General features: G+C 59.1%; 52 protein-coding genes and 4 pseudogenes (1 of these 56 running past the window's edge). 20 read left to right on the forward strand and 36 right to left on the reverse strand.

Features of this window, described 5'->3' with window-relative positions:
• Window positions 1–193: pseudogene (locus tag DU29_RS01000000129815) on the forward strand (IS30 family transposase); the annotation flags it as partial.
• Window positions 194–223: 30 nt separating this feature from the next.
• On the opposite strand, the pseudogene DU29_RS0110835 reads toward DU29_RS01000000129815, so the two are convergent.
• Together DU29_RS0110835 and DU29_RS0110840 are read right to left on the reverse strand one after the other, a co-directional pair.
• Window positions 224–562 (reverse strand): annotated as a pseudogene (locus tag DU29_RS0110835) (queuosine precursor transporter); the annotation flags it as partial.
• Window positions 555–1151, reverse strand: a complete 597-nt coding sequence (locus tag DU29_RS0110840) for a helix-turn-helix transcriptional regulator (protein ID WP_028621719.1) — start codon at window positions 1149–1151, stop codon at window positions 555–557. The gene DU29_RS0110840 and the pseudogene DU29_RS0110835, both read right to left, overlap by 8 nt.
• 394 nt (window positions 1152–1545) lie before the next feature.
• On the opposite strand from DU29_RS0110840, the gene DU29_RS0110845 reads away from it, so the two are divergent.
• Both DU29_RS0110845 and DU29_RS0110850 read left to right on the forward strand, forming a co-directional pair.
• A complete protein-coding gene (locus DU29_RS0110845; RefSeq protein ID WP_028621720.1) occupies window positions 1546–1929 on the forward strand; it encodes a DUF6124 family protein in 384 nt (127 codons plus the stop codon).
• A 35-nt stretch (window positions 1930–1964) separates the two neighbouring features.
• On the forward strand, window positions 1965–2219 hold the full coding sequence (locus DU29_RS0110850; protein ID WP_028621721.1) for a hypothetical protein: 255 nt from the start codon (window positions 1965–1967) through the stop codon (window positions 2217–2219).
• Window positions 2220–2413: 194 nt separating this feature from the next.
• Here the strand turns inward: DU29_RS0110850 and DU29_RS1000000133220 are convergent.
• Window positions 2414–2643, reverse strand: a pseudogene (locus DU29_RS1000000133220) (DUF6124 family protein).
• On the opposite strand from DU29_RS1000000133220, the pseudogene DU29_RS01000000129820 reads away from it, so the two are divergent.
• Window positions 2629–2793 (forward strand): annotated as a pseudogene (locus DU29_RS01000000129820) (excinuclease); the annotation flags it as partial. The pseudogenes DU29_RS1000000133220 and DU29_RS01000000129820 overlap by 15 nt on opposite strands.
• A gap of 192 nt (window positions 2794–2985) precedes the next feature.
• Here DU29_RS01000000129820 and DU29_RS0110860 read toward each other — a convergent pair.
• The 3 genes from DU29_RS0110860 to DU29_RS0110870 form a co-directional block, all read right to left on the reverse strand.
• Window positions 2986–3273 carry an addiction module antidote protein gene (locus DU29_RS0110860; RefSeq protein ID WP_028621722.1) on the reverse strand — a complete coding sequence of 96 codons (288 nt, stop codon included), beginning with the start codon at window positions 3271–3273 and terminating at the stop codon, window positions 2986–2988.
• Window positions 3270–3575 carry a type II toxin-antitoxin system RelE/ParE family toxin gene (locus DU29_RS0110865; RefSeq protein WP_028621723.1) on the reverse strand — a complete coding sequence of 102 codons (306 nt, stop codon included), beginning with the start codon at window positions 3573–3575 and terminating at the stop codon, window positions 3270–3272. Before DU29_RS0110865 ends, DU29_RS0110860 begins: the two co-directional genes overlap by 4 nt.
• A 77-nt stretch (window positions 3576–3652) precedes the next feature.
• Window positions 3653–4555, reverse strand: a complete 903-nt coding sequence (locus DU29_RS0110870; protein WP_028621724.1) for a LysR family transcriptional regulator — start codon at window positions 4553–4555, stop codon at window positions 3653–3655.
• Window positions 4556–4722: 167 nt separating this feature from the next.
• Between DU29_RS0110870 and DU29_RS0110875 the strand changes: the two genes are divergently transcribed.
• Complete coding sequence (locus DU29_RS0110875; RefSeq protein WP_442961288.1) at window positions 4723–5955, forward strand: MFS transporter; 1233 nt, start codon at window positions 4723–4725, stop codon at window positions 5953–5955.
• On the opposite strand, the gene gspM is transcribed toward DU29_RS0110875, so the two are convergent.
• From gspM to DU29_RS0110995, 24 genes are all read right to left on the reverse strand, one after another.
• Window positions 5948–6376, reverse strand: a complete 429-nt coding sequence (gene gspM / locus DU29_RS0110880) for a type II secretion system protein GspM (RefSeq protein WP_028621726.1) — start codon at window positions 6374–6376, stop codon at window positions 5948–5950. The genes DU29_RS0110875 and gspM overlap by 8 nt on opposite strands.
• Window positions 6373–7479: a type II secretion system protein GspL gene (gene gspL, locus DU29_RS0110885; protein ID WP_028621727.1), complete on the reverse strand. Its 1107-nt coding sequence runs from the start codon at window positions 7477–7479 to the stop codon at window positions 6373–6375. Before gspL ends, gspM begins: the two co-directional genes overlap by 4 nt.
• Window positions 7476–8327 (reverse strand): general secretion pathway protein GspK, encoded by an 852-nt coding sequence (locus DU29_RS0110890; protein ID WP_028621728.1) that lies wholly within the window; start codon window positions 8325–8327, stop codon window positions 7476–7478. The genes gspL and DU29_RS0110890 overlap by 4 nt, the downstream gene beginning before the upstream one ends.
• Window positions 8324–8866, reverse strand: a complete 543-nt coding sequence (locus DU29_RS0110895; RefSeq protein WP_028621729.1) for a type II secretion system protein GspJ — start codon at window positions 8864–8866, stop codon at window positions 8324–8326. The genes DU29_RS0110890 and DU29_RS0110895 overlap by 4 nt, the downstream gene beginning before the upstream one ends.
• Window positions 8859–9242: a type II secretion system minor pseudopilin GspI gene (gene gspI, locus DU29_RS0110900; RefSeq protein ID WP_028621730.1), complete on the reverse strand. Its 384-nt coding sequence runs from the start codon at window positions 9240–9242 to the stop codon at window positions 8859–8861. Before gspI ends, DU29_RS0110895 begins: the two co-directional genes overlap by 8 nt.
• Complete coding sequence (gene gspH / locus DU29_RS0110905) at window positions 9235–9702, reverse strand: type II secretion system minor pseudopilin GspH (RefSeq protein WP_028621731.1); 468 nt, start codon at window positions 9700–9702, stop codon at window positions 9235–9237. The genes gspI and gspH overlap by 8 nt, the downstream gene beginning before the upstream one ends.
• Before the next feature lie 3 nt (window positions 9703–9705).
• Window positions 9706–10161 carry a type II secretion system major pseudopilin GspG gene (gene gspG, locus DU29_RS0110910; RefSeq protein WP_028621732.1) on the reverse strand — a complete coding sequence of 152 codons (456 nt, stop codon included), beginning with the start codon at window positions 10159–10161 and terminating at the stop codon, window positions 9706–9708.
• A 3-nt stretch (window positions 10162–10164) separates the two neighbouring features.
• The gene (gspF, locus tag DU29_RS0110915) at window positions 10165–11373 is read right to left on the reverse strand and encodes a type II secretion system inner membrane protein GspF (RefSeq protein ID WP_028621733.1); all 1209 of its coding nucleotides are present in this window, start codon (window positions 11371–11373) and stop codon (window positions 10165–10167) included.
• A gap of 6 nt (window positions 11374–11379) precedes the next feature.
• Window positions 11380–12855, reverse strand: coding sequence for a type II secretion system ATPase GspE (gspE, locus tag DU29_RS0110920; protein WP_028621734.1), 1476 nt, complete (start codon window positions 12853–12855; stop codon window positions 11380–11382).
• On the reverse strand, window positions 12852–14780 hold the full coding sequence (gene gspD / locus DU29_RS0110925) for a type II secretion system secretin GspD (RefSeq protein WP_033050430.1): 1929 nt from the start codon (window positions 14778–14780) through the stop codon (window positions 12852–12854). Before gspD ends, gspE begins: the two co-directional genes overlap by 4 nt.
• Window positions 14781–14788: 8 nt before the next feature.
• Window positions 14789–15328 carry a hypothetical protein gene (locus DU29_RS0110930; protein ID WP_236645599.1) on the reverse strand — a complete coding sequence of 180 codons (540 nt, stop codon included), beginning with the start codon at window positions 15326–15328 and terminating at the stop codon, window positions 14789–14791.
• 7 nt (window positions 15329–15335) lie between these two features.
• On the reverse strand, window positions 15336–15878 hold the full coding sequence (locus DU29_RS0110935) for a cytochrome b (protein ID WP_028621737.1): 543 nt from the start codon (window positions 15876–15878) through the stop codon (window positions 15336–15338).
• 74 nt (window positions 15879–15952) lie between these two features.
• Window positions 15953–17419, reverse strand: coding sequence for an N-acetylglucosamine-binding protein GbpA (gene gbpA, locus DU29_RS0110940; RefSeq protein ID WP_028621738.1), 1467 nt, complete (start codon window positions 17417–17419; stop codon window positions 15953–15955).
• A 287-nt stretch (window positions 17420–17706) separates the two neighbouring features.
• Window positions 17707–18774 carry a uroporphyrinogen decarboxylase gene (hemE, locus tag DU29_RS0110945; RefSeq protein WP_028621739.1) on the reverse strand — a complete coding sequence of 356 codons (1068 nt, stop codon included), beginning with the start codon at window positions 18772–18774 and terminating at the stop codon, window positions 17707–17709.
• A gap of 253 nt (window positions 18775–19027) precedes the next feature.
• Window positions 19028–20446 (reverse strand): FAD-dependent oxidoreductase, encoded by a 1419-nt coding sequence (locus DU29_RS0110950; protein ID WP_028621740.1) that lies wholly within the window; start codon window positions 20444–20446, stop codon window positions 19028–19030.
• A gap of 33 nt (window positions 20447–20479) precedes the next feature.
• Entirely contained in the window at window positions 20480–24925 is a 4446-nt protein-coding gene (gene gltB, locus DU29_RS0110955; protein WP_028621741.1) for a glutamate synthase large subunit, read from the reverse strand.
• A gap of 349 nt (window positions 24926–25274) precedes the next feature.
• Entirely contained in the window at window positions 25275–26867 is a 1593-nt protein-coding gene (locus tag DU29_RS0110960; protein ID WP_028621742.1) for an AAA family ATPase, read from the reverse strand.
• 10 nt (window positions 26868–26877) lie between these two features.
• A complete protein-coding gene (gene aroB, locus DU29_RS0110965) occupies window positions 26878–27978 on the reverse strand; it encodes a 3-dehydroquinate synthase (protein ID WP_028621743.1) in 1101 nt (366 codons plus the stop codon).
• A gap of 145 nt (window positions 27979–28123) precedes the next feature.
• Window positions 28124–28642 carry a shikimate kinase AroK gene (aroK, locus tag DU29_RS0110970; protein ID WP_028621744.1) on the reverse strand — a complete coding sequence of 173 codons (519 nt, stop codon included), beginning with the start codon at window positions 28640–28642 and terminating at the stop codon, window positions 28124–28126.
• A 4-nt stretch (window positions 28643–28646) separates the two neighbouring features.
• Entirely contained in the window at window positions 28647–30728 is a 2082-nt protein-coding gene (pilQ, locus tag DU29_RS0110975; RefSeq protein ID WP_028621745.1) for a type IV pilus secretin PilQ, read from the reverse strand.
• A 13-nt stretch (window positions 30729–30741) separates the two neighbouring features.
• Complete coding sequence (locus DU29_RS0110980; protein WP_028621746.1) at window positions 30742–31269, reverse strand: pilus assembly protein PilP; 528 nt, start codon at window positions 31267–31269, stop codon at window positions 30742–30744.
• Complete coding sequence (gene pilO / locus DU29_RS0110985) at window positions 31266–31889, reverse strand: type 4a pilus biogenesis protein PilO (protein WP_028621747.1); 624 nt, start codon at window positions 31887–31889, stop codon at window positions 31266–31268. Before pilO ends, DU29_RS0110980 begins: the two co-directional genes overlap by 4 nt.
• On the reverse strand, window positions 31886–32452 hold the full coding sequence (locus tag DU29_RS0110990) for a PilN domain-containing protein (RefSeq protein ID WP_028621748.1): 567 nt from the start codon (window positions 32450–32452) through the stop codon (window positions 31886–31888). Before DU29_RS0110990 ends, pilO begins: the two co-directional genes overlap by 4 nt.
• Entirely contained in the window at window positions 32452–33516 is a 1065-nt protein-coding gene (locus DU29_RS0110995; RefSeq protein WP_028621749.1) for a pilus assembly protein PilM, read from the reverse strand. Before DU29_RS0110995 ends, DU29_RS0110990 begins: the two co-directional genes overlap by 1 nt.
• Before the next feature lie 220 nt (window positions 33517–33736).
• On the opposite strand from DU29_RS0110995, the gene DU29_RS0111000 reads away from it, so the two are divergent.
• Complete coding sequence (locus DU29_RS0111000; protein ID WP_442961289.1) at window positions 33737–36172, forward strand: penicillin-binding protein 1A; 2436 nt, start codon at window positions 33737–33739, stop codon at window positions 36170–36172.
• Window positions 36173–36370: 198 nt separating this feature from the next.
• Here the strand turns inward: DU29_RS0111000 and DU29_RS0111005 are convergent, their stop codons facing one another.
• The 3 genes from DU29_RS0111005 to rpmE form a co-directional block, all read right to left on the reverse strand.
• Entirely contained in the window at window positions 36371–37639 is a 1269-nt protein-coding gene (locus tag DU29_RS0111005; RefSeq protein WP_028621751.1) for a malic enzyme-like NAD(P)-binding protein, read from the reverse strand.
• Between the two features lie 178 nt (window positions 37640–37817).
• Window positions 37818–38609, reverse strand: a complete 792-nt coding sequence (locus DU29_RS0111010; RefSeq protein WP_028621752.1) for a thermonuclease family protein — start codon at window positions 38607–38609, stop codon at window positions 37818–37820.
• 26 nt (window positions 38610–38635) lie between these two features.
• Window positions 38636–38869 carry a 50S ribosomal protein L31 gene (rpmE, locus tag DU29_RS0111015; protein ID WP_028621753.1) on the reverse strand — a complete coding sequence of 78 codons (234 nt, stop codon included), beginning with the start codon at window positions 38867–38869 and terminating at the stop codon, window positions 38636–38638.
• A gap of 291 nt (window positions 38870–39160) precedes the next feature.
• Between rpmE and DU29_RS0111020 the strand changes: the two genes are divergently transcribed.
• The 10 genes from DU29_RS0111020 (at window position 39161) to DU29_RS0111070 (ending at window position 52227) form a co-directional block, all read left to right on the forward strand.
• Window positions 39161–41380: a primosomal protein N' gene (locus DU29_RS0111020; protein ID WP_028621754.1), complete on the forward strand. Its 2220-nt coding sequence runs from the start codon at window positions 39161–39163 to the stop codon at window positions 41378–41380.
• A 237-nt stretch (window positions 41381–41617) separates the two neighbouring features.
• Entirely contained in the window at window positions 41618–43354 is a 1737-nt protein-coding gene (gene argS / locus DU29_RS0111025) for an arginine--tRNA ligase (protein WP_028621755.1), read from the forward strand.
• 1 nt (window position 43355) lies between these two features.
• Entirely contained in the window at window positions 43356–44054 is a 699-nt protein-coding gene (locus DU29_RS0111030) for an SPOR domain-containing protein (protein ID WP_028621756.1), read from the forward strand.
• A gap of 340 nt (window positions 44055–44394) precedes the next feature.
• The gene (gene hslV / locus DU29_RS0111040; protein ID WP_028621757.1) at window positions 44395–44931 is read left to right on the forward strand and encodes an ATP-dependent protease subunit HslV; all 537 of its coding nucleotides are present in this window, start codon (window positions 44395–44397) and stop codon (window positions 44929–44931) included.
• 48 nt (window positions 44932–44979) lie between these two features.
• The gene (gene hslU / locus DU29_RS0111045) at window positions 44980–46320 is read left to right on the forward strand and encodes an ATP-dependent protease ATPase subunit HslU (protein ID WP_028621758.1); all 1341 of its coding nucleotides are present in this window, start codon (window positions 44980–44982) and stop codon (window positions 46318–46320) included.
• A 148-nt stretch (window positions 46321–46468) separates the two neighbouring features.
• The gene (locus DU29_RS0111050; RefSeq protein ID WP_028621759.1) at window positions 46469–46846 is read left to right on the forward strand and encodes a gamma-butyrobetaine hydroxylase-like domain-containing protein; all 378 of its coding nucleotides are present in this window, start codon (window positions 46469–46471) and stop codon (window positions 46844–46846) included.
• 256 nt (window positions 46847–47102) lie between these two features.
• A complete protein-coding gene (gene phaC, locus DU29_RS0111055; RefSeq protein ID WP_028621760.1) occupies window positions 47103–48782 on the forward strand; it encodes a class II poly(R)-hydroxyalkanoic acid synthase in 1680 nt (559 codons plus the stop codon).
• Window positions 48783–48926: 144 nt separating this feature from the next.
• Entirely contained in the window at window positions 48927–49781 is an 855-nt protein-coding gene (gene phaZ, locus DU29_RS0111060; protein WP_028621761.1) for a poly(3-hydroxyalkanoate) depolymerase, read from the forward strand.
• Window positions 49782–49896: 115 nt separating this feature from the next.
• Complete coding sequence (phaC, locus tag DU29_RS0111065; protein ID WP_028621762.1) at window positions 49897–51579, forward strand: class II poly(R)-hydroxyalkanoic acid synthase; 1683 nt, start codon at window positions 49897–49899, stop codon at window positions 51577–51579.
• Between the two features lie 27 nt (window positions 51580–51606).
• Window positions 51607–52227, forward strand: a complete 621-nt coding sequence (locus tag DU29_RS0111070) for a TetR/AcrR family transcriptional regulator (RefSeq protein WP_028621763.1) — start codon at window positions 51607–51609, stop codon at window positions 52225–52227.
• A 168-nt stretch (window positions 52228–52395) separates the two neighbouring features.
• Here the strand turns inward: DU29_RS0111070 and DU29_RS0111080 are convergent, their stop codons facing one another.
• The 3 genes from DU29_RS0111080 to DU29_RS0111090 form a co-directional block, all read right to left on the reverse strand.
• Window positions 52396–53304, reverse strand: coding sequence for a phasin family protein (locus tag DU29_RS0111080; RefSeq protein ID WP_028621764.1), 909 nt, complete (start codon window positions 53302–53304; stop codon window positions 52396–52398).
• Window positions 53305–53314: 10 nt separating this feature from the next.
• Entirely contained in the window at window positions 53315–53737 is a 423-nt protein-coding gene (locus DU29_RS0111085) for a phasin family protein (protein ID WP_028621765.1), read from the reverse strand.
• Between the two features lie 245 nt (window positions 53738–53982).
• The gene (locus DU29_RS0111090) at window positions 53983–54258 is read right to left on the reverse strand and encodes a polyhydroxyalkanoic acid system family protein (protein ID WP_028621766.1); all 276 of its coding nucleotides are present in this window, start codon (window positions 54256–54258) and stop codon (window positions 53983–53985) included.
• A gap of 153 nt (window positions 54259–54411) precedes the next feature.
• On the opposite strand from DU29_RS0111090, the gene ubiE reads away from it, so the two are divergent.
• The 4 genes from ubiE to hisI all read left to right on the forward strand — a co-directional run.
• Window positions 54412–55182 (forward strand): bifunctional demethylmenaquinone methyltransferase/2-methoxy-6-polyprenyl-1,4-benzoquinol methylase UbiE, encoded by a 771-nt coding sequence (ubiE, locus tag DU29_RS0111095; RefSeq protein WP_007948968.1) that lies wholly within the window; start codon window positions 54412–54414, stop codon window positions 55180–55182.
• Window positions 55182–55805 (forward strand): ubiquinone biosynthesis accessory factor UbiJ, encoded by a 624-nt coding sequence (locus DU29_RS0111100; protein WP_028621767.1) that lies wholly within the window; start codon window positions 55182–55184, stop codon window positions 55803–55805. Before ubiE ends, DU29_RS0111100 begins: the two co-directional genes overlap by 1 nt.
• Window positions 55802–57406, forward strand: a complete 1605-nt coding sequence (gene ubiB, locus DU29_RS0111105) for a ubiquinone biosynthesis regulatory protein kinase UbiB (RefSeq protein ID WP_028621768.1) — start codon at window positions 55802–55804, stop codon at window positions 57404–57406. The genes DU29_RS0111100 and ubiB overlap by 4 nt, the downstream gene beginning before the upstream one ends.
• Window positions 57407–57486: 80 nt before the next feature.
• Window positions 57487–57671, forward strand: the 5' end (the start) of a protein-coding gene (gene hisI, locus DU29_RS0111110) for a phosphoribosyl-AMP cyclohydrolase (RefSeq protein WP_028621769.1). 217 nt of this gene lie beyond the right edge of the window; 185 of the gene's 402 nt are visible here — the first part of the coding sequence; its start codon is at window positions 57487–57489; the stop codon falls past the right edge of the window.

Consider the following 57671-nt stretch of genomic DNA (forward strand, 5'->3'; position numbering starts at 1 on the left):
ACTGATCCGCCAGTACCTGCCCAAGGGCACGGACTTGTCGGTGCATAGTCAGGAAGCCCTGGACGCCATCGCTTTGCAACTGAATATGCGACCGCGCAAACGCTTCGACTTCAAATGCCCGATCGAGGTGATGGGCGAAGTGATGCAAGAAGCCGTGGTGATGCGGCATGATGCTCCCGCTTCAATTCAATAACCGTGTTGCACTCAGATCCTGCAACCGCCCAACTATGTCCAGCTTCTCCAAATAGACGAGCTTGGTCGCGGCCAAATTCGTAAAAATGTATAGAATCAACAACATGAGATTAAGAGCTACGTAGGTCATCCATGATTTTTCATGGCGGTCATTGACCTCATAAGCAGTGGTTGCTGCCCCACCCGAGTAAAATTTTTTGTAGACCTCCTTGATTTCTCTTTTATTCAAGTCATCCAACATCGAACTCGCCAGTAACTCACCGAGCTTAATCTTTACGATCTTTCCTGTAGAAATAACCATAACGACGGCAAGGTGCCTGTCATTCTCAAACCCCAAAAGCTTATATTTACCGTTACCAGCGTCATCCATTAAATCTCTCCTCCATTATTTCGCCCACTACGAAAGCCGTTTCGCATTCGAAACCAGAGGCGCAAGTGACAAATAGTCTCTTTGTTGTCTTGTCGTACGCCAGCTTCTCTTTATCACCAGCGGAAAACCCTTTCCTGACGATCAATAGATCGCCGACATCATTCACCCCGCTAATGCCTTTCTCTAAAAGAACGCCAATGACGTTGCTGGCAACACCGAAATAATATGTCAAGGGAAACGTTGTGGCTAACTCACCAATACGTTTATCCATACTCTGAATCAGCAAACTCTCTTTGATAACCGGAACAGCAGCGGGGTTTTTATTCCCGAGCACGGAAATGCTACTTTCAACTGATTCCTTATCTTCAAAATCTACAGTCTCTATCTCAATATATGAAACGCCGAAAAAATTTGAAATTTTGCGTATTGTTGATTGCTGGACGTTTACTACCCTGCCCTCCAGGATGTTATAGATGGTGGTACGAGTCAGGCCGCTAGCAGCGCACAGCGCTAGCTGAGTTTCTCCGCGGCTTTTGATCAAATATTTGATATTACTTTTTAGATGCTCGATTTTTTCTTTCTTATGCATAAATTTTATAGTTTCCGTGATTCCGGTCGCAGCACACAACGGTTGTCCTGTCAGGCGCAGCATCCTACAGCTCGGACCTTTGCACAAAAAAATATCGACTAAAATTTATATCCAATCGTGAAATTATGTTTCGTAAGTTAAAAGCGAAAACCAATAACAGCTGAACTTCACACGCGCTTTCGAGAAATATCTTACAGCCTTAAGCTACAGTTGTTTCCTACAGAAAAATAGCTACCAAATACGAATCATTTAATTACACAGATGTTCATATTTTTGATTAATAACGCTGACTTTTCTGGTAAAAAATCTACCGCCCCGTCCTCTTAATCGGTGCCAGTTGTTCCAAGTCGTCCGGATGGGGTCGAAAGCTACTTATACCTGCAGGAAATGCCTTATGAAAAAGCTCAGCCCTGCCGCGCCCGAATCACCTGATCTCTCGCCCAATGAAATAAGCAAATTGAGGCAGCCCACCAAAGCCATCGATCCACGCTCGGACGAGACTTCGCACAACTTGAACCGAACCGACTCCTTGAGCCAGATTTTCACAATCGTACCTAATGTCGACCTCGAATCCCTGCTGTGTCATGCCTGTGAAACCTTGGCATCGCTGAACACCATGAGCGCTAATCTCGCCAGCGATCTGGAGGGACCACGTAGAAATGCGGCGCTGGCAATTCAACAGTTCGCGGTACTGGGAGAATTGTTGGTCAATAGAGCGCTCGACATCCAGAGCCCTCTGCAAGGGCTATGTGAAACCTCATCTACCCGTCATGCCTGAGTTTCGTTTTTTCTTAATCATTGGAAGTTTTTATCATGGATAGATATATGCCTATCACCGGTATCGATTGCCCCATCCCGTCGCTACTTATTGATACCGAAGCCCCGCTCGATGTGCTGCACGACACGGCGGCTTATCGCATCCGCACTGCGACCCAACTGCTGGAGAGCTATGCCTCAGGCGAGGGTATTCACAGCGAGCTGGCACGAGTGTTGGTTACCTCGTTGCGCGATGGCTGCGACTTGCTGGATGTGGTCGGAAGACGATTGCAGGCGCAACTCACTGCATAGGGCTATTGGGAGTGGCACTCGGTAGCGCATGGGCTGTAACGACAAAGGGTGCCTCTCGGCACCCTCTAGAAACCGGGTCGGCTTGTCATCGCCTTTGACCCGTTTGGCTCTGCAATGGCTGGTTACCCAGGATCCTCAGAGTCTCACTAACCCCTTTCGGGACTCTAGCGGCTGAACGGTCAGGGGGAGTTCAATTATCCCACGCGATTTACCGCCAATTCCCCGAGCATGATCGACTGTTGAATTCCCAGCAAAGTGTTGCTTGAGATCGTTTCAAGGACCTCGCAAAGTCACTCGCCATGACATTCGCAGACGTCAAGGATTCACACGCGTACTCAAGAAGGGGGTGATTATCAACATCGGGAGCGATGAGGAAGATCGCGTTCGGTGCGCGAGAAACGTCCGGATCGTCAGCCTGCACCAGGCTGCAAAAAACGCCGGCGCCAACGCCGTGACCAACATCGTCAGCTTCTACAAAAGCAACGAGCGCAAAGATGCCAAAAACTACGAATGCCACGCCGGCGCGATCATGGCGGGCGTTGCGTTGAAAGGGGATCTGGCGAAGGTTCAGTAAAGGCTGAGTGTGCGAGTGCTATCGCTCGCCGCAACGACGACATCCTGAAGCAGCAGGCGCAGCCTGCGTCCGACTCGGGCCGCGACCGGACGCAGCAGTCGTCAACAGGTCGGGTCCGCAGTATCAGGTTGCGCTCCCCCTGAAACAACAAAGGGCGCCTTTCACTAGGTTAGGTTTCACATTGCGCAGAGTTCAAGTACTGGCGTGTAGCTTCAGTCCCAAAGCCTTCATTACTTTGAGTATTGTGCCGAATTCAGGATTAACTTCACCCGAAAGTGCACGATAAAGACTTTCGCGAGAAAGCCCTGCATCGCGCGCGACTTGAGTCATACCGCGAGCACGCGCAATTGTCCCGAGAGCTTTAGCAATGAAAGCTGGGTCATCTCCCGCTTCTTCCATACAAACATCGAGATAATTGGCCATGTCCTCTTCGGTCTTGAGGTACTCGGCAGAATCCCAGCGATTGAATTGTTCGGTCATGGATTTTGCTCCTGCCAGGACTTTGCAATCAGCCTGGCTTGTTTGATATCTCGAGCTTGGCTGTTTTTGTCACCACCACAAAGGAGTATGACTAACTGGCGGCCCTGCTGCATGAAGTAGATTCGATAGCCGGGGCCATAGTCGATGCGGGCCTCACTCAAAGACTCGCCAATGGCCTTAACATCGCCAAAATTACCCTCAGCCATGCGGTCGATCCGAACCTGAATACGCATCCTGGCGCGACTATCTCCCAGCTTCAGCAGCCAGTTGGAAAATGTTGTACTTCGTAAAATCTCCGTCATGCCGGAAGTGTAGCCGATGAGCTACACCCCTTCAACCGGGAAAACTGATACCCGATGTGCGGCACGCGACCTGCCAGTCACCCTTCCAACGGCTCAACCTTGCTCGTCAACAACTCCACAAACGCCCTCGCCATCGGCGATTTCTGATCCTTGCGCTGCACCAGCCACACCGCCGACACCGCTGCAGGGTCCAGCAAGGCTCGGTAGACCACGCCGTCAATGCGCATTCGCTGATACGACGCCGGCAGGACCGATACGCCAAGCCCGGCCGCGACCAGGCCGATAATGGTCATCGCCTCCCCCGCTTCCTGAGCGAAATGCGGGCTGAATCCCGCGTCCCGCGCCAGGCTCAGCAATTGCGCATACAAACCGCTGCCGTAACTGCGCGGGAAAAACACGAAGGGTTCGAGGGCCAGCGCCGAAAGGAATAAACCTTCTTCACTCTCTGCCACCAGCGGGTGCTTGGAGCTGAGCACGGCCACCAAGGGTTCACGCATTAATTCCACGACACTGAGCGACTCCGGCAATCCCAGCGGCCGCATGATGCCGACTTCTATCGATTCATCGACCAGCGCATCGGCCACCTGGGTGCTGCTCATTTCACGCAAGTGCAGGTGCACGGCTGGGAAGCGTTGGCGGAAAGCGAATATCGCCTGTGGAATGGTCGAGTTGAAGGGTGCCGAAGAGGTAAAGCCGATCTTCAATTCGCCCAGTTCGCCCAGCTGCGCGCGCCTCGCCACATCGGCGGCCTTGTCGACCTGCGCCAGCACCAGCCGTGCTTCTTCCAGAAACAATCGACCGGCCTCGCTCAACTCGACCCGACGATTGGTCCGCTCAAACAACCGCGCGCCCACTTCCTGCTCAAGCGCTTGAATCTGCTGGCTCAGGGGTGGCTGAGAGATGCCCAGCACCTGAGCGGCGCGGCCGAAGTGCAATTCTTCAGCGACGGCGATGAAGTAGCGCAGGTGACGCAATTCCATAAAAACCCCAATAGGTCGAAAAACCTCTCAAAGAGGTCGAACAATATATTGGATTGAATCATTAGCCGGCTATATGCTTTTTCCATTGCCTGACCGGCTGCACCCCTCCGAGGTCTGACGTGAAAACTGCTGTCGCTCCACTCGCCCATGAAGTCCCGCCCGCCGCGCTGGACGATGCCGTGGCCGAGCTCAAGGAAATCTATATCGAGAAAGGCACGCCGATGTTCATGCGCACGGTGCTGGCGCTGTTCTGCGGCGGTTTCGCGACGTTCGCGCTGCTTTACTGCGTGCAGCCGATGATGCCGTTGCTGTCCCACGAGTATTCGATCAATGCGGCGCAGAGCAGCCTGATTCTGTCGGTGGCGACCGGCATGCTGGCTTTCGGTCTGCTGATCACCGGCCCGATCTCGGACCGGGTCGGACGCAAACCGGTCATGGTTGCGGCGCTGTTTGCTGCGGCCGTGTGCACGCTTGCCAGTTCGATGATGCCGAGCTGGCACGGTGTGCTGCTGATGCGAGCCTTGATCGGGTTGTCGCTGAGTGGTCTGGCCGCGGTCGCCATGACTTACCTGAGCGAAGAAATTCATCCGCAACACATCGGTCTGGCGATGGGCCTGTACATCGCCGGCAACGCCATTGGTGGTATGAGTGGACGTTTGATCACCGGCGTATTGATCGACTTTGTTACCTGGCACACGGCAATGCTGGTGATTGGCGGGTTAGCGCTGATCGCTGCCGCGGTGTTCTGGAAGATCCTCCCGGAATCGCGCAACTTCCGTCCGCGTTCGCTGCACCCGCGCAGCCTGCTCGACGGCTTCACCCAGCACTTTCGCGACGCCGGCCTGCCACTGCTGTTTCTCGAAGCGTTCGTACTGATGGGCGCTTTCGTCACGCTGTTCAACTACATCGGCTATCGCCTGCTGGCTGCGCCCTACAACATGGACCAGGCCTACGTCGGGCTGCTGTCGGTGGTGTATCTGTCGGGCATTTACAGCTCGGCAAAAATCGGCGCACTGGCGGACCGACTCGGGCGCCGCCGCGTGCTTTGGGCGACCATCGCGTTGATGCTTGTCGGCCTCACCCTGACCCTGTTCACGCCGCTGCCGCTGGTGATCATCGGCATGCTGATTTTCACCTTCGGCTTCTTCGGCGCCCATTCGGTGGCGAGCAGCTGGATCGGCCGCCGCGCCCTCAAAGCCAAAGGGCAGGCGTCGTCGTTGTACCTGTTCAGTTACTACGCCGGGTCGAGTATTGCGGGGACGGCGGGCGGCGTGTTCTGGCACTTGGGTGGCTGGAACGGGATCGGCCTGTTCATTGGCGCGTTGCTGGTGGTGGCGTTGCTGATTGCGCTGAAGCTGGCGCGTTTGCCGTTGCTGCCGGGCAGCCCCCCAACTACCTGAGCACTACCCGCGCCTCAAGCACCGCCTCACGTTTTTCCAGACTCAGCGACTGTAGTGCAATGCCTTCGCGCTCTATGCGGTCCAGCCACTGCAGCAAAGCACTGGCATCGCCGCTTAGGGTCAGGCGCAACCCTTCGTTGTCAGCTTCCATTTGAGCAATATCCAGCCCCGCCTCTGTCGTGCTTTCACTGACGTGCAGTGACAGGGGTTGAGTGATAGCGGGCAGCTGGCCTTGTGGTTGCGCCCGTTGCAGTTGCACTGACAGCTGTTGCTGCTGCAGATATTGAAGCTCGGCGTTGGCCAGACGCTGACGCGTAGGCTGCCAGATCAGACTGAAGGCCATGACCACCAGAAAAAAAATGCCCAATGCTTGCAGCAACCGTTGCTCGCGACGGGATATGCCTTGCCATGTTGCCTTCATGTTTCATCCTCCACAGTGAGGGTCGCCTGCACTCGGTCGCTCTGTTTGCTCGCGCTGTCGAGGCTGATTGGCATGCCCTGCTGACGCCCGCGCTCGCGCAGTTGCTCGAGCTCGACAAAGCTGTTGGCGCTCAGCTGAATCTTCCAGCCATCGCCCAGCCGATATTCGATTCGCCGGACCTCGACGTGGCTGGCGCCGACGACCTGCTCGACCAGTTTCACCAGACCGGTGATGCGCGTGTGCTGCGGCTCTGTGCGCTGGTTCTGGAGCACTTTGAGTTGGGTAGCGACATCGACGATGCGATGCTGATTCGGGTAAAGCGTTCTGAAGCGAGCTTCGTTGCGGCTCGCGAGGTGTTGCGTTTCGCTGGCGAGGAAACGGATTCGCGTTTCAGCGGCCGCCCAGGTCAGCAGCGCCGCCATCAGCAGCGCCAAAGCAGCTGGTCGCCAAGGCAAATGTTTTCGGCGTATAGCAAAATCGCCTTGCAAGAGATCAATTGGCCGTGTGCTTCGTGCAGTCAGCCACTGCTCGATCGCGTCCGCGGCCTGAGGTTCGTGGAGCCATTGCGAGTCACTGGGCAAGGCCGGTCCAAGCAGCTTCAGGTCTGCCTCCGAAAGGGCCATGCGCACATCGAGTGCTCCGCCCAGTAACCACCGACCGAACCACCACACGCCCAGCGGTTGATCGACGGGCAAGACATCGGCATCGACGAACACTGAACGCGCCACTATGCCGGACTCCGCCAGCAGCGCCAGAACCTTGCTGAGTCGATCACGATTGATCGCCATCAACGGATAACGGCCGTCACGGTCACGCGCGCCTGCACTCAGATGCAACAGATCCAGCGGCTCGCTCAGCTGATCCTCCACCGCAAACACCAGGGTTTGCGTGCTTGGCCGGCGTCGCGACGGCCACGGATTAATGCGAACCCAACTGCACATCTCCATCGGCAACACGACGCTGACCGCTTGCCCCTGCAACGTCTTCGCGACTTGATTCAGCGGCAACACCCGCCGCTGACGGGGACCAGACCACACACAGCAGGGCCACTCGATCGAAGCCTCGGCGCAGCCTTGGGGGGTGAGGTAAAGCCAGGTATTCATCGCGACATCTCGTAGGGGCGGGAAGGAAGCAAGCGTCGTTGCAAGAGGCTCAGACGATGGGTTTTGAGGTCGCGTTCGACGTCGATGGCAAGCCGCAATGAGCGCTGGCCCTGAGACACATTCACGGTGATCCGGAACCAGCGGCTGCCGATGCCGAGGCCATGGCTGCGTGGGGCTGCTCCGCCGAGCATAGGGTCTTGAGTGAACGCCTGGACGCTTGTCCATGCACTGCTGGAGCGCTGGCGTACCAGTGCGTCCGCTGTTGCTGCCTCCATGCCATCGAGTGTTCGCAAGACTAGCGCCGGAGCGGTGTTCACGTTCAACGTCGCGTCTTTGGGCAGCAACGCCACCCAAGGTTCGAGCTCTCGCAGCAATTGCCCGTCGACGCCCGGGAGATGTCGCAGCTGGCTCAACTCGCGCACAGCCCCCACTTGCTTGAGCTCCAGCGGCGGCAGACCGAGCAAGGCCAACAAACGGGTCCAGCGGCCAAGAATAACCTGATCGACTTTGCCCTCGAGCAACAGCGAATTGAGATTGAAGCGTCCAGCGAGGTCTTCAATGGCAACGTCGATTTGCGCGTCGTCCAAGGAAAAATCAGGTGCCGAGCGCGCCCAGTCCTGTGTCAGGTCGACACTTTTCTGCCCCGCCGATGCTGCCTCCTGCAACACCGCCAGCGCCCATGTTTCACCAGCACTGGCGAGCTGGCGCAGATGCAGCTGCTGCAGCTGCTGCCCACTGTTTTGCAGCGCCACGCGATGGTTACGCAGCAAGGTGCCGGTGACCAGCAGCGCCAGGCTCATGACCAGCAGGACACTGATCAAGGCAATGCCGTTTTGGCGACTGCTCATGGCAATGCACCCGGCAACAGCAACACGCGACGGATCGATTCAAAGCGCCCGGTCGACACCTGCAGTTCCACCGCCATCGGTGCTTTCAAGCCGCGCTGGACCGGCCACTCGCTGCGCCAGCCGGCATCAGCGTCGAACAGGCGCCAGCTCAGCGAGTGAACATCGTCGAGCAGCTTTTGCCGCTGCAGCAGTGGAACGTTGTCAGCCTGGCTCCCACGCCAGAGGCTGCCGTTATCGAGTCGATAGGTGAGCGTTTGCCGTTCACTGCGCGGCTGATCCAGCGGGTTACGCCAGTTGCTGCGTTGCAATTGCAGCACGCCCTGAGTCAGCGCAATGGGTTGTTCGGTGACCTGCAGCAGGTCGCGCTCGATCACCGCCACAGCGCGTTGAAGGCTGCGAAACTCCTGTTCGTGCGCCGCCGCGTTTTTTTGCACGCGCACAACGGTATCGAACAAGTGCCAACTGGCCAGCCCCAACACAGCGAAAATCGCCAGGGCAATCACCAGCTCCAGCAAGGTGAAGCCGCGCTGTCTATTCATAAGGGGCGAGTACCCAGCCAGTCGCGTGATGGACTGATTGCTGGCGACCGGCGAGGCTGACGTCAATGTCGACCTGAAACAGACGTTGATGACCCGTGGTGCTGACGCGCTGTTGCAGCAACCAATCGCGGTGGTTCATCGCCACAACACTTTGCGACTGACCAATGGCCACCCCGGTTTGCAGGCGCAACTCGTTCAATTGGTTATCCGACAACCAAGCGGCAACCAGACGCTCTTCCACCCGACCCGTTTGCTTCACAACATACTGACTGGCAGATAGCACTGCGGCCGCCAGCGTCGAAAAGATCGCCAGGGCAACCATGATTTCCAGCAAGGTAAACCCACCCATGCGCGACAGCGAAACCCGCTCAACCATCGATCACTGCCTCGCCGATACCGTCACTGGAGAGGTTCAGCCACGTCGTGTCTGCACTGGAAAAGGTCAGCGAAAAAGCGCTGGTTTCATCGCTGCTGAGCATCAGCAAGTGCGGCGGGCCGTCGTCGCTGCCCAGGTCCACGAACTGACCGTCCACCTCAAGTTGCAGTCGCAGATTTTCCGGCCATCGATAAAAAGGTGAGATCGGCGTCCAGGTTTGAACATCGAGCGTCAGCGCGCGATAACCGTCCACGCTCAGTCGCAATCCGTACTGCTGGCCATCGAGTACAGCCTGCTCGCGCAATTGTCGAATAATGCTGGCAAGTCCTTGTGCTTGCTCTCGCGCTTGCAGCCCCGGATTAGGGCCGGTGGCAAAGCTGACCATGCCCATCAAGATGCCAATCAAGACCATCACAATCATCAATTCAAGCAAAGTAAAACCCCGACAACGATGCCGCATCAGTCAATCGCCCCAGTTGCCGATATCGGCAGCATGGCCTTCACCGCCGACGACACCGTCGGACCCCATCGAGTACAGGTCGTAGCTGCCATCGCCTGACTGCACGCCGGGGTTGATGTATTGATAAGGCGTGCCCCACGGGTCCACCGGCAGACTCTTCAAATAACCCTGAGGGTTCCAGTTCCGCGCAGGAGGCATGCCGGAAGGCCGTTTGTTCAAAGCTTCCAGCCCTTGTTGCGTCGAGGGGTAGTTGAAGTTGTCGAGGCGGTACATCTCCAGCGCAGTGGCAATGGCCTGCACATCCACTCTCGCCGCGGTGACTTTGGCCTGATCGGGCCTGCTCATGAATTGCGGCACCACGATGGCGCCGAGCACACCGATGATGACGACGACCACCATTATTTCGATCAGGGTAAAACCGTGTTGGGCGCGAGGCGGGTTGTTGTGTAAGGCTTTCATGGATCAATTCACCAACTGATTGAGGCTGAGAATCGGTAGAAGAATGGCCATGACGATGAGCAGCACGACGCCGCCCATCACCACCAGCATGGCCGGTTCGAACAAACTGACAACCAGCGCGATGCGCGCCGCCAGACTGTTTTCCTGTTGCTCGGCAGCACGCACCAGCATCTGATCGAGTTCTCCGGCACGCTCGCCGCTGGCGATCATGTGCAGCATCATCGGCGGGATGTCGCCGCTGAGCTCCAGACCTCGGGTCAGGGTGCCGCCCTCGCGAACCGAGCGAGCGACGTCGACCATGCGGGCGCGAATCGTCAGGTTTCCGATCACGGCGGCGGCGATCTCCAGCGCATCTACCAGCGGCACGGCACTCTTGCCGAGAATCGCCAAAGTGCTGGCAAAGCGCGCCGCTTCCATCGCTCGCAGCACCTCGCCGGCGAGCGGGATTTGCAAAGCGAGCCGATGCCAGCGCAGACGCCAATCGGGTTGGCGCAAACTCCAGCGCCACAGCCCGATCAACGCGCCCAGAGCACCGGTGACCAGCAGGCCGTGGTTGCGCAGCCCGTCACTCAGGCTGATCAGCGCCTGGGTAAGCCAGGGCAACGGCTGACCGCTGTCGACGAAAATTTTCACTACGTCGGGCACCACGTAACCGAGCAGAAAACCGACAATTGCCACACTCGCCAGCATCAGAATCAGCGGGTAAACCAGGGCCATCTGAATTTTTTGCCGCGACGCCTGGCGGGCTTGGGTGTAGGCCGCCAATTGTTCGAGTACCTGGCCCAAATGCCCGGAGCGCTCCCCGGCCGCAATGGTGGCGCGAAACAATTCAGGGAACGCTTTGGGGAACTGCCCGAGCGCCATCGACAGTGCATGGCCCTCCATCACCCGACTGCGGACCGCCGACAGCACACCCGCAACCTTGCGCCTGCCACTTTGTTTTGCCACGGCCTCCAGCGCTTCTTCCAGCGGCAAGCCCGCTTGAATCAGTGTCGACAGCTGCAACGTCAGCAACGCCAGATCGGCCGCACTCAGGCGCGCCCCTCGAGGCTGAGCGGCTGAGCCGGCGGTGCTCGTGACCTCGTTCAGTTCGAGCAACCACAGGCCGCGCTCACGCATCAGCTGTCGCGCATGGCGTGGGCTGTCGGCTTCCAGGCGCCCTTTGCAGCGCCGGCCGAGGGCATCGTCAGCGCGGTAATCGAAGGTCGGCAATGTCGGCTACTCCCGAGTGACGCGCAGCAATTCGTCAAGGCTGGTTACACCGTCCAGCACCCGCTGCCGACCGTCCTGAAACAGGCTGCGCGAGAGCTTGCGCGTTTCCCCGAGCAGCGCTTGCTCGCTCGCGCCTTGATGGATGAGGGCCGAGACTGCCGGCGTGATGCCGATCAGCTCGTAGATCCCGATACGGCCGCGATAACCGTGCTGACAACGCTCACAGCCCACCGCTGTGAACAGTTGTGGCGACGTCGAAACGCTCAGCCCCAGACGCTGGCACTGCAAGGCATCGGCCGTGGACGCAACCTTGCAGTACGGGCACAAGGTGCGTAGCAGACGCTGGGCCAGAACCCCCACCAGCGATGACGCCAGCAGATAGGGATCGACGCCCATGTCCACCAGCCGCGTGACCGCGCCAACCGCGCTGTTGGTGTGCAAGGTCGAGAGCACGAGATGCCCGGTCAGCGAAGCCTGAACGGCGATTTCTGCGGTTTCGCGATCACGGATTTCGCCGACCATCACCACGTCCGGATCCTGACGCAAAATGGCGCGCAAACCACGGGCGAACGTCATGTCCACTTTTGGATTGACCGGCATCTGCCCGACGCCGGGCAGGTGATATTCGATGGGATCTTCGACCGTCAGAATGTTGCGCGTCTGATCATTCAGGCTGCTCAGCGCGGCATACAGACTGGTGGTCTTGCCGGAACCGGTCGGGCCCGTGACCAGCAGGATCCCGTGAGGTTTGCCCAACAATTGGCGCAAGTCAGCGAGGGTGTCTGCGGGCATGCCAAGTCGCGGCAATTCGAGACGCCCGGCCTGTTTATCGAGGAGGCGCAGCACGACCCGTTCACCGTGCGCAGAAGGCAGTGTAGAGACCCGCACGTCGACTTCGTGCCCGGCCAGTCGCAGGGCGATTCGGCCATCCTGGGGCACACGTTTTTCGGCAATGTCCAAACGCGCCATGACCTTGATGCGCGACACCAGCAAGGTCGCCAGTTCGCGCCGTGGCCGCAACATTTCACGCAATTGCCCGTCGATTCGCATACGCACCGACAGGTACTGCTCGAAGGTTTCCAAATGCACGTCCGACGCCTGCTCGCGCACCGCTTCGCTGAGCAAAGCGTTGATAAGGCGAATGATCGGCGCATCGCCTTGCTGCTCCAGCAAATCGGCGGTCTGTGGCACTTGGTCGACCAGGCTGAGCAGGTCCAGTTCGTCGTCCAGACCTTGTGCGACTTGCTCCGCCGCGCTCTGCCCTTCGCGGTAAGCGACTGCCAGGCGCTGGGCGAATTCGCCAGCCGCGAGCATCCGGAGCGGCACCTGGCCGCACACCCGGCGCGCTTCAGCCACGGCGGTCAGCGGTGTATCGGCTCGCATGGCGAGGATCGGCTCAGCCCCCCCTTGCTCCAGCAACACACCAAAACGTCGGGCAAAACCGAACGGCAATTGCGTAAGGCTTGCACCCGATTCGCTCATGGGACCACCGGCGTCTGCTTGCGCAAATCGAACACCGGCGCGTCGCTGACCGGGTCAAACAGGTGGCGCGATTCGGCAGGCAGCAGCAAGGAGTTGTTGCCCTGCGCTCCGGGCTGGCTCAAGTCGCGCAGCGCGTTGTAGCGCTGCTGGCTGACATCCGCCAAATCTTCCCTGCTGCGCACAATGGTCGGACGCAGGAACACCATCAGATTGCTCTTGGTTTGCGTGTCGCGGCTCCAGCGAAACAGCGCGCCCAGATAGGGTATGTCGCGCAGCAACGGCACGCCGCTCTGTTGGGTCCGCACGCTGTCGCGAATCAGACCGCCGATCACGATGATCTCGCCATCGTCGGCAAGGATCGTGCTTTTGAGCGCGCGTTTGTTGGTGATCAGATCCGAAGAATCGATGCCCGAGACCGAGGGCGCGATGTCGGAAACTTCTTGCTCGACCTCCAGCCGGAGCGTTGAACCTTCGTTGATGTACGGCTTGATTTTCAGGCTGATGCCGACGTCTTTGCGCTCGACGGTAGTGAACGGATTCTCTGCACCGTTACTGCTGGTGGTGTAGGAGCCCGTCTTGAACGGCACGTTCTGGCCGACGATGATTTCCGCTTGCTGATTGTCCAGCGTTAACAGGCTCGGCGTGGACAACAAATTGCTCCGCGTATTGCTGGCCAGTGCAGTGATTAGTGCCCCAAAACGGTCGCTGCCCAGTTGCAGAATGGCACCCTCCGGTGCGGATTTTTTTTCATTGAATGTAAGACCGCCAACGATCGGAATATCGGTGCCGGGGAGGTTGATGAACCCCGTCGCGCTGCCGGTATTCAATCCCCACTGGACGCCCACGGCTTCAGCAATGTCGCCGGAAATTTCGACGATGGCGGCATGGATCAGCACTTGGGCTCGCGGCTGATCCAACTGACGCACGATGTTCTCGATGGTGCGAATCTGCGCAGGCTCGGCAATTAGCACCAGCGCATTTTGACTCTCGTCGGCCTTGATCATGAAGGTGGCGCTGGACGCGTTGTCCTTGACTCCAGGGATGGCCGCTGCCGTTCTCCGTCCCTGGCCCATGGTCTCCAGCACTTCGGCCAATTGCTTGGCATCACTGTGGCGCAGGCGAATGACCCGGGCATTGTCGAGGGTCGCGGTGGCGGGGGCATCAAGGCCGTGGGCAAGGTCGAGCAGACGTTTTCGAACCGCCGGCGGGCCAATCAGGATCAAACGATTGGTGCGATTGTCGGCGAGCACCTGGATCGTCGTATCGGCGTTGCGTTTGCCCAGGGAGGATTCAATGATGGTCGCGACGTCGGCGGCTTGAGCATGGCGCATCTGCACCACGGAGTGCAGGTTGTTCTGCCCGGAATCAAGCTGACGGACGACCTTGCCGATACGACCAACATTGGCGGCGGTGTCGGTCACCACCAGCGCATTGGCCGAAACCGACGGGCCGACGTAGCCGTTGACCGATACCAGTGGTCGCACCAGCCCGGCAATGTCCGAAGCGCTGCTGGTGTCGAGCTCGATCACCTGAGTGATGAACTGCGACGGCGTAGCATTTTGCGCGGTGCCCTGACCGGCACGGCTTTTGGCTTCGGTGACCGGCGTGATCAGGATTCGGTCGCCTTCATCGATGACCGTGAAGTTGTGCGCGTCCAGTACTGAATAAAACAACCGTCGAACGCCTTCGCGGTCGAGAGCCTTCTGAGACATGACGGTGATGCGTCCGCTGACCCTTGGATCGAGCACTACCGTCGTGCCCAGGATGGTCGAGAACTCTTCGACAATGTCGCGCAGCTCTGCATTGTTCATCGCCAGTTGCCACTTCTGTTCCTCGGCCAGCAGCAGGCCAGGGATGCTCGTCAACGTAAAAATGCCGAATAAAACCAGGGAGCGCAGCCGCTGCGCGCCGGTGAAGCTGTTCATGGGATTGATCACTCTGACTGCCCGGAAACCGGACGTAGAAAACGTGTAGAAATAGCGGGCGCTTGTGGTTGTTTCGGCGCTTCGAACGGACGCAGAAAACGCGTGCTGGATGGCTGCAGCGCTAATACTTCTTCGCGTCCCTTGTTCCACAGCACCACCTGTCTTGTTTCGACGCGACGCAGAATGCTGCCGCCCGGCAACCGCTCGCCGACCTGATACATGCGCGGACCTTGCGCGTCTGCCAACAGCGCTTTGGACAAGCCGTTGCTGTGGATGAAACTGGCGTGCAATGTCAGCGGCTCGGCGCTGGGCAACGGCGACAGTGCGGTCGTCAAACCGAGTACCGAAGCGATCGCTCCGGTGTTCAACGGCTCTCGCGCCAATATCGGCGCCGTCGCGGAGACAATTGGCAACGGGACAGCAAGTTCGTCGCGAAATCGCCATTCCTGCCACGCCAAAAACACCAGATAAGCGATCGGCAACATCAGCAAACCTGCGCTGCTCAAACGAGGCAGCACCACGGAAGTCGCCTGAGGCATGCGTTTCATAGCCAACTCATTCAAGGTGCTCACTGCGGCGATATTTGCACCAGGACATACGGCGCAGCAGCCGATGCCCGCATGCTTCGTGAACAATCACCGCGCCAACGTGCAGCACGATCAACAACGAAAGGACCACGCAGGCACCGATGTGAAGTGTGACAAACGAGCCAATCAGCGCGGGGTCGCTCAACGGTTGAGGGATGCTGATCCAGCCAAACACATCGATCGGGCGATCCATCATCAAAACGCCGGTCACCAAGACGACACCGACGATGAGGTAGATCGACGTGTGCACCAGCAGCACAAGTTTCGCCATAAACACTAATGCGCTCACGCTCGTGCGCCGGGTATGAGCGATAAAAATGAACAGACGCCAGACGAAGAACGGAATGAACACGGTCGTCAGCGAGACATTGACAAAGGCAATCGATTGTTCGATGCCCGCGGGCAGTTCAAAACTGGCCACGGAAAAGCCGGACACCAGGGTCCAGATGATTACAGCGGCGGACAGCCAGTGCAGCCATACGCGCTGGGCGGAGTAACCCGAAGTCTTCATTCGCCACTCTGAAATTCAACAAGAAATGAGCTTCGGGCGATCCTTGATGAATCGCCCAAAGTATTACGGCTTACTTAGAGTTTGTTCCATGCCATGTGCCAATGCGCACCGACGCCGGGTTCAAAACCGTTAGCTGTCGGGGTGTATTGCTTGCAATAGCCGGACTCAGGGAAAGGCTTGCACTCGAAGACTTCATTGGTCTTCGGCTGCAGTACCTTGGTACCCGCTGCGTACTCACTGACGCCTTCGGGGAAAACGAAGTCGTATTCAGCACCGGCACCCTCGCCGGTGAGCGTGGTCGGCTGGGTATCCTGGAGGGTGGTGCGGCCGTCGAGGGTGGTGCCAATCAGTTTCAGGGTGTGTTTGCCGGGGTTACTGCGAACATCCATGACCAACCCGGTTGTGCCGCTGTCCACTTGAGCCGAGGTCATGCCGACCGGTTTGTTGCTCTCATCGAACAAGGTCGCTTCCACCTTCATCTTGCGATTGGCGATCATTCTGAAATCAACCTTGGCCTGACCCTTGTCCAGTATGTACTCAGCTTGCTGAGAAGCGACCGACATGCGGGCATCAGTATCTTCCTTCATGTCCAGCTGCACTTCGTAGCGGGTAATGCCGCTTTCTTTTTGCGCGTACAGGCTGTTGTTGCCTTTCACCGGTTCGATGTTGCCGGCTTCATCACGCACACCGGCGCGGACGAGGGAGTGGGTCGCGTTGATCTTTTCGGCAAGCTTGAATGCCCAGTTGTTGGCCAGGCCTTGCTCGGCGGTGTCGATGGAGATTTCGACGCTGTACTCCGTGCTTTCACCGTCGACAGTGAAGGCCCGTGCCTTGACCTTGTCGCCAACCAACAGCGCGGTCGAAGGTGCGATGCCCCCTACCGAAGACCAACCGCCAGGCAGCGAAGGTTCAGCAAGGATATTGACGTCGGCCGGGTTGTAGAACGCTGCGTCGGTGTCGCCGACTGTCCACACCGCCAGGATTACGTGATGGCCGGATTTGTCTTCGGGCACGGTGCAGTTGTGTTTCGTGCCGGAGACCGGTTTCTGGTTGCCACCGTCAATGGTGCAGAACGGCGTGCTTTCAAAGGAGGCACGTTTCAGCGATTCATTCGGGTTCCAGCCATTACGGGTAATGAAATACTCGTGTTTGGTTGCTGGATGAACGGCGGTGTAGTGCCACTGGAAATCAATGTTGCGGTCTTTGATTTCAGTCAGCTGCCAGCGTGTGGCGGACTGCGCGTCCAGCGCCGAGAAATTGGAATGGCCGCCACTGGCGATCTTGCCATCGACCGGCCCCTGCAACGGAGCACCGCCGACGCCGGCCGGGAAACCCTTGAAGGTTTCACCGACACTTTGCGGCTCGTATTGAGCGCCACCGCAGTTGGTGTTCACGCCTTTCTGGCAGAGCAATGCCCGCGAAGGCGGCACATCCAGGTAGCCATGGGCAGAGGCCGTTTGTGAAGCGAGCATTGCCGATAACAGGATCATCGAGGAGGTGCACGCGGTGAATGCGCCTCCTTTGTAGAAAGTATTTTTCATGATTGGATTCCAGACTGCTTATCGATAATCAAGGCGCCTTGTGAGCACCACTGTTCGTAAGTTCGTTCACCAAAGAGTTGAACGAAGGTCAGAAACCTTACTGGGATGGCGGAAAATTCTATGTAGGAGGAATCGCCGCTGATGGAAGGATCGGTCTCTCTGGTAATTCGTCCGACAAAGACGAAACATTTCTTACATTCAGAAATTGTTTGGGCAGACACGATTCAACGGACCAAAAAAAACCTGCCCAACTTATGCCGGGCAGGCTTCAAGAAACTTCACCGGTTTTATTGGTGATATTGCGCCGACAACTCATGCACGGCGCGCATGAACGCGCCGGCGTGCTCTGGATCGACTTCAGGGGTGATGCCATGGCCGAGGTTGAACACATGCCCGCTGCCTTTGCCGTAGCTGGCAAGAATCCGTCCCACTTCAGTACGAATGGCTTCCGGCTTGGCGTACAGCACGGTCGGGTCCATGTTGCCTTGCAAGGCGACTTTGTCCCCGACGCGAGCACGGGCGTTGCCGATGTCGCACGTCCAGTCCAGGCCCAGTGCGTCGGCGCCAGCGTCGGCGATGCTTTCCAGCCACAGGCCGCCGTTCTTGGTGAACAGGATGACCGGCACTTTACGGCCTTCGTGTTCGCGGATCAGGCCGCTAACGATTTTGCGCATGTAGGCCAGGGAGAACTCCTGATACGCCGCCGCCGAGAGATTGCCGCCCCAGGTGTCGAAGATCTGCACCGCTTGCGCGCCGGCCATGATCTGGCCGTTCAGGTAGCTGGTGACCGACTGTGCGAGCTTGTCCAGCAGCAGGTGCATGGCTTGCGGGTTGTCGTAGAGCATGGCCTTGGTCTTGCGGAAGTCCTTGGACGAACCGCCTTCGACCATGTAGGTAGCCAGGGTCCACGGGCTGCCGGAGAACCCGATCAGCGGCACGCGGCCGTTCAGTTCGCGGCGAATGGTGCTGACCGCGTCCATGACGTAACCGAGGTCTTTATGCGGATCAGGAATCGGCAAGGCTTCGATGTCGGCCAGGGTGCTGACGACTTTCTTGAAGCGCGGACCTTCACCGGTTTCGAAGTACAGGCCCTGGCCCATCGCGTCGGGGATGGTGAGGATGTCCGAGAAGAGAATCGCCGCGTCCAGCTGCGGATAGCGATCGAGCGGCTGCATCGTGACTTCGCACGCGAACTCCGGGTTCATGCACAGGCTCATGAAGTCGCCCGCCTTGGCGCGGCTGGCGCGGTATTCCGGCAGATAGCGACCGGCCTGACGCATCATCCAGACAGGCGTGACGTCCACGGGTTGCTTGAGCAGGGCACGAAGGAAACGGTCGTTCTTCAGGGCAGTCATGTCGGCATCCGGAAAAAAAGTGCGGGCATTTTCTCAGAGCGCGACGCAAAAGGCACGGCAAGAGCCGTGCCTTTTGTCTATCGGGTCAATTTGTCGCGGTGGAATGCGGCATTTAGCAACATCGCGAAACAGCTGTAGGAGTGAGCCTGCTCGCGATGACGGAGTGTCAGTCAATCAAACTGGCGACTGATAAACCGCTATCGCGAGCAGGCTCACTCCTACAGGGTTACTGCGTTATAGGTCAGGATCGGGTTCAGACGCCCAAATAATCCAGAATCCCTTCGGCCGCATTACGGCCTTCGAAGATCGCCGTCACCACCAGGTCAGAACCCCGCACCATGTCGCCACCGGCGAAGATTTTCGGGTTGCTGGTCTGGTGCTTGTATTGACCTTGCTCCGGCGCCACGACACGACCCTGGCTGTCGGTCTGGATCTCGAACTGCTCGAACCATGCAGCCGGGCTCGGACGGAAACCGAAGGCGATGACCACGGCGTCGGCCGGGATGATCTCTTCAGAGCCCGGGATCGGCTCGGGGCTGCGACGGCCACGGGCGTCCGGCTCGCCAAGACGGGTCTCGACCACCTTCACACCTTCGACGTGGTCTTCGCCAACAATGGCGATCGGCTGGCGGTTGTAGAGGAACCTCACGCCTTCTTCCTTGGCGTTCTTCACCTCTTTGCGCGAGCCCGGCATGTTCGCTTCATCGCGACGATAAGCACAGGTCACCGACTTGGCGCCCTGGCGAATTGAAGTGCGGTTGCAGTCCATCGCCGTGTCGCCGCCGCCCAATACCACGACCCGTTTGCCTTTCATGTCGACGAAATCTTCCGGCGACTTTTCAAAGCCCAGGTTGCGGTTGACGTTGGCAATCAGGAAATCCAGCGCGTCGTGCACGCCCGGCAGATCCTCACCGGCGAAGCCGCCCTTCATGTAGGTGTAGGTGCCCATGCCCATGAACACGGCATCGTATTCAGCGAGCAACTGCTCGATGGTCACGTCTTTGCCCACTTCGGTGTTCAGGCGGAACTCGATACCCATGCCGGTGAAGACTTCGCGACGATTGCTCAGCACGGTCTTTTCCAGCTTGAACTCAGGAATACCGAAGGTCAGCAGACCACCGATTTCCGGGTTCTTGTCGAACACCACCGGGGTCACGCCGCCGCGCACCAGCACGTCGGCACAACCCAGGCCTGCCGGGCCAGCACCGATGATCGCCACACGCTTGCCAGTCGGTACAACCTTGGACATGTCCGGGCGCCAGCCCATGGCGAACGCCGTGTCGGTGATGTACTTCTCGACCGAACCGATGGTCACCGCGCCGAAACCATCGTTGAGGGTGCAGGCACCTTCGCACAGACGGTCCTGTGGGCACACCCGGCCGCACACTTCCGGCAAAGTGTTGGTCTGGTGCGACAACTCGGCGGCCTGAAGAATGTTGCCCTCGGCCACCAATTTGAGCCAGTTCGGAATGAAGTTGTGCACCGGGCACTTCCATTCGCAATACGGGTTACCGCAACCCAGGCAGCGGTGGGCCTGATCGGCCGAATGCTGGGGTTTGAAGGGCTCGTAGATTTCCACGAACTCTTTCTTGCGTTGACGCAACAGTTTCTTCTTCGGATCCTTGCGCCCGACATCGATGAACTGGAAGTCGTTATTCAGACGTTCAGCCATTGTTAAAACCTCATCAAACTCTTCAGGCGCATATCACTGCGGGTTGGCACGGGTGCTGGAAAGCAACGATTTCAGGTTGGCAGCCTTGGGCTTGACCAGCCAGAAACGGCGCAGATAGTCATCGAGGTTTTCAGCAAGGTTACGACCCCACTCGCTGTCGGTTTCCTCGACGTATTCGTCCAGCACGCGTTGCAGGTGGCTGCGATAGGCTTCCATCGCTTCGCCGCTGATCCGCTGGATTTCCACCAGTTCGTGGTTGACCCGGTCAACGAAGGTGTTGTCCTGATCGAGCACGTAGGCGAAGCCGCCGGTCATGCCTGAGCCGAAGTTGTATCCGGTCTTGCCCAGCACGCAGACAAAACCACCGGTCATGTATTCGCAGCAGTGATCGCCAGTGCCTTCCACCACGGTGTGAGCACCGGAGTTACGCACCGCAAAACGCTCGCCTGCAGTGCCAGCCGCGAACAGCTTGCCGCCGGTGGCGCCATAGAGGCAGGTGTTGCCAATGATGGCACTGTCCTGCGTCTTGTAGATGCTGCCCTTCGGCGGAACGATGACCAGTTTGCCGCCAGTCATGCCTTTGCCGACGTAGTCGTTGGCGTCGCCTTCCAGGTACATGTGCAGGCCACCAGCGTTCCACACACCGAAACTCTGACCGGCCGTCCCTTTGAAGCGGAACGTGATCGGCGCTTTGGCCATGCCCTGGTTGCCATGCTTGCGCGCAATTTCGCCGGAGATCCGCGCACCGATCGAGCGGTCGCAGTTGCAGATATCCAGAGCGAAATCGGCGCCGCTCATGTCGTTGATTGCCGACGTGGCGAGACCGACCATTTTTTCGGCCAGCAAACCTTTGTCGAACGGCGGGTTGCGCTCAACCTGGCAGAACTGAGGTTTGTCTGCCGGGATGTGGTCGCTGCCCAGCAACGGCGTCAGGTCGAGGTGATTCTGCTTGGCGGTCTGGCCTTCGAGAATTTCCAGCAGATCGGTACGCCCGATCAGCTCTTCGAGGGAGCGCACGCCCAGTTTCGCCAGCCACTCACGGGTTTCTTCGGCGACGTAGGTGAAGAAATTCACCACCATGTCGACGGTGCCGATGTAGTGATCCTTGCGCAGCTTCTCGTTCTGCGTTGCAACGCCGGTGGCGCAGTTGTTCAGGTGGCAGATACGCAGGTATTTGCAGCCCAGCGCGATCATTGGCGCGGTGCCGAAGCCGAAGCTTTCAGCGCCGAGGATGGCGGCCTTGATCACGTCGAGGCCGGTTTTCAGGCCGCCGTCGGTCTGCACCCGGACTTTGCCGCGCAGGTCGTTGCCGCGCAGGGTCTGGTGAGTTTCGGCGAGGCCGAGCTCCCACGGTGCGCCCGCGTATTTGATCGAGGTCAGCGGCGATGCGCCGGTGCCGCCGTCGTAGCCGGAAATGGTGATCAAGTCTGCGTAAGCCTTGGCCACCCCGGCAGCGATGGTGCCGACGCCCGCTTCTGCAACCAGTTTCACCGAGACCAGCGCCTGCGGATTGACTTGTTTCAAGTCGAAAATCAGCTGCGACAAGTCTTCAATCGAGTAGATGTCATGGTGCGGCGGCGGCGAAATCAACGTCACGCCCGGCACCGCATAGCGCAGCTTGGCGATCAGACCGTTGACCTTGCCACCCGGCAGTTGACCACCTTCACCCGGCTTCGCGCCTTGAGCGACTTTTATCTGCAGCACTTCAGCGTTGACCAGGTATTCCGGAGTCACCCCGAAACGGCCGGTCGCGACTTGCTTGATTTTCGAGCTCTTGATGGTGCCGTAACGCGCCGGGTCTTCGCCGCCTTCGCCGGAGTTGGAACGCGCACCGAGGCGGTTCATTGCTTCGGCCAGGGCTTCGTGAGCCTCCGGCGACAGCGCGCCCAACGAGATGCCGGCAGAGTCGAAGCGCTTGAGCACCGACTCCAGCGGTTCGATCTCGCTGATGTCCAGCGCGGTGTCGAGGGTTTTCACCTTGAACAGGTCGCGGATCATCGACACCGGACGGTTGTCCACCAGCGCTGTGTATTCCTTGAACTTGCCGTAGTCGCCCTGCTGCACTGCAGCTTGCAAAGTGTTGACGACGTCCGGGTTGTAGGCGTGATATTCGCCACCGTGGACGAACTTCAGCAAGCCGCCCTGCTGGATCGGCTTGCGCGGGCTCCAGGCTTCGGCGGCGAGCGCTTTCTGCTCGGCTTCGATGTCGACGAAGCGTGCACCCTTGATGCGGCTCGGCACGCCACGGAAGCTCAGGTCGCAGACTTCTTCGGACAGGCCGATGGCCTCGAACAGCTGAGCCCCCCGGTACGAAGCAATGGTTGAGATACCCATCTTCGAGAGGATTTTCAGCAGGCCTTTGGTGATGCCTTTGCGGTAGTTCTTGAACACCTCATAGAGGTCGCCCAGCACTTCGCCGGTGCGGATCAGGTCACCCAGCACTTCGTACGCCAGGAACGGATAGACCGCCGAGGCGCCGAAACCGATCAACACGGCGAAATGGTGCGGATCGCGAGCGGTCGCGGTCTCCACGAGGATGTTGGAGTCGCAACGCAGGCCTTTTTCGGTCAGACGGTGATGCACCGCGCCGGTGGCCAGAGAAGCGTGGATCGGCAACTTGCCCGGGGCAATATGACGGTCACTCAAAACAATCTGGGTGCGACCGGCGCGAACAGCTTCTTCAGCCTGGTCGGCAACATTGCGCACCGCGGCCTCGAGGCCAACGCTCTCGTCGTAGTTGAGGTCGATGACCTGGCGCTCAAAGCCCGGACGATCGAGGTTCATCAGCGAGCGCCACTTGGCCGGGGAAATAACCGGCGAGCTGAGGATCACGCGCGAAGCGTGTTCTGGTGACTCCTGGAAAATATTGCGCTCGGCACCGAGGCAGATTTCCAGCGACATGACGATGGCTTCGCGCAGCGGATCGATCGGCGGGTTGGTGACCTGCGCGAACTGCTGCCGGAAATAGTCATACGGCGTGCGCACGCGCTGGGACAGCACGGCCATCGGCGTATCGTCGCCCATCGAGCCAACCGCTTCGTAGCCTTGCTCGCCAAGCGGACGCAGCACTTGGTCGCGCTCTTCGAACGTGACCTGATACATCTTCATGTACTGCTTGAGCCGGTCGACATCATAGAAAGCCGAACCGTGATCGTTGTCTTCCATGGTCGCCTGAATGCGCAGGGCATTCTTACGCAACCATTGCTTGTACGGATGACGGGACTTCAAGCGGTTGTCGATCGCGTCGGTATCGAGGATCTGCCCGGTCTCGGTGTCTACAGCAAAGATCTGACCCGGGCCAACGCGGCCCTTGGCGATCACATCTTCAGGCTGGTAATTCCAGACACCGATTTCCGACGCCAGGGTGATGAAACCGTTTTTGGTGGTCACCCAGCGCGCCGGACGCAGACCGTTACGGTCAAGCAGGCACACCGCGTAACGACCATCGGTCATGACCACGCCGGCCGGGCCGTCCCACGGTTCCATGTGCATCGAGTTGTATTCGTAGAACGCACGCAGGTCCGGGTCCATGGTTTCGACGTTCTGCCACGCAGGCGGAATGATCATCCGCACGCCACGGAACAGGTCGATGCCACCGGTGACCATCAGCTCAAGCATGTTGTCCATGCTCGAGGAATCGGAACCGACGCGATTCACCAGCGGGCCGAGCTCTTCCAGATCCATCAGATCGTTGGTGAACTTGGTGCGACGGGCCTGCGCCCAGTTGCGGTTGCCGGTAATGGTGTTGATCTCGCCGTTGTGGGCGAGGAAGCGGAATGGCTGAGCCAGCGGCCATTTCGGCAAGGTATTGGTGGAAAAGCGCTGGTGGAATACGCAAATCGAGGTTTGCAGGCGCTGATCGCTGAGGTCTGGGTAGAAGGCGGTGAGGTCCGCCGGCATCATCAGACCTTTGTAAATAATAGTCTTGTGGGAAAAGCTGCAGATGTAGTGATCGACATCGGCGGCGTTGGAGACGGACGAACGACGACGAGCGCTGAACAGCTTGATCGCCATGTCCTGATCGCTGAGGCCTTCGCCGCCGATGAACACTTGTTCAATCTGTGGCAGACGCTCGTGGGCCAGTCGACCGAGGACGCTGGTGTCGATCGGCACTTTGCGCCAGCCGACCAGCGTCAGGCCTTCAGCCAGGATCTCGCGGTTCATGTTATCGCGAGCGGCTTCGGCTTTGACCGGGTCCTGATTGAAGAAGACCATGCCCACAGCGTATTGCCTGGGCAGTTCGGCACCAAAGGTTTCCTGGGCGATGGCTCGCAGGAATACATCCGGCTTCTGAATCAGCAGACCGCAACCGTCACCGGTCTTGCCGTCGGCGTTGATCCCACCGCGGTGGGTCATGCAGGTCAGGGCCTCGATGGCCGTTTGCAAAAGGGTATGACTGGGCTCGCCCTGCATATGAGCTATCAGGCCGAAACCACAGTTATCCTTGAATTCATCTGGTTGGTACAGACCTGCTTTCATAGACACTTTCTCACCAGGCTGCCTCTTTTCGAGGCAAATTTCTTTTCAATTCAACCACTTGCGAACCGCGCCGAACGTACGCCGGCTTAGCGGGGGCAAAAGGGTGGTCATTGTACACAGCGACACAGACGCTCACAAATTTGACGACGAAATGTCGCAAATCTATGTCGCATTTGTGAAAGGTTTAAAGCGATATGCTGTGCTAGTCAAAACTTTTTTAATTCTGACTGCAACGACTCAAAGACTACTGTAACGCAGACACCACAAGGCGCGCGGTCGCAGGGACGGCGCGCACATGTAGAAATTTTGAGGTGCTTGGAGAGGCGGCCTGGGTAAGGCCGCCGAATCTTCAGCGAGTTGTTGCCAGTTCCTGTTGGACGCTGGCGACAGTGCGAGGCCAAGGTTTACCAGCCTGAACCTTCGCTGGCAAGGCCTTGATGGCGTTGAGGGCTGCATCGCGGCTGCCAAAGCTGCCGTATGTGATGACGAAAAGCGGTTTGCCGTTGAGCACTTTCTTGAAATAGCGGTACTCGCCGCCCTGCTCTTTGACGAAGTTTTGCGCCGATGCCTCGGAGCTGGTGCCGAGGATCTGCACCACGTAGTTGCTGGTCGGCTGGCCGGCGTACCAGGTACCGCCGGCAGCCTTGGCCACAGTGGTCGGCTTCTCGGCAGGTTTGGCAGCAGCGGCCGGTGCCGGAGCGGGCTTGGCGGCTGGGGTTGGGGCTGGGCCCGGTACTGGCTTGGCCGTCGCAATCTGCGTGGGTGCCGGTGCCGGTTTGGCGGCTGGTTCGGTCGGCGCAGGGCCGGCCGGAATGCCCGCAGGCGGCGCGGTGGTGGTCACGGTCGGCGGAACTTCGCTCGAACCTTCCACAGGCACGCCGTCGTCGCCTTCAGTAATGCCACCGGCCGCTTCAGCCAACGGGCCGCGCATCACCGGCTGCGAGTTGCCAACCAGCGGCAATGGCATCGGCTGCGAATTACCGGCGAATTCAACAGCAGGAGCACCGCCGTCGTTTTGTTGTGGCGTGCCCTGACCCAGCGGCAATTGCGCCTGTTCATTGGCAGGTGCGCCAGTGGTCGGTGCTTTGCTGCGACCCGGCATCAACCAGGCGGCGGCTACCGCGACCACGACTACGGCGGAAATCGCCAATACGTGTTTCTTCGGCATGTTGAACCCCATACTTGGACGCTTGACCGCTGAGCGGCTGGCAATCATGACTTCGATCAGAGCATCGCGGGCGACCTGGTTGATGTTGCCAGGCCAGCCATCGGAGCTTTCGTGAATATCAGAGATCTGATCTGCAGTGAAAAGTTCGATACCCCGACCGGCACCTTCGAGCCGCTGATCCAGGTATTCACGGGTTTCTTCTTCGGTGTAAGGCTGCAGTTCAATAACGTGAAAACGCTCTTCCTGAAGGCTCAGCGCCTCCAGTTGCGCGATCAGCGACGACTCACCGAACAGAAACACATGCGGGCGACCTTCCGGTGCACCAGCGGCCAGCTCCATCAACGCTTCGAGCGCGGATTCATCGAGCTGTTCGGCGTCATCCACCAGCAGATAGACCTCCTGCCCGGTCAGGGCCAGTTGAACCACCTGAGCCAGGATCGGGCCGATCTCTGCCTGAGCGACATTCAAGGCCTGCGCTACCTGGCGCAACACACCAGCCGCATCACCGGCGCCACGGGCGGAAACCACCACGCTTTGCACCGATTGTTTGTTGGTACTGGCCACCAGCGCCTGACGCAGCAGGGTCTTGCCGCTGCCGTGCGGGCCGGTCACGACCAGCAGCAACTGGCTGTAGCGAGCCAGATGATGAAGTTGCCCCAGGACCGGCTTGCGCTGGGCCGGGAAGAATTTGAAGCCAGGCACCCGTGGAGCAAAAGGGTCGTGACTCAACTGGAAATGGCCGAGGAAAGCCTCGTCGGCGTGCAAACTAGTCATCGGGATCTTATTAACCTTTAAGCTGAGCCAGAGCGCGGTAATCCGCTTCCAGCGTGGCCTGTAAAACTTCTTTCGGATAATCGTCGGTCACCACCGCCTCGCCCATGTGGCGCAGCAGCACCAGGCGCAAACGACCGTCGATCACTTTCTTGTCAATTGCCATGTGTTCGAGAAAATCGGCTGGCGTCATCGCTTCAGGCGGAACCACGGGCAGGCCGGCACGTTGAAACAGTCGAATGCCGCGATCACGCTCCTGCTCGCTGATCCAGCCAAGCCGCGCCGACATTTCCAGCGCCATGACCGTGCCAGCAGCCACCGCCTCACCATGCAGCCACACACCATATCCCATGTGCGTCTCGATGGCGTGCCCAAAGGTGTGGCCCAGGTTCAACGTAGCCCGCACTCCGGTTTCCTTCTCGTCGGCGCCAACCACTTCAGCCTTGGCCGCGCACGAACGCTCGATGGCGTAGGTCAGGGCAACCTGATCCAGAGCACTCAGGCGATCAACGTTTTCTTCGAGCCAGGTCAGAAATGGCTCATCGCAAATCAAGCCGTACTTGATGACTTCCGCCAGCCCCGCCGACAGTTCGCGGGCAGGCAAGGTGTTGAGTGTAGCGGTGTCGATCAGCACAACGTTCGGCTGATAGAACGCGCCGACCATGTTCTTGCCCAGCGGATGATTGATGCCGGTTTTGCCGCCCACCGACGAATCCACCTGCGACAGCAACGTGGTGGGAACCTGAATGAAATCGACACCGCGCTGATAGCAAGCAGCGGCAAAACCCGCCATGTCGCCGATGACGCCGCCACCGAGGGCGATCACTGTGGTACGGCGATCGTGCCGTGCGGTCAGCAAGCCATCAAAGATCAGTTGCAGGGTTTCCCAGGTCTTGAACGATTCGCCGTCGGGCAGCACGACGCTAATCACCGAAAACTGCTCAAGGCTGCGGGTCAATCGCTCGAGATACAGCGGCGCTACGGTTTCGTTGGTGATAATCGCCACTTGCCGTCCGCGAATATGCGGGGCCAGCAGCTCAGGCTGATCCAACAGACCTTCGCCAATATGAATCGGGTAGCTGCGCTCGCCTAGATCGACCTTGAGTGTCTGCATGTGTCCCCACAGTAAAGATGGAATCAGGGCGTCCTGCCTGAAGAAATCGAGTGTCTACGGCATCTGCCAACGCCGATTTTAGCTCCTGCCACGACATTGAACAGGCATGGCGGGAGGCCGAGGATAGCGCATTTCACGCTGCGCTTTAACGCGGCGGCAGTTGCTGCAGGCGATCCAGAATATCAAGCACCACCATTCTCGGCGGCCGCTCATCGGTTTCCACCACCAGGTCGGCGATTTCCCGATAAAGCGGGTCGCGAAGCTCCAGTAAATCTCTGAGGGTTTTTGCCGGATCGGCGGTACGCAGCAAAGGCCGGTTACGATCACGAGCGGTGCGACCGACTTGCTGCTCGACTGAGGCATGCAGATAAACCACCCGACCACCGGCATGCAGTGCCCGGCGATTAGCCTCGCGCATGACGGCACCGCCACCGGTCGCCAGAACCACGCCATCACAGGTGCAGAGCTCGGCGATCATCGCCTGCTCACGGTCACGAAAACCCGGTTCGCCTTCCTTGTCGAAGATCCACGGGATATTGGCGCCCGTGCGCAATTCAATTTCCTTATCGGAATCTTTGAACGGCAGGCGCAGCTCTTTGGCCAGCAACCGGCCGATGGTGCTTTTTCCAGCACCCATCGGTCCAACAAGAATCAAATTTCGCACAGAATCAATGACTCACAGCAATCGCCTGATTGTTCATGATACGCGGAGTGAGAAATACCAGCAGCTCGGATTTTTTCTCCGAAACCACGTCACGCCGGAAAAGGCGGCCAAGATACGGCACATCACCGAGAAATGGCACCTTATCTACAACCTTGCTCTGAGTATTGGAGAAAACCCCACCAATCACGATGGTCTCGCCGTCATTCACCAGAACCTTGGCGTTGACCTCGTTTTTCTTGATCGGCGGCACATCCTGCACCTTGTTCAGGTAGTCCGGTTCATCCTTGGTGACCTTGACCTCCATGATAATGCGGTTGTCCGGGGTGATTTGCGGCGTCACCTCCAGAGACAGGGATGCTTCCTTGAACGATACCGAGGTGGCGCCACTGGAGCTGGCTTCCTGGTAAGGAATCTCCGTGCCCTTGAGGATTTTCGCGGTTTCCTTGTCGGACGTGACCACCTTGGGTTGTGAAACGATTTCGCCGTTACCGGTTTTCTCCATCGCCGTCAGCTCCAGGTCGAGCAATACGTTGTCGGTGATGAAGGCGATGCCGATTCCCGAAGTGCTGCCCGAGGTGCCAAGGTCCACAAATGGAGAGTTGGTGCTGGTGCTGCCCGGCGTGCCAATGGTGGTCGACGAGCCGTTGACCCCGGAACCGTTCCAGTTACCCTTTTGTATCGAACCGCCCCAGCGCACGCCCAGGCTCTTGTCATAATCGACGTTGGCCTCGACGATGCGCGCTTCGATCATTACCTGACGCACCGGAATGTCCAGCTGCGCGACTATTCGGCGCAGTTCGTCGAGGCGATCCTGGGTCTGGTAGGCGATGATGTTGTTGGTGCGCTCATCAACGGTGATCGAACCGCGCTCGTCGACCTTGGCTTCGGCGCTGGTCACCGACTGGAACAACTTGGCGATGTCGGCTGCCTTGGCGTAGTTCACCTGCAGCAGTTCGCGCCGCAGCGGCGCCAGCTCGGCGATCTGTTTCTGCGATTCCAGCTCCTGACGCTCACGGGCGGCAATTTCTTCCGCCGGGGCCACGAGCAGGACATTGCCAATCATGCGCTTGTCCAGACCCTTGGTTTTCAGCACCAGGTCGAGCGCCTGATCCCAGGGCACATTCTGCAAGCGCAGAGTAATGCCGCCCTGCACTGTGTCGCTGGCCACCAGATTGAGGTTGGTGAAGTCGGCGATCAACTGCAGCACGGAACGTACGTCAATGTCCTGGAAATTCAGCGAAAGCTTTTCGCCGGTGTAGGCGAACCGTTCAGCATTGCGTTTGTGCAAGTCATCCACCGTCATCGGGCGAATGCTGACAGTCAGCTTGTTGTCGGTTTGATAGGTGGAGTAGTCGAAGGCACCGCTGGGTTCGATGGTGATCGTGGCGCGGTCACCCGTGGCGCTGGCGTTGACGAACTGCACCGGAGTCGCGAAATCCTTCACGTCCAGGCGCACACGCAGCGGCTCGGGTAACTGAGTGCGGGTGAAACCGAGGACGATCTTGCCATCGCGCTCTTGAATATCCGGGGCAATGGACGGGTCGGACAAATCGATGACCACGTTCCCTTCACCCTGGGTGCCACGCTGAAAATCGACACCACGAATGGCCTTGGCCACCGGCGCATAGGCCTTGGACGGAGCGGCAACAGGGGTGGCCGCGCGCGACGGTGCCGATTTGGCGGCAGGTCGTGCGGCCGCGTTGCCGGCACCCCGCCCAACCACCACAAACAGGTTATTGCCCTCCACCCGCGAGGTGTACGGGGCCAATTGCGTCAGGTTAATGATCAACCGCGTACGATCCTTGGCCTCGACCACCGTGGCGCTGCGGGCATTACCGGCACCGAGGTCGCGAGTCTTGCTCGTCAGCTGACTGACCACGCCGGGCAGATCGAGAGCAATTCGCGCAGGCTGTTCAGTCGTGTAGCCATGGGGTGCCGGAGGGGCTGCATCGAACGACAACTTCAACTCGACGCGATCTCCCGGCAGCGCGGCAACGTCCAGCGCTTTGAGGTTGGCCGCTTGTACCATCGGTGACTGCAACGCTATCCATAGCGAAACCCCGAGGGCGGTGAAAATCCTGTTCATTATTCGGTTTCCACTATGAGTGCTCTTTCAAAGGGATGGTTCGCGGCCGTTCCAGCCAGGCACCTTCGCCATCCGGAACGATTTCTACCACATCGACTTGCACGCCGCTGATGGCGACGATGCGCCCATCGTTGCGACCCAGATAGTCGCCAACTTTCAACCGATGCACACCCCCCGCCCCGCGCAACAACGCAAAGGAGCCAGCGGCATTGGAGATCGTACCAACCATTTCAAACTGCTCGATGTTGAAACCTTCGAGGTACTGCCTGGCCCGATTGGGGTCGGGCTTGACGTTGCGCGAGCCTGCCTTCTGACCGGCGAGGTCAACCCGCACCTGACGGGAAAACGGGCTTCGCAGATTGGCAGCACTGTAGGTGAACGTCGGGTTTGACCGGAATATTGGGGTGGGTTCGATCTTGCCCGGGGGGCGCAGACGCACCTCATTCATATAGGCGTCGAGGTCGTTGAAGTGGTTGTCGCCGTCACAACCGGCGAGGATCAACAGCATGACGGACAGCGTAAAGACTCGCATCGGGCTCATTTTTGCAGCCCCTTGTCGTTGTAGCGATAGGTCTTGGCGAGAATACTCATGCGCAGTTTCGAGCCACCTTCGGGGTCGGCAGCAGCGATTTCGAAGTCATGCAGCGTGACGATCCGCGGCAACCCGGCGACGCCACTGACGAACGTGGCAAGGTCGTGGTAGGCGCCTGTGACGGTGATCTGGATGGGCAATTCGATGTAGAACTGCTGAGTGACTTCCGGCAGCAATTTGATCTCTTCGAAATCCAGGCCACTGCCCAGGCCAGTGCGAGTGATGTCTTCAAGCAAACCGGGCACTTCGGTGTCGCTGGGTAATTGCCGCAACAACACACCAAATGAGTTTTCCATTTCTTTCATCTGCTGGACATACAGCTCCAGATTCGCCGCCATGTGCGCTTTGTTGGCGAATTGCTCTTTGAGGGTCGACTCTTCATCCCGCTTGAGTTCCAGCTGGGTTTCAAGATCGCTGATGGAGAAGTTGTAGCCCAGCGCCAGCACCAGACCGGCCAGCACAATACCCGCCAGCGCCTTGATGGCGGGCGGCCAGGAGCCCATGTTGTTGGTGTCCAGATCGTTTATGTCGACCTTGCGCAGCCCTTCGAACCATTGGGCCAGGCTCATTGAACAGCCTCCACGTCAGCAGGCTGGGTCTGACGCACGGTCAATTGAAAGACGTTTGCCTGGTCCATTTGCCCGGCGGTGGTCGCCTTGACCTCGGTGAGCGTAGGCGCATCGAACCAGTCGGATGCGTCGAGATTGCGCATCAGGTCAGAGACACGATTGTTCGATTCTGCGGCGCCTGTAACAGACAGGGTTTTGTCGTCCATTTTCACCTCGGTGAAATACACGCCGTCCGGCAAGGTGCGCGCCAGCTGATCGAAAATACGTCCGCTGATCGGCCGATTACCCTGCAGGCCCTGGATGATGCGCATGCGTTCGACCAGTTGCTGGCGACGAGCCTTCAGTTCGCTGATCTGCTTGATACGTTCGTCGACCACGGTGATTTGCTTGCCAATGTAATCGTTTCGGGCAATCTGCCGATCGATGGCGTCGCTGATGGCCCTGTCCGCGATCAGTACCGTCCCGACCGCACCCACCAATACACCGGCGAGTGCCAGTAGAAAGCGTTTACGTCGCTCTTCGCGCAGTTCATCGCGCCAGGGTAAAAGGTTGATCCGCGCCATCAGTCGAAACTCCTCAGCGCCAGTCCGCAGGCGATCATCAGTGCCGGAGCATCGCTGGCCAGGGCACCTGCGTTGACTTTGCTGCCAAGTGTCATATCGGCAAATGGATTGGCCACTTGAGTCGGCGTGCCCAGGCGCTGTTCGATCAACCGGTCCAGACCGGGGACGGACGCAGTGCCGCCTGCCAGCAAAATGTGATCAACCGCGTTGTACTGCCCGGATGCAAAAAAGAACTGCAACGAGCGCGACACTTGCTGCACCACCGCGTCGCGGAAAGGTTGCAACACTTCGCTGACGTAATCGTCAGGCAAGCCGCCCTGCTTCTTTGCGGCGCTTGCTTGCTCGACGGTCAGCCCGTAGCGCCGCTGAATTTCTTCCGTCAGCTGGCGCCCCCCGAACAATTGTTCGCGGGTGTAGATGATTCGACCATTGTGCAGCACGCTGAGGGTGGTCATGGTCGCGCCGATATCCACCACGGCGACGGTCAGAAGCGTCTGGGCGGCACCCAGATGACCCGCAAACAAACCGAAGGAACGTTCCAGCGCATAAGCCTCGACATCCACCACGCGAGCCGTCAGCCCGGCGAGCGCAAGCGCAGCTTCGCGGACTTCAACGTTTTCCTTGCGGCAGGCCGCCAGCAGCACGTTGACCCGTTCAGGGTTGCGCGCCGACGGGCCCTGGACTTCAAAGTCGATGGCCACTTCGTCCAGCGGGTAAGGGATGTACTGATCCGCTTCGATCTTCAGCTGGTTTTCCATCTCGTCATCGGAAAGACCCGCATCCATTTCGATGGTCTTGGTGATGACGGCAGAACCGGCGACCGCCACGGCGACATTTTTGAGATTGGTTTTGGCCTTGAGCAACACGCGAGACAGTGCCTGGCCCACACCTTCGAGCTCGGCGATGTTCTTCTCCACCACGGCGCTGGCGGGCAGCGGCTCTACGGCATAGGCCTCGACCCGGTAGCGATCACCGTGGCGACTCAACTCCAGAAGCTTCACCGACGTGGAACTGATGTCGATCCCCAGAAGCGTATTGGCCTTTTTATTGAAGAGTCCCAGCACTACCAATTCCCTATGACTTTCCGTTAGTTACGAACTCTGGACGCCCATTGCGTTCAATCCACCCGTCTTGACAGCAGCGCAAATGACGCTCGCGCCGGAAAAACTGCTTATAATGCCCAGCGATTTTTTCCGCTTATTTTTTCAAGCGCGGGCCGTTCACCTTTTTACCTGAACTCCTGCTGCCACATTCATTTTTTGCCCTGGATATCTCAAAGCCTTGATCCGTCTGCTGAAGTTTTTCGGTTGGTCCATCGTCGCCGTATTCTGCGGACTGCTCCTAGGTCTCAGCGGCGCGTTTCTTTACCTTAGCCCTGGATTGCCGTCAGTGGAGACACTGAGAAGCATCCAGTTGCAGATTCCATTGCGCGTCTACAGCAGCGACGACAAGTTGATCGCAGAATTTGGCGAAATGCGCCGGACTCCGATCCGTTTCGCCGACATTCCCCCCAACTTCATAAATGCGTTACTAAGTGCTGAAGACGACAACTTTGCCAATCACTATGGCGTCGATCCAGGCAGTTTGATGCGTGCGGCGACACAATTGGTAAAAAGCGGACACATTCAGTCGGGCGGTAGCACCATCACCATGCAGGTAGCGAAGAATTTCTTCCTGACCAGCGAGCGCAGCTTCTCGCGCAAGACCACTGAAATCCTCCTGGCGTTGCAGATAGAACGGCAGCTGACCAAGGACGAAATCCTTGAGTTGTACGTCAACAAAATCTATCTCGGCAACCGCGCTTACGGCATCGAAGCGGCAGCGCAGGTGTATTACGGCAAGTCGATTCGTGATGTCAGCCTGGCGCAGATGGCGATGATCGCCGGCCTGCCCAAGGCGCCTTCGCGCTTCAACCCGCTGGCTAATCCGGCACGTAGCAAGGAGCGTCGCGACTGGATTCTGGGGCGCATGTACAAGCTTGGCAAGATCACCGAAGCCGATTACACCACTGCCATCAATGAGCCACTGAACGCCAGCTATCATGTGCCGACACCGGAAGTGAACGCGCCGTACATCGCTGAAATGGCCCGTGCCGAGATGGTGGGGCGCTATGGCAGCGATGCCTACACGGAGGGGTTCCGCGTCACGACCACCGTGCCGAGCAACCTTCAGGAAATGGCCAATACCGCACTCCACGAAGGGCTGATGACCTACGATCAGCGCCACGGTTATCGCGGCCCGGAATCACGCTTGCCCGGCAAGACCCGTGAAGCCTGGGCGGCCGAGCTGACCAAGCAACGCACGATCAGCAGCCTTGAGCCGGCCATCGTGTTGCAGGTAGAGAAGAATGGTCTGCAAGTGTTGACCCGCACCGGCGAGGTGCACGTCAGCTGGGACACCATGAAATGGGCGCGCCCGTTCCTCAACACCAACAGCATGGGCGCCAACCCGAAGCAGCCTGCGGATGTCGCGCAGGTCGGCGACCTGGTTCGCGTACAGCGTCAGCCAGACAATTCGCTCAAGTTCAGCCAGATCCCGCAGGCGCAAGGGGCGCTGGTTTCGCTTGATCCGCAGAACGGTGCCATCCGTTCGCTGGTGGGTGGTTTCGCCTTCGAGCAGAGCAACTACAACCGTGCATTGCAAGCCAAGCGTCAGCCGGGCTCGAGCTTCAAGCCGTTCGTTTACAGCGCCGCGCTGGACAATGGCTACACCGCCGCCAGCCTGGTAAACGATGCGCCGATCGTGTTCGTCGACGAATACCTCGACAAAGTCTGGCGTCCGAAGAACGACACCAATACTTTCCTTGGCCCGATCCGTCTGCGTGAAGGGCTGTACAAGTCGCGCAACCTGGTGTCGATCCGTCTGCTTCAGGCGCTTGGCGTCGATCGCACCATCGACTACATCAGCAAGTTCGGCTTCAACAAACAGGACTTGCCGCGCAACCTGTCGCTGGCGCTGGGTACCGCAACCCTGACACCGATGGAAATCGCTACAGGCTGGAGCACCTTTGCCAACGGCGGTTATAAAATCACCCCGTACATCATCGACAAGATCGAAAGCCGCAACGGCGACACCTTGTTCGTGGCCAATCCGCCCAGCGTGCCAAAAGGCGAAGTTGCACCGGACGGGATGGCCGCGCCGGCAGCCGAGGCCTTTACCGTCAACGCGACCACGGACGCCACAATGGCGCAGCCGGCGACAACAACGCCTGCCGTCGCCGAGCGCATTGTCGATGGCCGCACCACGTACATCCTCAACAGCATGCTTGAGGACGTGATCAAGCTCGGCACGGGCCGCCGCGCGCTGGCGCTGGGTCGCAGCGACATTGCGGGCAAGACCGGTACGACCAACGAGTCCAAGGATGCCTGGTTCTCCGGCTACAACGCCGATTACGTAACAACGGTGTGGACCGGCTTCGATCAGCCTGAAAGCCTGGGTCGCCGTGAGTTCGGCGGCACCGTGGCACTGCCGATCTGGATGAACTACATGGCTGCAGCCCTCAAGGACAAACCGCCGCACACGCAAGCTGAACCGGAAGGCCTGCTGAGCCTGCGGGTGGATCCGGTCAGTGGCCGTGCGGCTACTCCTGGCACGCCCGGGGCGTACTTTGAGCTGTTCAAGGCTGAAGACACCCCACCGTCGGCCAGTGAACTGGGTAACGGCAGTGCACCGGGCAGCCCACTGCCGGCAGATGAAGCGGCGCCGATCGATTTGTTCTGATTGGGTAGCACAATGCAAAAGCCCCGTCTTCGGAAGAAGCGCGGGGCTTTTTTTTGCCGCAAAGATCCAAAGATCGCAGCCTTCGGCAGCTCCTACAGGAGTACACATCTACTGTAGGAGCTGCCGAAGGCTGCGATCTTTTGACTTGCGCGCCATAAAAAAACCCGGTCAATGGCCGGGTTTTTTCAGTGCTAAACCTTAGCCGTTGAACACATCATCCACGCTTTTCAGCGGGTAGTTCTTCGGATACGGCAGGGTCGCCACACCGGTCTCGATTGCCGCTTTGGCCACCGCATCGGAGATCAGGGTGATCAGACGAGCATCCATTGGCTTGGGAATGATGTACTCCCGGCCGAATTCCAGCTTGATGCCGCCGTAGGCGTCGCAGACTTCCTGAGGGACTGGCAGTTTGGCCAGCTCTCGCAGGGCGTTGGCCGCTGCCACTTTCATTTCTTCGTTGATGCGCTTGGCGCGAACGTCCAGAGCACCGCGGAAGATGAACGGGAAGCCCAGAACGTTGTTGACCTGGTTCGGGTAGTCCGAACGGCCGGTCGCCATGATCACGTCGCTGCGGGTGGCGTGAGCCAGCTCCGGGGAGATTTCCGGATCCGGGTTCGAGCAAGCGAACACGATCGGGTTGGCCGCCATGGACTTCAGGCCTTCAGGGCTGAGCAGGTTCGGCCCGGACAGACCAACGAATACGTCAGCACCGGCCAGTGCGTCAGCCAGGGTGCGCTTCTCGGTCGCGTGAGCGAAAACAGCCTTGTACTGGTTCAGGTCGTCACGGCCGGAGTGGATCACGCCGGTACGGTCAACCATGTAAATGTTTTCGATGTTGGCGCCCATGCTCACCAGCAATTTCATGCAGGAGATCGCAGCGGCACCGGCGCCCAGGCAAACGATCTTGGCCTCGGCGAGGGTTTTGCCGGCGATTTCCAGGGCGTTGATCATGCCGGCCGCAGTGACGATCGCGGTGCCATGCTGGTCATCGTGGAATACCGGAATGTCGCACTGCTCGATCAGAGCGCGCTCGATCTCAAAGCACTCAGGTGCCTTGATGTCTTCCAGATTGATGCCACCGAAGGTGATGGAAATACGCTTGACGGTGTCGATGAAGGCTTGCGGACTTTCAGAGTCGACTTCGATGTCGAAAACGTCGATGCCGGCGAAGCGCTTGAACAGCACGCCTTTACCTTCCATGACCGGCTTGGAGGCCAATGGACCGAGGTTACCCAGACCCAGAATCGCGGTGCCATCGGAAATGACTGCAACCAGGTTGCCCTTGCCGGTGTATTTGTAGGCCAGCTCAGGATCGCGGGCGATTTCGCGTACTGGTTCGGCTACGCCGGGGCTGTAAGCCAGCGACAGGTCGCGGGCGGTAGCGGTGGCCTTGGTGAGCTCGACACTCAGCTTACCTGGACGAGGATGGGCGTGATATTCGAGAGCGGCAGTTTTCAAATCAGACATGTGGGCATTCCGCTTTTACTGTTGGACAGACTGGTCAGCGAGGATACGCGCCTCGCAAAGTCCCCACAAGACTGGTCAGTCACCCCTGTCAAGCGCCCACCCTTAAGACTTTAGGTCAAGAGCCGCGGAACACAAGGGCTAGACTGTCCACAATCAAAGCTGAAAATGTCTACAATTTTTATTTCGGATCGCCAACAAGCATTGCCGGATCAGTCAATGGCAATAACCAGCGTGCTTGCCCGGGTTTCAATCCGCCACGTCGCGACCGATCAACTACCCAGCCACGCGCCTCGATTTGCTTGCCTTTGAGTCGCTCAAGCGCAGCGACGTCAAATTGCCGCAGTAAATTGGGGGCAACGCGCAAGACAACCGAGTCTTGCAACTCGATCCAGATGCCGCCGCGATTGCGCTGAACCTTGCTCACCCGGCCGCTAATCACGGCGAAGCCTGACGCGCTGATCTGCCCGGATTTCACCACAGGCGACTGCCGCCAGACCCCGAGCCCGGCCTGACGCGCGTTGCGCTCCGCCGCTTGCTGACACGCGACCAGATCGACATTCGGTGCCACGGCGACCTGGAAACCCAAGCCTTCGGCGAGCATCTGCGCTTCAAGATTGCGGCCATCGGCACCGTAGAGATGCGCCAGGGTTCGACCGTAATGGTCTTTGCGCTCTTTACCCGCGAGCAGACCGAGGCGCCCATCGCTGGTCGCCACCAGGCCTTCCAGACGTTTACGCGCAGCGACCGCGAACGGTTCGTCGGAACGGCCCTTCTTGCCCAGCTCCGGCGTATTCAAGCCGATCATGCGCACGCTGCGACCGTCACTCAGGCGCACCGTGTCACCGTCCACTACTCGCTGCACCGTGACAGACGCCAGGCCGGTCGGGATCGGGCAAAAGGCCTGGGCGGTGGAAAGCCAAATCGCAGACACAAAAAAGGCGCCCGCGAGGGACGCCTTTTTTAACAGCATGGAAAAGCCCACCGGGCCTTTCAACCTTACTCTGCAGCAGCAGGAGCTTTGGCTTTGCCGAAAGCACCGAAACGGTCTGCGAAGCGCTGTACACGGCCGCCAGTATCCAGAGTTTTCTGCTTACCGGTGTAGAACGGGTGGCACTCGTTGCATACGTCAGTACCCAGTGGCTTGCACAGGTTCGAACGAGTTTCGAACTTGTTACCGCAGCTGCAGGTTACTTCGATGGTTTCGTACGCTGGATGGATATCGGCTTTCATGGTGTATTCCTCAGGCTAGCGTGCCGCCACTCAACACTATTGTTGAATACCGCACGTAATTAGGCCGCGGATTCTACCAGACAATGCTGATCGCGCAAGCTGTCGCTTCTACCGACCGTCTGCTAGGCTCCCGACCCAAAGCACCGCCCCCTGTAGGAGTGAGCCTGCTCGCGATAGCGATCTGTCATTCAATGTTTAAGTCGTCTGAAACACCGCTATCGCGAGCAGGCTCACTCCTACAAGGTTATGTGCCTGATCCTTTTTACCGCCTGCTGATCGAGATCCCCCCGCGTGCCCGACGCCATTCTGCGCCTAGCCTTGCCCTCGCCCTTGCGCCGCCTGTTCGATTACCGCGCGCCGGCCGGGGTTCTGCGCGAGCAGTTGCACCCCGGCATGCGCTTGCGGGTGCCGTTTGGCCGGCGGGAGATGATCGGGATTCTGGTGGAAGTCACCGACACCAGCGAAGTCCCGGCGGAAAAGCTCAAACCCGCACTGGCGCTGCTCGACACCACCCCGCCGCTGCCGCCCGCGCTGTTCAAGCTTTGTCTGTGGACATCGCAGTATTACCAGCACAGCCTGGGCGATACGTTGAGCTGGGCGCTGCCGGTGTTGCTGCGTCAGGGCGAACTGGCCGAACCCCGCCAGGAACGTTTCTGGTCTGCGGCCCCCGGCGCCAGCCTCGATGACCCGCGTATCGCCCGCGCGCCGCGCCAGCGTGAAGCGTTGGCCACGCTGACACAGCACCCCCACGGCGTCGCCCATCAGTTGCTGAGCAAATTGATGCTGAGCAAGGACAGCCTCGATCTGTTGCTGGCCAAAGGGCTGGTACACGTGGAAATCCGCAAGCATGCCCCTGGCGCCCGTCATGAACACTGGCTGGCGCAACCGGAATTGCCGCTCAATCCCGAGCAGCGCGCTGCTTATGAAGCGATTCGCGCCGGATTCGACAGTTATCACGCGTTCCTGCTGGCCGGAGTGACGGGCAGCGGCAAGACTGAAGTCTATCTACAGCTGATTCGCGAAACCCTTGAAGCCGGCAAACAAGCCTTGGTGCTGATCCCGGAGATAAACCTTGGCCCGCAGACCCTGGCGCGCTTCGAGCAGCGCTTCAATGCACGCATTGCGCTGATCCACTCGGCGGTCAACGATCGTGAGCGCCTGGATGCCTGGCTTGCCGCCCGCGACGGCGATGCCGACATCATTATCGGCACCCGTTCCGCGCTGTTCACGCCGATGAAAAATCCCGGCCTGATCATTATCGATGAAGAGCACGACGGCTCCTATAAACAGCAGGAAGGCCTGCGCTACCACGCCCGCGATCTGGCACTGGTGCGCGCCCGGCAGGAAAACATCCCGATCGTGCTCGGCTCCGCCACGCCTTCGCTGGAAAGCCTGCACAACGCCTACACCGGCCGTTACGGGCTGCTGCGTCTGAACGAGCGCGCCGGTGGCGCCAAGCAACCGCGCTTTTTGCGCCTGGATGTGAAAAGCCGTCCGCTCGACAGCGGCATTTCCGGGCCGATGCAACAGGCCATCGGGCAAACGCTTGCTGCCGGCCAGCAGGTCCTGGTGTTCCTCAACCGCCGCGGTTTTGCCCCGACGTTGTTGTGCCACGACTGCGGCTGGATGTCCGAGTGCCAGCGCTGCGATGCGCGCATGACCGTGCACCAGCGCTCCGCCGAGTTGCGTTGTCACCACTGCGGCTACGTCGAGCGCGTGCCTCGCCACTGCCCAAAGTGCAACAAGGTGGATCTGCGCCCGGTTGGCGCCGGGACGGAGCGCGCCGAAGAACGATTGGCCATCCTGTTCCCGGATTTTCCGGTGTTGCGGGTCGATCGCGACAGCACCTCGCGCAAGGACGCGATGAATCAATTGTTCGCGACCATCCAGAAAGGCCATCCGTGCATTCTGGTCGGCACGCAGATGCTTGCCAAAGGGCACCACTTTCCACGCGTGACACTGGTGTCGATTCTCGACGCCGACGGCGGATTGTTCTCCGGCGACTTCCGCGCCAGTGAGCGCATGGCGCAACTCATTGTGCAGGTCGCCGGGCGTGCGGGCCGGGCAGAAGAGCCGGGGCGAGTGATCATTCAGACGCATCTGGCCGACCATCCGTTGCTGGTGCAATTGACCGAACAAGGGTATTTCGCTTTCGCCGAGCAAGCGCTGAGCGAACGCCGCTCGGCCGGCCTGCCGCCGTTTGCGCATCTGGCACTGCTGAGGGCAGAGGCGCACAAGCCCGGGCAGGCTGAAAGTTTCCTCGATGAAGCGTGCAGCGAAGCTGAGCGTTTGTTGGTCGAGCAGAATCTGACCGGGATCGAATTGCTCGGCCCGGTACCGGCGCCGATGGAGCGTCGGGCCGGGCGATATCGCGCACAGCTGTTACTGCAAGCCTCCGCTCGCGCACCCTTGCATCGGCTGCTGGCCAGTTGGCTGCTGGCGCTGGAGCAAATGCCAAGCGGGCGTGCGGTGCGTTGGTCGCTGGATGTTGATCCGGTGGATTTATATTGAGCTGAAGATTGCCTTCGCGAGCAGGCTCGCTCCCACAGAGGATCAGCGGTGACGCCAACTGTGTGTCATGCACAGAACCCTGTGGGAGCGAGCCTGCTCGCGAAAGCGGACTTTTTGTCACCACATATCCACAACCTGCCCGCTATAGTTGGCAAGCCCGCGTTCGCAACGGATAATGCCCAGTTTTTCCACCAGCGCACTGAAGCGCCGCCGCGCTTGCGGTCGAAAGAGAAGACCATGAAAGACACCATTCGCCAGCTGATCCAACAAGCCATCACCCAACTCGTCAACGAAGGTGTGTTGCCTGAAGGCCTGTCGCCGGCGATCCAGGTGGAAAACTCCCGCGACAAGAAAAACGGCGACTTCGCCAGCAACATCGCGATGATGTTGGCGAAACCCGCCGGCATGAAGCCGCGCGACCTGGCCGAGAAAATCATTGCCGCGCTGCCGGCCGACGAGAACGTCACCAAGGCTGAAATCGCAGGTCCCGGCTTCCTCAATTTCTTTCAGAACACCCAGGCGTTGGCCTCCCGCCTCGACGCCGCGCTGGCCGACGAACACATCGGCGTACGCAAGGCCGGTCCGGCTCAACGCACCGTGGTCGATCTGTCGGCACCCAACCTGGCCAAAGAGATGCACGTCGGCCATTTGCGCTCGACCATCATTGGCGACGGTGTTGCCCGCGTTCTCGAGTTCCTCGGTGACGACGTGATTCGGCAGAACCATGTCGGCGACTGGGGCACCCAGTTCGGCATGTTGATGGCTTATCTACAGGAAAACCCGATCACCAGCGATGAGCTGTCGGACCTGGAAAACTTTTACCGCGCCGCCAAGCAGCGCTTTGACGAATCCGCAGAATTTGCCGACCGCGCCCGTGGCCTGGTGGTCAAGCTACAGGCGGGCGACGCCGAGTGCCTGGCTTTGTGGACGAAATTCAAAGACATCTCGCTGTCGCACTGCCAGAAAATCTACGAACTGCTAAACGTCAAACTGACCATGGCCGACGTGATGGGCGAAAGCGCCTACAACGACGACCTGATCAACGTGGTCAATGATCTCAAAGCCGCAGGCCTGCTGGTCGAGAGCAATGGCGCGCAGTGCGTGTTCCTCGACGAATTCAAGAATGCCGATGGCGATCCGCTGCCGGTGATCATCGTCAAGGCCGATGGCGGCTATCTGTACGCCACCACTGACCTGGCCGCCGTGCGCTATCGCAGCGGCAAGCTGAAGGCCGATCGCGCGCTGTACTTCGTCGACCAACGCCAGGCATTGCACTTCCAGCAAGTGTTCGCCGTGGCGCACAAGGCCGGGTTCGTGACCCATCCGATGCAAATGGAACACATGGGCTTCGGCACCATGAACGGCGCCGACGGCCGTCCGTTCAAGACGCGCGACGGCGGCACCGTGAAGCTGATTGATCTGCTGACCGAAGCCCAGGACCGCGCCTACACCCTGGTGAAAGAGAAGAACCCCGAGCTGGCCGAAGCCGAACTGCGCAATATCGCGAAGGTCGTCGGTATCGGCGCAGTGAAATACGCAGACCTGTCCAAGCACCGCACCAGCGACTACAGCTTCAACTTCGACCTGATGCTGAATTTCGAAGGCAACACCGCGCCGTACCTGCTGTATGCGTACACTCGTGTTGCCGGTGTATTCCGCAAACTCGGCAAGGACTTCAGCGAAGTCGAAGGGCAGATCGTTCTCGAAGCGGCGCATGAACATGAGCTGGCAACCAAACTGGCGCAGTTCGGGGAAGTGCTGAACAACGTTTCCGACAAAGGCACACCGCACATTCTGTGCACCTACCTGTACGATGTCGCTGGCCTGTTCTCCAGCTTCTACGAGAACTGCCCGATCCTCAGCGCTGAAACCCCGGCGCAAATGCAAAGTCGTCTGCGCCTCGCCGCGCTGACCGGCCGCACCCTCAAGCAAGGCCTGGAACTCTTGGGTCTGGAAACACTGGAGCGTATGTAAGTTGGCTGCCAAGAAAAAACCTGCACCCAAGCGTGGCGCCAGCCGTTACCAAGCTCCTGCAAAGCAACCGATCCCGGGTTGGCTGTGGATGGCGATCGGCCTGACGGTCGGTGCGTTCCTCGTGTTCCTGATGAAGCTGGAGCCGGGCAAGGGCAGCGAAAGCGTCAAGCGCGAGAAAATCGAGCAGCAGAAAGCGAGCAAGATCGCCGAGGCCAACAAGACGCCGCCGAGCCCGACGCAACCGGTGAAACCGAAGTACGACTTCTACACCTTGCTGCCGGAATCGGAAGTCATCGTGCCAGCGGATGCCGTGCCGGAGAAAACCCCGCCGACACCGGCCGTACCGACCACACCGGTGACGCCTGCGGAAGCGGCGAAAATCGACACCGCCCGTGCCCAGGCAGCCCTGGCCGGTATCACGCCGCCACCGGCCCCGCCTGTAGCGAAAGCGGCACCGGTGACCAAGTTTTTCCTGCAGGCCGGTTCGTTCCGCAAAGAGGCGGATGCCGACAAGGTTCGCGCACAGATCATTCTATTGGGCCAGGCGGTGGCGGTTGAGTCCGGAACGGTCAAGGACGAGACGTGGTATCGGGTGCTGGTCGGACCATTCAGCAACCGTGAGCAGTTGACCACGGCGCAGAAACAGCTGGCCGGCGCGGGCTTCAGCAATCTTTTGCTACAACAACGCCAGAATCGCTGACTGATATTGCTGGCCACCCAAATCTGAGGTGAGCCACAAATCTGCGGTGAGCCACAAATCTGCGGTGAGCCACAACCCTGTGGTGATCCACAACCCTGTGGTGAGGGGATTTATCCCCGTTCGGCTGCGAAGCAGTCGTAAAACCGTTGTTCGCGGTGTATCTGATACGCCGCGATCGCAGCTTCCAGGGCCGCTTCGCGACCCAACGGGGATAAATCCCCTCGCCACAGGTCACCACTCGCCATTCGTCCCCTCTCCCGCCCCGCAGTTGAAAAATGCGTCACCACCCCCATATGAGTTGGCATAAGGCATTTTCGCCCCGCTGCGTGGAGACTCTCCCTTGACCACCATCGTTTCAGTTCGCCGCCACGGCAAAGTCGTCATGGGCGGCGACGGCCAGGTTTCTCTCGGCAATACCGTGATGAAAGGCAACGCGAAGAAAGTTCGTCGCCTGTACCACGGGCAAGTCATCGCCGGGTTTGCCGGGGCCACCGCTGACGCCTTCACCCTTTTTGAACGCTTTGAAGGCCAGCTCGAAAAACATCAGGGCCACCTCGTGCGCGCCGCCGTCGAACTCGCCAAAGAATGGCGCACCGATCGCTCCCTCAGCCGCCTCGAAGCCATGCTCGCCGTCGCCAACAAAGACGCCTCGCTGATCATCACCGGTAACGGCGACGTCGTGGAGCCTGAAGAAGGCCTGATCGCCATGGGTTCCGGCGGCGGCTACGCTCAAGCGGCTGCCAGCGCGCTGCTCAAGCGTACCGATCTGTCGGCCCGGGACATTGTCGAAACCGCGCTCGGCATCGCCGGCGACATCTGCGTATTCACCAACCATACCTTTACCATTGAGGAGCAGGACCTCGCAGAACAAGCCTGATTCGGCGTTAACGCCACGGCTCACTTTTGCTTGAGGACCGCAAATATTATGTCCATGACTCCCCGTGAAATCGTCCATGAACTCAATCGCCATATCATCGGCCAGGACGATGCCAAGCGCGCCGTCGCCATCGCGCTGCGTAACCGCTGGCGCCGGATGCAACTGCCGGAAGAACTGCGCGTAGAAGTTACGCCGAAGAACATTCTGATGATCGGCCCGACCGGTGTCGGTAAAACCGAAATTGCCCGTCGATTGGCGAAGCTGGCCAACGCGCCGTTCATCAAAGTCGAAGCAACCAAATTCACCGAAGTCGGCTACGTCGGTCGCGACGTCGAATCGATCATTCGCGATCTGGCTGACGCGGCGATCAAACTGTTTCGTGAGCAGGAAATCACCAAGGTTCGCCATCGCGCGGAAGATGCCGCTGAAGAGCGCATCCTCGATGCGTTGCTGCCGCCTGCACGCATGGGCTTCAACAACGAAGACGCCGGGTCTTCAGCCGATTCCAACACTCGCCAACTGTTCCGCAAGCGTCTGCGCGAAGGGCAGCTGGACGACAAGGAAATCGAAATCGAAGTCGCCGAAATGGCCGGCGTCGATATCTCCGCGCCGCCTGGTATGGAAGAAATGACCAACCAGTTGCAGAGCCTGTTCGCCAACATGGGCAAGGGCAAACGCAAGAGCCGCAAACTCAAGGTCAAGGAAGCGCTGAAGCTGGTACGCGAGGAAGAAGCCGGGCGCCTGGTCAATGAAGAAGAGTTGAAGGCCCGAGCGCTGGAAGCGGTCGAACAGCACGGCATCGTGTTCATCGACGAAATCGACAAAGTGGCCAAGCGCGGCAATGTCGGCGGCGCCGATGTGTCCCGTGAAGGCGTGCAGCGCGACTTGCTGCCGCTGATCGAGGGCTGCACGGTCAACACCAAACTGGGCATGGTCAAGACCGACCACATCCTGTTCATCGCCTCCGGTGCTTTCCACTTGAGCAAGCCGAGCGACCTGGTGCCCGAACTGCAAGGTCGCCTGCCGATTCGTGTCGAACTCAAGGCGCTGACCCCGGGCGACTTCGAACGCATTCTCAGCGAGCCACACGCGTCGCTCACCGAGCAATATTGTGCGCTGCTGAAAACCGAAGGCCTGACCATCGAATTCAAGCCGGACGGCATCAAGCGCATTGCCGAGATCGCCTGGCAGGTCAACGAAAAGACCGAGAACATCGGTGCCCGTCGTCTGCACACCCTGCTTGAGCGTCTGCTGGAAGAGGTGTCTTTCAGTGCAGGTGATCTGGCCAGCGCGCATGACGAGAAAGCGATCATGATCGACGCTGAGTACGTCAACAGCCACCTGGGTGAATTGGCACAGAACGAAGACCTGTCCCGTTATATCCTGTAAGCCATACTTACAGGCGAACGCGGAATTTGTGGGAGCGGGCTTGCTCGCGAATGCGGTATGTCATGCAGCATTGATGCTGACTGGCACACCGCTTCGCGAGCAAGCCCGCTCCCACATTGAGCTGCGGTCTTTCAGACGGAATGCATTCATGACCCAACTGCCCACCGACATCAAGCTGCACAAAGCTTCGAAAACCCTCTCGCTGAAATACGCGTCCGGCGAGGAACATCACCTGCCCGCCGAATTTCTGCGCGTGCATTCTCCCTCCGCCGAGGTCCAGGGCCACGGCAAACCCATCCTGCAATTTGGCAAGATCGGCGTCGGTCTGACCAAGGTCGAACCGGCCGGTCAGTACGCGCTGAAACTGACTTTCGACGACGGTCACGACAGTGGCCTGTTCACTTGGGAATACCTCTACCAGTTGGGCGTGCGTCAGGATGATCTGTGGAACGATTATCTTGCTGAACTGAAAGCCGCCGGAAAGACCCGCGATCCGAACGAGTCGATCGTCAAGCTGATGCTCTAACTCGAGCTTCTTGCCCATTAGGGCGCATTTTCTAACTCCATTTGCTTGAATGCCTGACCGCGAGGGCAGTCATCAGCCTGCTTGCGAAAAAAAACAAACTCGGGTAACCAATGGAGCTGGCAAGTTCCCTGCAGTGCTCTCTGAACTGAAAAGCAGCGGCAGAATCAACGGTCACCCCGAGCAGTAGTACCTGGCATTGGCTGTGTGACTACATGGCTGGATCCGGTACTCGTCTCAGGACAATGGAGCGTCGTAGATGAGTAAACAGAATAACGATGACTTGAAGTATCAGGCCTCGGAAAACACTCTCGGGCTGAATCCTGTCGTTGGGCTACGTGGAAAGGATCTACTGGCGTCTGCTCGGATGGTGCTCAGGCAAGCCATCAAACAACCGATTCACAGTGCCAGGCATGTTGCACATTTTGGCCTGGAACTGAAGAACGTGCTGTTCGGTAAATCCGAACTGCAACCCGCAAGCGATGATCGACGCTTTGCCGATCCGGCCTGGAGCCAGAACCCGCTCTACAAACGTTATCTGCAAACGTATCTGGCGTGGCGCAAGGAGCTTCACGAATGGGTCGACGACAGTAACCTGCCGCCCAAGGATGTCGCGCGCGGACACTTCGTGATCAACCTCATGACTGAAGCCATGGCCCCGACCAATAGCGCGGCGAACCCGGCAGCGCTCAAACGCTTTTTTGAAACCGGCGGCAAGAGCCTGCTCGACGGCCTCTCGCACCTTGCCAAAGACCTGGTGCACAACGGCGGCATGCCCAGCCAGGTGAACATGGGCGCCTTCGAAGTCGGCAAGAGTCTCGGTGTGACCGAGGGCGCAGTGGTATTTCGCAACGACGTGCTGGAGCTGATCCAGTATCGCCCGATCACTGAGCAAGTGCATGAACGGCCCTTGCTGGTGGTACCGCCGCAAATCAACAAATTTTATGTATTCGATCTGAGCCCGGATAAAAGCCTGGCGCGCTTCTGCCTGCGCAACAACGTACAGACGTTCATCGTCAGCTGGCGCAACCCGACCAAGGAGCAGCGCGAGTGGGGGCTTTCCACCTACATCGAAGCGCTCAAGGAAGCGGTCGACGTGGTCACCGCGATCACCGGCAGCAAAGACGTGAACATGCTCGGCGCGTGCTCCGGCGGCATCACCTGCACCGCCCTGCTCGGCCATTACGCGGCGATCGGCGAGAACAAAGTCAACGCCCTCACGCTGCTGGTCAGTGTGCTCGACACTACGCTGGACAGCGACGTTGCGTTGTTCGTCGACGAGCAGACCCTGGAGGCGGCCAAGCGCCACTCCTATCAGGCCGGGGTGCTGGAAGGGCGCGACATGGCGAAAGTGTTTGCCTGGATGCGTCCCAACGACCTGATCTGGAATTACTGGGTTAACAACTACCTGCTCGGCAATGAGCCGCCGGTGTTCGACATCCTGTTCTGGAACAACGACACCACCCGGTTGCCCGCCGCGTTCCACGGCGACCTGATCGAGATGTTCAAAAACAATCCGTTGATCCGCCCCAATGCACTGGAAGTGTGCGGCACCGCGATCGACCTGAAGCAGGTCACGGCGGACATCTTCTCTCTGGCCGGCACCAACGATCACATCACACCGTGGAAATCCTGCTACAAGTCCGCGCAATTGTTTGGCGGCAACGTCGAGTTTGTGCTGTCCAGCAGCGGACATATCCAAAGCATTCTGAACCCGCCGGGCAACCCGAAGTCACGGTATATGACCAGCAGCGAAATGCCGGTCAAGGCCGAGGACTGGCAGGAAAACTCCACCAAGCACACTGACTCCTGGTGGCTGCACTGGCAGGCATGGCAAGCGGAACGTTCGGGCAACCTGAAGAAGGCGCCGACGAAACTGGGCAACAAGACTTACACGGTCGGCGAAGCTGCGCCGGGCACTTATGTACATGAGCGGTAACTGACACCTCGACCCGATGTGGGAGCGGGCTTGCTCGCGAAAGCGCTTCATCATTCAGCATTGATGTTGGCTGACCTGACGCATTCGCGAGCAAGCCCGCTCCCACAGGGGGTTTGGGCTGAATTCACCCACAGGGCCTGAAGCATGCCGCAACCGTTCATTTTTCGTACCGTCGACCTGGATGGCCAGACCCTCCGCACGGCGGTGCGCCCCGGCAAGCCTCATTTGACGCCCTTGCTGATTTTCAACGGCATCGGCGCCAACCTGGAGCTGGTGTTTCCATTTGTCGCAGCGCTGGACCCGGACCTCGAAGTCATTGCCTTCGACGTTCCCGGGGTTGGCGGCTCGTCGACGCCGAATCGACCGTATCGTTTTCCGGGCCTGGCCAAACTCACGGCGCGGATGCTCGACTACCTCGACTACGGCCAGGTCAACGTGATCGGCGTGTCGTGGGGTGGCGCCCTCGCCCAGCAGTTTGCCTACGACTATCCCGAGCGCTGTAAAAAACTGGTGCTCGCGGCCACGGCGGCGGGCGCGGTGATGGTGCCAGGCAAGCCGAAAGTCCTGTGGATGATGGCCAGCCCTCGCCGTTACATTCAGCCGTCCCACGTGATTCGCATTGCGCCGATGATCTACGGCGGCGCGTTCCGTCGCGATCCGACCCTCGCCGCCCGGCACGCGGCGAAAGTGCGCTCGGCGGGCAAACTCGGCTACTACTGGCAACTGTTCGCCGGCCTTGGCTGGACCAGCATTCACTGGCTGCACAAGATCAATCAGCCGACGCTAGTGCTCGCCGGCGACGACGATCCGCTGATCCCGCTGATCAACATGCGCGTGCTGGCCTGGCGCATTCCCAACGCTGAGCTACACATCATTGATGACGGCCACCTGTTCCTGATCACCCGGGCCGAAGCGGTTGCTCCGATCATCATGCGATTCCTTCAGGAAGAACGGCAGCGCGCCGTGATGCATCCACACCCGGCACCACTGGGCAGTTAATCAACCCGTCATCGGTTCGGCAGGAAGCCGCACCGCGCAACAACCCGTTACAGCGTCTATGGTGTTCTGGTTCGGTGTGTTTGTTTTTTGCCTGAAGACGAAGGAGTGTTGAGTCATGCGCGACAGACCCGCAAGGGAGTCTCTAACGACGCCCGCCACGTATATCAATGCTCAGACTGCGATCACCGGTGTGCGTGGCCAGGATATGTTGTCGACGCTGCGCAGCGTCGCCGCCCATGGTTTGCGCAACCCGCTGCACACCGCTCGTCACGCCTTGAAACTCGGCGGTCAATTGGGTCGAGTCCTGCTCGGTGAAACCCTGCACCCGACCAATCCGCAGGACAGCCGCTTTGCCGACCCGGCGTGGAGCCTTAATCCGTTCTATCGTCGTAGCCTGCAGGCCTACCTGGCTTGGCAAAAGCAGGTAAAAAACTGGATCGACGAAAGCGACATGCCCCCGGATGACCGGGCTCGCGCGCATTTTGCTTTCTCCTTGCTCAACGACGCCATGGCACCGTCCAACACCTTGCTCAATCCGTTGGCGGTGAAAGAGATCTTCAACTCCGGCGGCAACAGCCTGGTGCGCGGCGTCAGCCACCTACTGGACGATTTTTTGCACAACGACGGCCTGCCCCGGCAGGTCAGCAAGCAAGCCTTCGAAGTCGGCAAAACAGTGGCAACCACGCCGGGCTCCGTGGTGTTTCGCAATGAAATGCTCGAGCTGATCCAGTACAAGCCGATGAGCGAAAAGCAGTATTCAAAACCCTTGTTGATCGTGCCGCCGCAGATCAACAAGTACTACATTTTTGATTTGAGCCCGCACAACAGCTTCATCCAGTACGCCCTGAAAAACGGCCTGCAAACCTTCGTGATCAGCTGGCGCAACCCGGACATTCGTCACCGCGAGTGGGGGCTGTCGACTTACGTAGCGGCCGCCGAAGAAGCGATGAATGTGTGCCGGGCGATCACCGGCGCCCGCGAGGTCAACCTGATGGGTGCCTGCGCCGGAGGTCTGACCATCGCCGCACTGCAGGGACATTTGCAAGCCAAGCGGCAGCAACGACGGGTGTCCAGCGCAACGTACCTGGTGAGCCTGCTCGATAGCCAGATGGACACGCCGGCGAGCCTGTTCGCCGATGAGCAAACGCTGGAGGCGGCCAAACGTCGCTCGTATCAGAAAGGCGTGCTCGACGGTCGGGACATGGCCAAGGTGTTCGCCTGGATGCGCCCCAACGATTTGATCTGGAGTTATTTCGTCAATAACTACTTGCTGGGCAAGGAGCCACCAGCGTTCGACATCCTCTACTGGAACAACGACAACACGCGCTTGCCCGCCGCCCTGCATGGCGACCTGCTGGACTTCTTCAAGCACAACCCGCTGAGCCATCCGGGCGGTCTCGAAGTGTGCGGTACGTCAATCGACTTGCAGAAAGTCACGGTGGACAGTTTCAGCGTCGCCGGCATGAACGATCACATCACGCCTTGGGATGCGGTGTATCGCTCCACCTTGCTGCTCGGTGGTGAGCGGCGCTTCGTGCTGTCCAACAGCGGCCACGTGCAGAGCATCCTCAACCCGCCGTCTAACCCGAAAGCCACATATATCGAAGGCGCGAAACTCAGCAGCGACCCACGCGCCTGGTATTTCGACGCCAAGCCTGTCGAGGGCAGTTGGTGGCCGCAATGGCTGAGCTGGGTTCAAGAACGTTCGGGTGCGCAAAAACCGACGCACATGGCGCTTGGCAATCAGAACTATCCACCGATGGAAGCGGCGCCCGGTACTTACGTGCGGGTCCGCTGACGTGCAACAAACCATTAAGAAGACTGGATGAAAACACGCGACCGGATTCTCGAATGTGCTTTGCAATTGTTCAATCACAAGGGCGAACCGAACGTCTCCACTATGGAAGTTGCCAACGAAATGGGGATCAGCCCGGGCAACCTTTACTATCACTTTCACGGCAAAGAGCCGTTGATTCTCGGGCTGTTCGAACGCTTTCAGGCGGAACTGGCGCCACTGCTGGATCCACCCCCGGATGTTGAACTGGCCCCGGAAGATTACTGGCTGTTTTTGCATCTGATCGTGGAACGGCTGGCTCAGTACCGGTTCCTGTTTCAGGACCTGTCGAACCTGGCGGGCCGTTTGCCGAAACTGGCGAAAGGGATTCGCAATCTGCTCAATGCGCTGAAACGTACGCTGGCGTCATTGCTGGCACGGTTGCAGGCTCGGGGGCAACTGGTCAGCGACACTCAGGCGTTGGGGCAACTGGTGGAGCAGATCACCTTGACGCTGCTGTTTTCGCTGGATTATCAGCGGATTCTGGGGCGTCAAGGCGAAGTGAGGCTGGTGGTGTATCAGATCATGATGCTGGTGGCGCCGCATCTGTTGCCAGCGGTGAAGGCGGCGACTGAGCAATTGGCCTTGCAGTATCTGGAAGAGCACGACTGACGGGAACATCACTACCCCCTGTAGGAGCTGTCGAGTGAAACGAGGCTGCGATCTTTTGACCGTGACAATCAAAAGATCGCAGCCTTCGGCAGCTCCGACATTGATGGCGTGGTTCAAAAAAAAAACGCCCAACCTTCACAGGCCGGGCGTTTTTTTTGCCCTGAAAAATCAGGACTGACTGGTTGGCGTCGACGGAGTCGATGTCGAATTCGCAGTCGGGCTTGCAGCTGTGGTCGGCGCAGCAGCCGAGTTGGTGGTGCTGGCCGAAGTGGCCGAGGCGGCCGCCGCCGGTTTTGCTGCTGCAGCTTTTGGTGCTGTGGGTTTTTTCGCCGCGGGCTTTTTCGCTGTAGCAGGTTTTGCTGCCGGCTTGCTCGCCGGTTTCGCCGCTGCAGTTTTCGCAGCAGGCTTGGCGGCTGCAGGCTTGGCAGCTGCTTTCGTCGCTGGCTTGGGTGTCGCTTTTGCTGCGACCGATTTGGCAGCTGACTTGGCTGCCGGTTTCGCTGCAGCGGTTTTGGAAGCAACAGTCTTGGTCGCGGTTTTCGCTGCAGAGGCTGCCTTCGCGGCAGTCTTGGCAACCGGTTTGGCGACAGCCTTGGCCAACGGCTTGGCAGCTGCTTTGGTTGCAGGTTTGGCTGCAGTGGTCTTCGACGCAACAGGCGCAACCTTGGCACCGGTGAGTTTCTCGATCTGCCGGGTCAGGGTATCAACCTTGCTGTGCAGGGCTTTGACTTCATTGCGGCTCGGAACGCCCAGGCGCGAAATGGCGCTGTTCAGACGCTTGTCGAACGCGCCTTCGAGCTCATCCCACTTGCCCATTGCGCGATCTTTCACGCCGCTCATGCGCGACTTGGCCGACGTTGCAGAATCTTTAGCGGAATCAACTTTATCGCCGACTGCGTTCTTGGCCAGTTTCTCGGCCTTCTCGCCGTCCTTAACCAATGTATCGAAGAGCTTGCTGCCGTCAGTGTCGATCTTCGAGTACACGCCTAAACCAGCCAGCCAGATTTTGCGGGAATAGTCTTCGACTTTCCCAATCCACGAGCTGCCTTCTTTATCTGTGTTCTTTTTACCAGCCATCCCGTTCTCCTTAAGATTTACGCGCGACGCGTTCGAGCAATGCCGTCAGTTCATCGAGCTTAGCAGAGAGTGTCTCCACGTCATGTTTAGACGGAATGCCGATACGATTCAAGGCAGTTGCAACACGCGAGTCAAATGCCTTCTCGACCTTGTCGAGTTGAACTTCGACCTTGCCCTTGAAAGTACTCACTTCACTCTTCGCGTCATCGATCTCGGCGTTAGCGGCTTCAAGTTTTTCAGCCACTACTTTTTTGCCTTCCTTTTCAACAGTTTGACCAGCCTTGATCAACTCCTGGAAGTACTCGCTGCCCTCTTGGCCGACCTTGGTGTAAGCGCCCAGGCCTGCCAGCCAGATCTTGCGGGCATAGGATTTGACGTCGCTTCGAGCAGTGGTCGATGCGTCGATTTTTTTCTTCAAAATAACTTTGGCCATGGTGCACCTCACGCGCAGAAGGATTGAGGAACTGCCCGTGAAAGTGTCGGGCTCAGGCACAAAGTAGGGGGAATAATTAGAAACGGCACCCTAACAACTGACGTGAACGGTGGGTGCACCGCAAAACAAATGTAGGAGTGAGCCTGCTCGCGATAGCGGTGTGTCAGTCAACATTGATGTCGGCTAATACACCGATATCGCGAGCAGGCTCACTCCTACAGAGGGGAGCGCATTTTAATTGGAGATCAGACCAACGCTTTATCCAGGGCCTTCTCGATCTCGGCTTTGATCATGCCGCTCATGGCCGACATCATCAGGCCCAGTTCCACATCGACGCGGATCAAATCATCGCTGACATGCACCGCGCCCTTGACGCCCGAGCGCTTGAGGTTCAGCACGTCACCGGACCATTGCGGCTCCAGGCCGTATTGCTCGGAGAGTTTCTGCGCCAACTTGTCGGCCTTCTCGCGGGCCGCTTCCTTGCCCAGGTCGTGAGTACGTTCAACACTGATACGGGCCATTGCATGACTCCTGCTAAATAAATACTTCCTGAGCATCTTGACCGCCACTGCGGCAAAACGTCCCGGTGGTTGCCTATCTTACCTTCAGCCTTGCCAAGACAAAGCAGGCCACCGGGATTAGAATGTCCCGCATTCTCTTTTGGTGACAGCGATATGACTGATCAGCGCAAAGGCAGCGATGCCGAACCCACCACTCACTTCGGCTTCAAAAACGTTCCGGAAAGCCAGAAAGCGGAAAAAGTCGCTGAGGTGTTCCACTCCGTCGCCGCCAAATACGACTTGATGAACGACCTCCTGTCGGGCGGCATGCACCGCCTGTGGAAGCGTTTCGCAATCGAATTGTCGGGCGTTCGCACCGGCAACCGGGTGCTGGATATCGCCGGCGGCACGGGCGATCTGACCAAAAAATTCTCGCACCTCGTCGGCCCGACCGGCCAGGTGGTACTGGCTGACATCAACGAATCCATGCTCAAGGTCGGTCGCGACCGTCTGCTGGATCTGGGCGTGGCCGGCAACGTCGAATTCGTTCAGGCCGACGCGGAAAAACTGCCGTTTCCGGACAACCATTTCGACTGCGTGACCATCGCCTTCGGCCTGCGCAACGTAACGCACAAGGAAGACGCCCTGCGTTCCATGCTGCGCGTACTCAAGCCGGGCGGCCGCCTGCTGGTGCTGGAGTTCTCCAAACCAACCAACGCGCTGATGTCCAAAGCCTACGACGCCTATTCGTTCGCCTTCATGCCCTTGATGGGCAAGCTGATCACCAACGACTCGGAAAGCTACCGCTACCTGGCCGAATCGATCCGCATGCACCCGAACCAGGAAACCTTGAAGTCGATGATGGTCGAGGCCGGTTTCGACCGCGTCACGTACCACAACATGACCGCAGGCATTGTCGCCTTGCACCGCGGCATCAAGCCCTGATGTTGCTGGCCGGGCTGCTCGCCAGCGTTGAACTCGGTGTAAACCGCGTGCTGCGTCTCGACAGTACCGCGCTGCCGCGGCTGGCGCATTTGAGCGGCAAAGTGATTGCCGTCGAATGCCGCAGCCCGGCGCTCCACGTCTTCATCCTGCCGAGCGATGAAGGCCTGATGCTCGCCTCGCAGTGGGAGTCGGGCGCCGATTGCACACTGCGCGCCCCGGCCGCGAGCCTGTTGAAACTGGCGATGAGCAAAGACAAGACCGCCGTCCTGCATGGCCCGGAAGTCGAACTCGATGGCGACAGCGGCGTGCTCCTGGAGCTGGCGGCCATTCTTCAGGACCTCGAGCTGGACTGGGAGTACGAACTCTCGCGCTGGCTCGGCCCGATCGCTACACCTCTGGTGGGCGGTCACCTGCGCAGCCGCGCTCGCTGGTATCAGCAGGGTTTTACCGCCCTCGGCCAGAACCTCGGCGAATACCTGGCCGAAGAGTCGCGCACCCTGGTGGGCCAGCGCGAAGCCGAAGCCCGTTTCAGTGAACTGGACCAGATCAAACTCGATCTGGAACGTCTCGAGGCGCGCTTCGAGCGCCTTTCCCGATCCCTCGACCCAAGCGATAACGCATGAAGCTGCTTGCCGTCCGCCGTTTGTTGCGCATTCAGCGCGTTGTGATCCGCTACCGCCTCGACGACTTGCTGTTCGCGTTGCCGTTGCCGTGGTTCCTGCTGGCGCTGCGCTATGCACTGCCGTGGCGCTGGTTTCCGCGCAAAACGCTGGAGCTCAGCCGCGGTGCGCGCCTGCGCCTGGCTTTGCAGGACCTCGGGCCGATCTTCATCAAGTTCGGGCAGATTCTGTCCACGCGCCGCGACCTGCTCCCCGAAGACATCGCCGATGAACTGATGATGTTGCAAGACCGCGTGCCGCCGTTCGATTCGCAAGTGTCCATCAGGCTGATCGAAGAACAACTGGGCAAAAAGATCAGCGAAGTGTTCAGCCGTTTCGACGTTGAACCACTGGCCTCGGCCTCGGTGGCACAGGTTCACGCGGCGCAGTTGAAAACCGGTGAAGAGGTCGTGGTCAAGGTGATTCGACCGGGCCTGAAACCGATCATCGCGCAGGATCTGGCGTGGCTGTTCATTCTCGCCCGCGCCGCCGAAAAACTTTCAGCCGACGCTCGCCTGCTGCACCCGGTCGACGTGGTGCAGGACTACGAAAAAACCATCTACGACGAACTTGACCTGCTGCGCGAGGCGGCCAACGCCAGCCAGTTGAAGCGCAACTTCGAAGGTTCGCCGCTGCTGTACGTGCCGCAAGTCTATTGGGACTGGTGTCGGCCGAAAGTGTTGGTGATGGAGCGCATCTACGGCATTCAGGTCACCGACCTCGCGACGCTGGCCGATCAACGCACCGACATGAAAATGCTCGCCGAACGCGGCGTGGAGATCTTCTTCACCCAAGTGTTCCGCGACAGCTTTTTCCACGCCGACATGCACCCCGGCAACATCTTCGTCAGTACCGTGAACCCGTGGAGCCCGCAGTACATTGCCATCGATTGCGGCATCGTCGGCAGCCTCACGCCAGAAGATCAGGATTACCTGGCGCGCAACCTGTTTGCGTTCTTCAAGCGTGATTACCGGCGCGTCGCGCAATTGCACATCGACTCCGGCTGGGTGCCTGCAGAGACCAAACTCAACGAATTCGAAGCGGCGATCCGCACAGTTTGCGAGCCGATCTTCGAAAAACCGTTAAAAGATATTTCCTTCGGCCAGGTGTTGATGCGCCTGTTCCAGACCGCTCGACGCTTCAACATGGAAGTGCAACCGCAGCTGGTGCTGTTGCAGAAAACCCTGTTGAACATCGAAGGCCTGGGTCGTCAGTTGTACCCGGACCTTGATCTGTGGAACACCGCGCAGCCGTTCCTCGAACGCTGGATGCGCGAGCGCGTCAGCCCGAAAACCTTGCTCGGCAACGTGCAGAGCCAGTTCGAGCAGTTGCCGCACCTGGCCAACATGGCGCGAGACCTGCTCGAACGCATGTCGCAACCGCACGCCTACGACCCGCCACCCCCCTGGCATCGACGCCGTGACGACTGGTTCCTGCGCCTGCTCGGCACCGCGCATCTGGCCGGCGGTGCGGTACTGGCGATCGGCGGCCCGTTGAACGAACTGGCTTACTGGCCGGCGGCAATCATGATGGCGGTGGGTTTGTATCTGGTCGTGCGTCGATAGCCAGTTGTGTGATCCACTGGCACACTGTTTGAACGTTGGGCGCTGCTAATGAAGTGCGGCGCCCGCTGTCGGAGTCGAAGATGAACAACTGGCTGGACGAGATCAAGTGGGACGCTGACGGCCTGGTGCCGGCGATCGCTCAGGATCACAAAACCGGGCGCGTCTTGATGATGGCGTGGATGAATCGTGAAGCCCTGCAATTGACCGCAGACGAAAACCGCGCCATTTACTGGTCACGTTCCCGTGGCAAGCTGTGGCGCAAGGG

Origin of the sequence: Pseudomonas sp. Ant30-3 (assembly GCF_000690905.1) — a bacterium.
In the GTDB taxonomy this organism is placed as follows: Bacteria; Pseudomonadota; Gammaproteobacteria; order Pseudomonadales; family Pseudomonadaceae; genus Aquipseudomonas.

Bases quoted from the DNA above. Each gene is read 5' to 3' on its own strand.
- DU29_RS0110840 (WP_028621719.1), bottom strand. From the start codon at position 1,151: ATGCATAAGAAAGAAAAAATCGAGCATCTAAAAAGTAATATCAAATAT.
- DU29_RS0110845 (WP_028621720.1), top strand. From the start codon at position 1,546: ATGAAAAAGCTCAGCCCTGCCGCGCCCGAATCACCTGATCTCTCGCCC.
- DU29_RS0110850 (WP_028621721.1), top strand. From the start codon at position 1,965: ATGGATAGATATATGCCTATCACCGGTATCGATTGCCCCATCCCGTCG.
- DU29_RS0110860 (WP_028621722.1), bottom strand. From the start codon at position 3,273: ATGACCGAACAATTCAATCGCTGGGATTCTGCCGAGTACCTCAAGACC.
- DU29_RS0110865 (WP_028621723.1), bottom strand. From the start codon at position 3,575: ATGACGGAGATTTTACGAAGTACAACATTTTCCAACTGGCTGCTGAAG.
- DU29_RS0110870 (WP_028621724.1), bottom strand. From the start codon at position 4,555: ATGGAATTGCGTCACCTGCGCTACTTCATCGCCGTCGCTGAAGAATTG.
- gspM (WP_028621726.1), bottom strand. From the start codon at position 6,376: ATGAAGGCAACATGGCAAGGCATATCCCGTCGCGAGCAACGGTTGCTG.
- gspL (WP_028621727.1), bottom strand. From the start codon at position 7,479: ATGAATACCTGGCTTTACCTCACCCCCCAAGGCTGCGCCGAGGCTTCG.
- DU29_RS0110890 (WP_028621728.1), bottom strand. From the start codon at position 8,327: ATGAGCAGTCGCCAAAACGGCATTGCCTTGATCAGTGTCCTGCTGGTC.
- DU29_RS0110895 (WP_028621729.1), bottom strand. From the start codon at position 8,866: ATGAATAGACAGCGCGGCTTCACCTTGCTGGAGCTGGTGATTGCCCTG.
- gspI (WP_028621730.1), bottom strand. From the start codon at position 9,242: ATGGTTGAGCGGGTTTCGCTGTCGCGCATGGGTGGGTTTACCTTGCTG.
- gspH (WP_028621731.1), bottom strand. From the start codon at position 9,702: ATGCGGCATCGTTGTCGGGGTTTTACTTTGCTTGAATTGATGATTGTG.
- gspG (WP_028621732.1), bottom strand. From the start codon at position 10,161: ATGAAAGCCTTACACAACAACCCGCCTCGCGCCCAACACGGTTTTACC.
- gspE (WP_028621734.1), bottom strand. From the start codon at position 12,855: ATGAGCGAATCGGGTGCAAGCCTTACGCAATTGCCGTTCGGTTTTGCC.
- gspD (WP_033050430.1), bottom strand. From the start codon at position 14,780: ATGAACAGCTTCACCGGCGCGCAGCGGCTGCGCTCCCTGGTTTTATTC.
- DU29_RS0110930 (WP_236645599.1), bottom strand. From the start codon at position 15,328: ATGAAACGCATGCCTCAGGCGACTTCCGTGGTGCTGCCTCGTTTGAGC.
- DU29_RS0110935 (WP_028621737.1), bottom strand. From the start codon at position 15,878: ATGAAGACTTCGGGTTACTCCGCCCAGCGCGTATGGCTGCACTGGCTG.
- gbpA (WP_028621738.1), bottom strand. From the start codon at position 17,419: ATGAAAAATACTTTCTACAAAGGAGGCGCATTCACCGCGTGCACCTCC.
- hemE (WP_028621739.1), bottom strand. From the start codon at position 18,774: ATGACTGCCCTGAAGAACGACCGTTTCCTTCGTGCCCTGCTCAAGCAA.
- DU29_RS0110950 (WP_028621740.1), bottom strand. From the start codon at position 20,446: ATGGCTGAACGTCTGAATAACGACTTCCAGTTCATCGATGTCGGGCGC.
- gltB (WP_028621741.1), bottom strand. From the start codon at position 24,925: ATGAAAGCAGGTCTGTACCAACCAGATGAATTCAAGGATAACTGTGGT.
- DU29_RS0110960 (WP_028621742.1), bottom strand. From the start codon at position 26,867: ATGACTAGTTTGCACGCCGACGAGGCTTTCCTCGGCCATTTCCAGTTG.
- aroB (WP_028621743.1), bottom strand. From the start codon at position 27,978: ATGCAGACACTCAAGGTCGATCTAGGCGAGCGCAGCTACCCGATTCAT.
- pilQ (WP_028621745.1), bottom strand. From the start codon at position 30,728: ATGAACAGGATTTTCACCGCCCTCGGGGTTTCGCTATGGATAGCGTTG.
- DU29_RS0110980 (WP_028621746.1), bottom strand. From the start codon at position 31,269: ATGAGCCCGATGCGAGTCTTTACGCTGTCCGTCATGCTGTTGATCCTC.
- pilO (WP_028621747.1), bottom strand. From the start codon at position 31,889: ATGAGCCTGGCCCAATGGTTCGAAGGGCTGCGCAAGGTCGACATAAAC.
- DU29_RS0110990 (WP_028621748.1), bottom strand. From the start codon at position 32,452: ATGGCGCGGATCAACCTTTTACCCTGGCGCGATGAACTGCGCGAAGAG.
- DU29_RS0111005 (WP_028621751.1), bottom strand. From the start codon at position 37,639: ATGTCTGATTTGAAAACTGCCGCTCTCGAATATCACGCCCATCCTCGT.
- DU29_RS0111010 (WP_028621752.1), bottom strand. From the start codon at position 38,609: ATGCTGTTAAAAAAGGCGTCCCTCGCGGGCGCCTTTTTTGTGTCTGCG.
- rpmE (WP_028621753.1), bottom strand. From the start codon at position 38,869: ATGAAAGCCGATATCCATCCAGCGTACGAAACCATCGAAGTAACCTGC.
- argS (WP_028621755.1), top strand. From the start codon at position 41,618: ATGAAAGACACCATTCGCCAGCTGATCCAACAAGCCATCACCCAACTC.
- hslU (WP_028621758.1), top strand. From the start codon at position 44,980: ATGTCCATGACTCCCCGTGAAATCGTCCATGAACTCAATCGCCATATC.
- DU29_RS0111050 (WP_028621759.1), top strand. From the start codon at position 46,469: ATGACCCAACTGCCCACCGACATCAAGCTGCACAAAGCTTCGAAAACC.
- phaC (WP_028621760.1), top strand. From the start codon at position 47,103: ATGAGTAAACAGAATAACGATGACTTGAAGTATCAGGCCTCGGAAAAC.
- phaZ (WP_028621761.1), top strand. From the start codon at position 48,927: ATGCCGCAACCGTTCATTTTTCGTACCGTCGACCTGGATGGCCAGACC.
- phaC (WP_028621762.1), top strand. From the start codon at position 49,897: ATGCGCGACAGACCCGCAAGGGAGTCTCTAACGACGCCCGCCACGTAT.
- DU29_RS0111070 (WP_028621763.1), top strand. From the start codon at position 51,607: ATGAAAACACGCGACCGGATTCTCGAATGTGCTTTGCAATTGTTCAAT.
- DU29_RS0111080 (WP_028621764.1), bottom strand. From the start codon at position 53,304: ATGGCTGGTAAAAAGAACACAGATAAAGAAGGCAGCTCGTGGATTGGG.
- DU29_RS0111085 (WP_028621765.1), bottom strand. From the start codon at position 53,737: ATGGCCAAAGTTATTTTGAAGAAAAAAATCGACGCATCGACCACTGCT.
- DU29_RS0111090 (WP_028621766.1), bottom strand. From the start codon at position 54,258: ATGGCCCGTATCAGTGTTGAACGTACTCACGACCTGGGCAAGGAAGCG.
- ubiE (WP_007948968.1), top strand. From the start codon at position 54,412: ATGACTGATCAGCGCAAAGGCAGCGATGCCGAACCCACCACTCACTTC.
- DU29_RS0111100 (WP_028621767.1), top strand. From the start codon at position 55,182: ATGTTGCTGGCCGGGCTGCTCGCCAGCGTTGAACTCGGTGTAAACCGC.
- ubiB (WP_028621768.1), top strand. From the start codon at position 55,802: ATGAAGCTGCTTGCCGTCCGCCGTTTGTTGCGCATTCAGCGCGTTGTG.